Source organism: Microbacterium canaveralium, from assembly GCF_047238045.1.
Taxonomy (GTDB): domain Bacteria; phylum Actinomycetota; class Actinomycetes; order Actinomycetales; family Microbacteriaceae; genus Microbacterium.
In genome coordinates, this window is the sequence record NZ_JBDFMA010000003.1 from 1,134,499 (window position 1) to 1,190,093 (window position 55,595).

58 protein-coding genes (1 of these 58 running past the window's edge) are annotated in these 55,595 nt (G+C 70.3%); 39 read left to right on the top strand and 19 right to left on the bottom strand.

Features of this window, described 5'->3' with window-relative positions; genetic code table 11:
- The 3 genes from ABC271_RS06255 to ABC271_RS06265 form a co-directional block, all read right to left on the bottom strand.
- On the bottom strand, positions 1-846 hold the 5' portion of the coding sequence (locus ABC271_RS06255; protein WP_412924034.1) for a DMT family transporter. 72 nt of this gene lie to the left of the window's left edge; the window shows 846 of its 918 coding nt (coding positions 1-846); its start codon is at positions 844-846; its stop codon lies beyond the left edge, outside the window.
- A 77-nt stretch (positions 847-923) separates the two neighbouring features.
- Positions 924-2,225 (bottom strand): MFS transporter, encoded by a 1,302-nt coding sequence (locus tag ABC271_RS06260; RefSeq protein WP_412924035.1) that lies wholly within the window; start codon positions 2,223-2,225, stop codon positions 924-926.
- Positions 2,222-2,443 (bottom strand): DUF167 domain-containing protein, encoded by a 222-nt coding sequence (locus ABC271_RS06265; RefSeq protein WP_412924036.1) that lies wholly within the window; start codon positions 2,441-2,443, stop codon positions 2,222-2,224. Before ABC271_RS06265 ends, ABC271_RS06260 begins: the two co-directional genes overlap by 4 nt.
- Positions 2,444-2,608: 165 nt before the next feature.
- Between ABC271_RS06265 and rpsO the strand changes: the two genes are divergently transcribed.
- Complete coding sequence (rpsO, locus tag ABC271_RS06270) at positions 2,609-2,878, top strand: 30S ribosomal protein S15 (protein WP_412924037.1); 270 nt, start codon at positions 2,609-2,611, stop codon at positions 2,876-2,878.
- A gap of 236 nt (positions 2,879-3,114) precedes the next feature.
- On the opposite strand, the gene ABC271_RS06275 is transcribed toward rpsO, so the two are convergent.
- Positions 3,115-4,131, bottom strand: coding sequence for an isopenicillin N synthase family dioxygenase (locus ABC271_RS06275; protein ID WP_412924038.1), 1,017 nt, complete (start codon positions 4,129-4,131; stop codon positions 3,115-3,117).
- 219 nt (positions 4,132-4,350) lie between these two features.
- Between ABC271_RS06275 and efeU the strand changes: the two genes are divergently transcribed.
- The 6 genes from efeU to ABC271_RS06305 all read left to right on the top strand — a co-directional run bounded on the left by efeU (position 4,351) and on the right by ABC271_RS06305 (position 10,804).
- Positions 4,351-5,352 carry an iron uptake transporter permease EfeU gene (efeU, locus tag ABC271_RS06280; RefSeq protein ID WP_412924039.1) on the top strand — a complete coding sequence of 334 codons (1,002 nt, stop codon included), beginning with the start codon at positions 4,351-4,353 and terminating at the stop codon, positions 5,350-5,352.
- Positions 5,349-6,578: an iron uptake system protein EfeO gene (gene efeO, locus ABC271_RS06285; RefSeq protein ID WP_412924040.1), complete on the top strand. Its 1,230-nt coding sequence runs from the start codon at positions 5,349-5,351 to the stop codon at positions 6,576-6,578. The genes efeU and efeO overlap by 4 nt, the downstream gene beginning before the upstream one ends.
- 1 nt (position 6,579) lies before the next feature.
- Complete coding sequence (efeB, locus tag ABC271_RS06290; protein WP_412924041.1) at positions 6,580-7,860, top strand: iron uptake transporter deferrochelatase/peroxidase subunit; 1,281 nt, start codon at positions 6,580-6,582, stop codon at positions 7,858-7,860.
- Positions 7,861-8,112: 252 nt separating this feature from the next.
- Positions 8,113-9,318 (top strand): LLM class flavin-dependent oxidoreductase, encoded by a 1,206-nt coding sequence (locus tag ABC271_RS06295; RefSeq protein WP_412926112.1) that lies wholly within the window; start codon positions 8,113-8,115, stop codon positions 9,316-9,318.
- 1 nt (position 9,319) lies between these two features.
- The gene (locus ABC271_RS06300; protein ID WP_412924042.1) at positions 9,320-9,964 is read left to right on the top strand and encodes a CE1759 family FMN reductase; all 645 of its coding nucleotides are present in this window, start codon (positions 9,320-9,322) and stop codon (positions 9,962-9,964) included.
- A gap of 237 nt (positions 9,965-10,201) precedes the next feature.
- Positions 10,202-10,804, top strand: coding sequence for a class I SAM-dependent methyltransferase (locus ABC271_RS06305; RefSeq protein WP_412924043.1), 603 nt, complete (start codon positions 10,202-10,204; stop codon positions 10,802-10,804).
- Positions 10,805-10,828: 24 nt separating this feature from the next.
- Here the strand turns inward: ABC271_RS06305 and ABC271_RS06310 are convergent, their stop codons facing one another.
- Positions 10,829-11,611, bottom strand: a complete 783-nt coding sequence (locus ABC271_RS06310; RefSeq protein WP_412924044.1) for a DNA/RNA non-specific endonuclease — start codon at positions 11,609-11,611, stop codon at positions 10,829-10,831.
- A gap of 46 nt (positions 11,612-11,657) precedes the next feature.
- Between ABC271_RS06310 and ABC271_RS06315 the strand changes: the two genes are divergently transcribed.
- A complete protein-coding gene (locus tag ABC271_RS06315) occupies positions 11,658-12,419 on the top strand; it encodes a fructosamine kinase family protein (protein ID WP_412924045.1) in 762 nt (253 codons plus the stop codon).
- An 11-nt stretch (positions 12,420-12,430) separates the two neighbouring features.
- Here the strand turns inward: ABC271_RS06315 and ABC271_RS06320 are convergent, their stop codons facing one another.
- Positions 12,431-13,048, bottom strand: coding sequence for a DedA family protein (locus tag ABC271_RS06320; RefSeq protein WP_412924046.1), 618 nt, complete (start codon positions 13,046-13,048; stop codon positions 12,431-12,433).
- A 133-nt stretch (positions 13,049-13,181) separates the two neighbouring features.
- On the opposite strand from ABC271_RS06320, the gene ABC271_RS06325 reads away from it, so the two are divergent.
- Positions 13,182-15,146, top strand: a complete 1,965-nt coding sequence (locus ABC271_RS06325) for a glycosyltransferase (RefSeq protein ID WP_412924047.1) — start codon at positions 13,182-13,184, stop codon at positions 15,144-15,146.
- 121 nt (positions 15,147-15,267) lie between these two features.
- On the opposite strand, the gene ABC271_RS06330 is transcribed toward ABC271_RS06325, so the two are convergent.
- Complete coding sequence (locus ABC271_RS06330) at positions 15,268-16,605, bottom strand: aggregation-promoting factor C-terminal-like domain-containing protein (protein ID WP_412924048.1); 1,338 nt, start codon at positions 16,603-16,605, stop codon at positions 15,268-15,270.
- 302 nt (positions 16,606-16,907) lie between these two features.
- Between ABC271_RS06330 and ABC271_RS06335 the strand changes: the two genes are divergently transcribed.
- From ABC271_RS06335 to ABC271_RS06345, 3 genes are all read left to right on the top strand, one after another.
- Entirely contained in the window at positions 16,908-19,205 is a 2,298-nt protein-coding gene (locus ABC271_RS06335) for a polyribonucleotide nucleotidyltransferase (RefSeq protein ID WP_412924049.1), read from the top strand.
- Between the two features lie 225 nt (positions 19,206-19,430).
- Entirely contained in the window at positions 19,431-20,456 is a 1,026-nt protein-coding gene (locus ABC271_RS06340; protein WP_412924050.1) for an aldo/keto reductase, read from the top strand.
- A 79-nt stretch (positions 20,457-20,535) separates the two neighbouring features.
- Positions 20,536-21,138: a histidine phosphatase family protein gene (locus ABC271_RS06345; protein WP_412924051.1), complete on the top strand. Its 603-nt coding sequence runs from the start codon at positions 20,536-20,538 to the stop codon at positions 21,136-21,138.
- Between the two features lie 44 nt (positions 21,139-21,182).
- Here the strand turns inward: ABC271_RS06345 and ABC271_RS06350 are convergent, their stop codons facing one another.
- Complete coding sequence (locus ABC271_RS06350) at positions 21,183-21,653, bottom strand: GNAT family N-acetyltransferase (protein WP_412924052.1); 471 nt, start codon at positions 21,651-21,653, stop codon at positions 21,183-21,185.
- Positions 21,654-21,735: 82 nt separating this feature from the next.
- Between ABC271_RS06350 and dapB the strand changes: the two genes are divergently transcribed.
- Both dapB and ABC271_RS06360 read left to right on the top strand, forming a co-directional pair.
- Positions 21,736-22,548 carry a 4-hydroxy-tetrahydrodipicolinate reductase gene (gene dapB / locus ABC271_RS06355; RefSeq protein WP_412924053.1) on the top strand — a complete coding sequence of 271 codons (813 nt, stop codon included), beginning with the start codon at positions 21,736-21,738 and terminating at the stop codon, positions 22,546-22,548.
- Positions 22,545-22,997 carry a tetratricopeptide repeat protein gene (locus ABC271_RS06360; RefSeq protein ID WP_412924054.1) on the top strand — a complete coding sequence of 151 codons (453 nt, stop codon included), beginning with the start codon at positions 22,545-22,547 and terminating at the stop codon, positions 22,995-22,997. Before dapB ends, ABC271_RS06360 begins: the two co-directional genes overlap by 4 nt.
- Before the next feature lie 40 nt (positions 22,998-23,037).
- On the opposite strand, the gene ABC271_RS06365 is transcribed toward ABC271_RS06360, so the two are convergent.
- From ABC271_RS06365 to ABC271_RS06380, 4 genes are all read right to left on the bottom strand, one after another.
- Positions 23,038-23,952, bottom strand: a complete 915-nt coding sequence (locus ABC271_RS06365) for a TIGR01777 family oxidoreductase (RefSeq protein ID WP_412924055.1) — start codon at positions 23,950-23,952, stop codon at positions 23,038-23,040.
- Entirely contained in the window at positions 23,945-24,370 is a 426-nt protein-coding gene (locus ABC271_RS06370; RefSeq protein WP_412924056.1) for an OsmC family peroxiredoxin, read from the bottom strand. Before ABC271_RS06370 ends, ABC271_RS06365 begins: the two co-directional genes overlap by 8 nt.
- A 107-nt stretch (positions 24,371-24,477) precedes the next feature.
- Entirely contained in the window at positions 24,478-24,984 is a 507-nt protein-coding gene (locus ABC271_RS06375) for a DUF4395 domain-containing protein (RefSeq protein ID WP_412924057.1), read from the bottom strand.
- Positions 24,977-25,414: a TlpA family protein disulfide reductase gene (locus ABC271_RS06380; protein ID WP_412924058.1), complete on the bottom strand. Its 438-nt coding sequence runs from the start codon at positions 25,412-25,414 to the stop codon at positions 24,977-24,979. Before ABC271_RS06380 ends, ABC271_RS06375 begins: the two co-directional genes overlap by 8 nt.
- 177 nt (positions 25,415-25,591) lie before the next feature.
- Between ABC271_RS06380 and ABC271_RS06385 the strand changes: the two genes are divergently transcribed.
- Genes ABC271_RS06385 through ABC271_RS06395 form a run of 3 tightly spaced genes read left to right on the top strand, consistent with a single transcriptional unit; the run spans position 25,592 to position 27,653 of the window.
- Positions 25,592-26,401 (top strand): thymidylate synthase, encoded by an 810-nt coding sequence (locus ABC271_RS06385; RefSeq protein WP_412924059.1) that lies wholly within the window; start codon positions 25,592-25,594, stop codon positions 26,399-26,401.
- Positions 26,398-26,901 carry a dihydrofolate reductase gene (locus tag ABC271_RS06390; protein WP_412924060.1) on the top strand — a complete coding sequence of 168 codons (504 nt, stop codon included), beginning with the start codon at positions 26,398-26,400 and terminating at the stop codon, positions 26,899-26,901. Before ABC271_RS06385 ends, ABC271_RS06390 begins: the two co-directional genes overlap by 4 nt.
- Positions 26,898-27,653, top strand: a complete 756-nt coding sequence (locus tag ABC271_RS06395; RefSeq protein WP_412924061.1) for an SDR family NAD(P)-dependent oxidoreductase — start codon at positions 26,898-26,900, stop codon at positions 27,651-27,653. Before ABC271_RS06390 ends, ABC271_RS06395 begins: the two co-directional genes overlap by 4 nt.
- Before the next feature lie 2 nt (positions 27,654-27,655).
- On the opposite strand, the gene ABC271_RS06400 is transcribed toward ABC271_RS06395, so the two are convergent.
- Entirely contained in the window at positions 27,656-28,192 is a 537-nt protein-coding gene (locus ABC271_RS06400) for an NUDIX domain-containing protein (RefSeq protein ID WP_412924062.1), read from the bottom strand.
- A gap of 110 nt (positions 28,193-28,302) precedes the next feature.
- Between ABC271_RS06400 and dapA the strand changes: the two genes are divergently transcribed.
- From dapA to dapF, 14 genes are all read left to right on the top strand, one after another.
- The gene (dapA, locus tag ABC271_RS06405) at positions 28,303-29,280 is read left to right on the top strand and encodes a 4-hydroxy-tetrahydrodipicolinate synthase (protein WP_412924063.1); all 978 of its coding nucleotides are present in this window, start codon (positions 28,303-28,305) and stop codon (positions 29,278-29,280) included.
- A gap of 77 nt (positions 29,281-29,357) precedes the next feature.
- On the top strand, positions 29,358-31,034 hold the full coding sequence (locus ABC271_RS06410; RefSeq protein WP_412924064.1) for a ribonuclease J: 1,677 nt from the start codon (positions 29,358-29,360) through the stop codon (positions 31,032-31,034).
- Positions 31,035-31,111: 77 nt separating this feature from the next.
- Positions 31,112-31,603 (top strand): GNAT family N-acetyltransferase, encoded by a 492-nt coding sequence (locus ABC271_RS06415; RefSeq protein WP_412924065.1) that lies wholly within the window; start codon positions 31,112-31,114, stop codon positions 31,601-31,603.
- 78 nt (positions 31,604-31,681) lie between these two features.
- A complete protein-coding gene (locus tag ABC271_RS06420) occupies positions 31,682-34,366 on the top strand; it encodes an FtsK/SpoIIIE family DNA translocase (RefSeq protein WP_412924066.1) in 2,685 nt (894 codons plus the stop codon).
- Entirely contained in the window at positions 34,366-34,953 is a 588-nt protein-coding gene (gene pgsA / locus ABC271_RS06425; protein WP_412924068.1) for a CDP-diacylglycerol--glycerol-3-phosphate 3-phosphatidyltransferase, read from the top strand. The genes ABC271_RS06420 and pgsA overlap by 1 nt, the downstream gene beginning before the upstream one ends.
- Complete coding sequence (locus ABC271_RS06430) at positions 34,950-35,477, top strand: CinA family protein (protein WP_412924070.1); 528 nt, start codon at positions 34,950-34,952, stop codon at positions 35,475-35,477. The genes pgsA and ABC271_RS06430 overlap by 4 nt, the downstream gene beginning before the upstream one ends.
- A gap of 164 nt (positions 35,478-35,641) precedes the next feature.
- Positions 35,642-35,950, top strand: a complete 309-nt coding sequence (locus ABC271_RS06435; RefSeq protein WP_125132412.1) for a helix-turn-helix domain-containing protein — start codon at positions 35,642-35,644, stop codon at positions 35,948-35,950.
- 9 nt (positions 35,951-35,959) lie between these two features.
- Positions 35,960-36,184, top strand: a complete 225-nt coding sequence (locus ABC271_RS06440) for a DUF3046 domain-containing protein (protein ID WP_412924071.1) — start codon at positions 35,960-35,962, stop codon at positions 36,182-36,184.
- 283 nt (positions 36,185-36,467) lie between these two features.
- Positions 36,468-37,517 (top strand): recombinase RecA, encoded by a 1,050-nt coding sequence (gene recA, locus ABC271_RS06445; RefSeq protein WP_412924072.1) that lies wholly within the window; start codon positions 36,468-36,470, stop codon positions 37,515-37,517.
- Positions 37,517-38,299 carry a regulatory protein RecX gene (locus ABC271_RS06450; protein WP_412924073.1) on the top strand — a complete coding sequence of 261 codons (783 nt, stop codon included), beginning with the start codon at positions 37,517-37,519 and terminating at the stop codon, positions 38,297-38,299. The genes recA and ABC271_RS06450 overlap by 1 nt, the downstream gene beginning before the upstream one ends.
- 97 nt (positions 38,300-38,396) lie before the next feature.
- Positions 38,397-39,947, top strand: coding sequence for a tRNA (N6-isopentenyl adenosine(37)-C2)-methylthiotransferase MiaB (gene miaB / locus ABC271_RS06455; RefSeq protein ID WP_412924074.1), 1,551 nt, complete (start codon positions 38,397-38,399; stop codon positions 39,945-39,947).
- Positions 39,944-40,885, top strand: coding sequence for a tRNA (adenosine(37)-N6)-dimethylallyltransferase MiaA (gene miaA, locus ABC271_RS06460; RefSeq protein ID WP_412924075.1), 942 nt, complete (start codon positions 39,944-39,946; stop codon positions 40,883-40,885). Before miaB ends, miaA begins: the two co-directional genes overlap by 4 nt.
- Positions 40,882-41,322: a GNAT family acetyltransferase gene (locus ABC271_RS06465; protein WP_412924076.1), complete on the top strand. Its 441-nt coding sequence runs from the start codon at positions 40,882-40,884 to the stop codon at positions 41,320-41,322. Before miaA ends, ABC271_RS06465 begins: the two co-directional genes overlap by 4 nt.
- Before the next feature lie 109 nt (positions 41,323-41,431).
- A complete protein-coding gene (gene dapF / locus ABC271_RS06470; protein WP_412924077.1) occupies positions 41,432-42,286 on the top strand; it encodes a diaminopimelate epimerase in 855 nt (284 codons plus the stop codon).
- 27 nt (positions 42,287-42,313) lie between these two features.
- Here the strand turns inward: dapF and ABC271_RS06475 are convergent, their stop codons facing one another.
- Complete coding sequence (locus ABC271_RS06475) at positions 42,314-42,967, bottom strand: class I SAM-dependent methyltransferase (protein WP_412924078.1); 654 nt, start codon at positions 42,965-42,967, stop codon at positions 42,314-42,316.
- Between the two features lie 89 nt (positions 42,968-43,056).
- Here ABC271_RS06475 and hflX point away from each other — a divergent pair, with 89 nt between their 5' ends.
- A complete protein-coding gene (gene hflX / locus ABC271_RS06480) occupies positions 43,057-44,574 on the top strand; it encodes a GTPase HflX (RefSeq protein ID WP_412924079.1) in 1,518 nt (505 codons plus the stop codon).
- A 66-nt stretch (positions 44,575-44,640) separates the two neighbouring features.
- On the opposite strand, the gene ABC271_RS06485 is transcribed toward hflX, so the two are convergent.
- The 3 genes from ABC271_RS06485 to lexA all read right to left on the bottom strand — a co-directional run bounded on the left by ABC271_RS06485 (position 44,641) and on the right by lexA (position 48,465).
- Positions 44,641-46,527 (bottom strand): S9 family peptidase, encoded by a 1,887-nt coding sequence (locus ABC271_RS06485; RefSeq protein ID WP_412924080.1) that lies wholly within the window; start codon positions 46,525-46,527, stop codon positions 44,641-44,643.
- A 60-nt stretch (positions 46,528-46,587) separates the two neighbouring features.
- Positions 46,588-47,655, bottom strand: coding sequence for a hypothetical protein (locus tag ABC271_RS06490; RefSeq protein WP_412924081.1), 1,068 nt, complete (start codon positions 47,653-47,655; stop codon positions 46,588-46,590).
- A 120-nt stretch (positions 47,656-47,775) separates the two neighbouring features.
- Positions 47,776-48,465 (bottom strand): transcriptional repressor LexA, encoded by a 690-nt coding sequence (gene lexA / locus ABC271_RS06495; RefSeq protein ID WP_412924082.1) that lies wholly within the window; start codon positions 48,463-48,465, stop codon positions 47,776-47,778.
- Positions 48,466-48,725: 260 nt separating this feature from the next.
- Between lexA and ABC271_RS06500 the strand changes: the two genes are divergently transcribed.
- From ABC271_RS06500 to ABC271_RS06525, 6 genes are read left to right on the top strand one after another with little or no spacing between them, the layout of a single operon-like run.
- The gene (locus ABC271_RS06500) at positions 48,726-49,076 is read left to right on the top strand and encodes a LysM peptidoglycan-binding domain-containing protein (protein WP_412924083.1); all 351 of its coding nucleotides are present in this window, start codon (positions 48,726-48,728) and stop codon (positions 49,074-49,076) included.
- 24 nt (positions 49,077-49,100) lie between these two features.
- Positions 49,101-50,195 carry a histidinol-phosphate transaminase gene (locus ABC271_RS06505; protein WP_412924084.1) on the top strand — a complete coding sequence of 365 codons (1,095 nt, stop codon included), beginning with the start codon at positions 49,101-49,103 and terminating at the stop codon, positions 50,193-50,195.
- Positions 50,192-50,806 carry an imidazoleglycerol-phosphate dehydratase HisB gene (gene hisB / locus ABC271_RS06510; protein ID WP_412924085.1) on the top strand — a complete coding sequence of 205 codons (615 nt, stop codon included), beginning with the start codon at positions 50,192-50,194 and terminating at the stop codon, positions 50,804-50,806. Before ABC271_RS06505 ends, hisB begins: the two co-directional genes overlap by 4 nt.
- A complete protein-coding gene (gene hisH, locus ABC271_RS06515) occupies positions 50,803-51,450 on the top strand; it encodes an imidazole glycerol phosphate synthase subunit HisH (RefSeq protein WP_412924086.1) in 648 nt (215 codons plus the stop codon). Before hisB ends, hisH begins: the two co-directional genes overlap by 4 nt.
- Before the next feature lie 45 nt (positions 51,451-51,495).
- Positions 51,496-52,242, top strand: coding sequence for a bifunctional 1-(5-phosphoribosyl)-5-((5-phosphoribosylamino)methylideneamino)imidazole-4-carboxamide isomerase/phosphoribosylanthranilate isomerase PriA (gene priA / locus ABC271_RS06520; protein WP_138174392.1), 747 nt, complete (start codon positions 51,496-51,498; stop codon positions 52,240-52,242).
- Positions 52,226-53,005, top strand: a complete 780-nt coding sequence (locus ABC271_RS06525; RefSeq protein ID WP_412924087.1) for an SseB family protein — start codon at positions 52,226-52,228, stop codon at positions 53,003-53,005. Before priA ends, ABC271_RS06525 begins: the two co-directional genes overlap by 17 nt.
- Before the next feature lie 12 nt (positions 53,006-53,017).
- On the opposite strand, the gene ABC271_RS06530 is transcribed toward ABC271_RS06525, so the two are convergent.
- Positions 53,018-53,668: a TetR/AcrR family transcriptional regulator gene (locus ABC271_RS06530; protein WP_412924088.1), complete on the bottom strand. Its 651-nt coding sequence runs from the start codon at positions 53,666-53,668 to the stop codon at positions 53,018-53,020.
- Between the two features lie 51 nt (positions 53,669-53,719).
- Here ABC271_RS06530 and ABC271_RS06535 point away from each other — a divergent pair, with 51 nt between their 5' ends.
- Positions 53,720-54,994: a glycosyltransferase gene (locus ABC271_RS06535; RefSeq protein WP_412924089.1), complete on the top strand. Its 1,275-nt coding sequence runs from the start codon at positions 53,720-53,722 to the stop codon at positions 54,992-54,994.
- Positions 54,995-55,039: 45 nt separating this feature from the next.
- Here the strand turns inward: ABC271_RS06535 and ABC271_RS06540 are convergent, their stop codons facing one another.
- The gene (locus ABC271_RS06540) at positions 55,040-55,444 is read right to left on the bottom strand and encodes a DUF1844 domain-containing protein (protein WP_412924090.1); all 405 of its coding nucleotides are present in this window, start codon (positions 55,442-55,444) and stop codon (positions 55,040-55,042) included.
- Positions 55,445-55,595: the final 151 nt, after the last annotated feature.

Genomic DNA, 55,595 nt, shown 5'->3' on the forward strand with positions numbered 1-55,595 from the left:
GCCGGTCGGCTCGTTCCAGGTGAGTCGCTCGCCCAGGATCAGGATGCCGAGGGCGACCCCCACGACCGGGGTGATGTAGGTCACGGTCGAAGCGCGGGTGGGTCCCCACGCGCGCAGCGTGTTCTGATTCCACACGTACGCCAGGCCGGTCCCGAGAACGCCGAGCGCGACGATGCTGGCGACGACCTCGGGGGTCAGCCGCATCGGCTCGGCCAGGATCATCGGCGACAGGAGCACCATGAGTGCCGCCGCCGGGCCGATGTAGCCGAAGGCGAAGGCGATGCCGGACAGGCCCGCGTCGCCGAGGAATCGCCGCATGTACGCGAGGCTGAAGCCGTAGCACGCTGTCGCGCCGAGCAGCGCCACCTGCGCGACGGTGCTGCCGCCCACGTCGGTGAGCGCGCCGGGGGCGATGATGACGATGACGCCCAGGATGCCGAGCGCGATCCCGGCGAGCTGACCCGCGCGCAGCCGTTCGACGCGGAAGACCGCCCACGCCATGATCGCCGTCATGATCGGGGTGGTCGCGTTGAAGATGCTCGCCAGTCCCGACGACACGTGCTGCTCGGCCCACGCGAAGAGCAGGAACGGCACGACGCAGAACGACACGCTCAGGACGCACAGGTGCGCCCAGACGCGGAGCGTGCGCGGCAACGGTTCCCGGCGCAGGGCGACGACCGCGGCGAGCGCGAGCGCCCCGAACACCAGCCGTCCCCCGGCGACCTGCGCGGGCGTCAGGCCCGTCAGGGCGACCGCGATGAACAGGAAGCTCGAGCCCCACACGATGCCCGTCAGAACGAACTGCACCGTGATGGAGACCGGGGAGGGGGAGGGGGAGGATGCCACGTCCTGACCCTAGGCCCGGGGTCGGACACGCGTGCGGGCCGTGGGCTGAGACGTCCGGAATCCGCCGGTGGTTGGCGCTAGGGGACGGGGTTCAGCGCGTCGTACTCCCGGAACCGCGGAGACAACCGCACGAGCAGCCCGACGAGGGCGAGGATCAGGATGCCACCGAGCAGCGGCGGCACCCAGAGGGCCGTGAGCGTCGCGAGAGTACCCGCGTATAGCGCTCCGACGCGCGGGCCGCCGGCGACCACGACGATGAAGATGCCCTGGAGGCGTCCGCGCATGGCATCCGGGACCGCCGCCTGCATCATGGTCGAGCGGTAGATGGCGCTGACGTTGTCCGCGGCTCCCGACACCGCCAGCACGATCGCCGCGAGCACGATCAGCACGATCGCCCCGGAGTCCTCTCCCGTGTCCGGGGGGCGCGCCCAGCCGAATGTCGCCGCCAGCAGCACGAGGCCGAACGCGCCGATCGACAGGCCGTAGACCTGGATCGCGCGTTCGATCCCGAGGCCCTGGCGTCGCACGCGACCGACCGGTCCCGAGAAGAGGCTCGACAGGAACGCCCCGGCGGCGACGGCCGCGGTCAGGACGCCGGTCGTGATGGCTCCACCGCCCAGAAGCACCGCGCCGATCGCGGGGAACAGGGCGATGGGTTGGCCGAACGTCATCGCGGTGATGTCGAGCAGGTACTGCAGGCGGATGTTCGGTGCGCGGCGGAGGAATCGAGCGCCGTCGCGGAACGACTCCAGCCCGGGGCGGACGACCTCGCCCTCGGGCCGGAGCTTCGGCAGCGACCACAGGCCGAGGAACAGCGAGGTCATGAGGAGCACATCGAGCGAATACGTCCAGGCGTACCCGGCGACCGCGACGAGCACCCCCGCGAGGGCGGGACCGGCCATGACCATGATCCCGACGGTGACGCCCTGCAGCGCGGCCGCGGCCGGGAGGAGGTCACGGGGGAGGAGGCGCGGGGTGATCGCCGAGCGCGTGGCCATGACGATGGAGTTCGCCGCCGAGTTCACGACGCTGAGCACGAAGAGGGATGCCACATTCTCCAGGCCCGTCCATGCCAGGGCCGCGAGGAGAGCGGTCGACACGAACGTCACCGAGGCGGCCAGCAGTGCGACCGTCCGGCGGTCGAACGCGTCCGCGAGCATGCCGCCATACAGCCCGGCCAGCACCATCGGCACGAGCCCGGCGACCGCGATCATCGACACCGCGAACGTGCTCTGGGTCAGCTCGAACACGTGCAGCATCACCGCCACGACGGTGAGCTGGCCGCCCATGCCCGAGAGCGTCGACCCGATCCACAGGCGCGCGAATGCGGGGGAGGTGGTGAGCGGGCGCAGATCGATCAGCGCGCTGCCGCGACTCACTCCGCGACCTCGACGCGTTTGACCCGCGCGGTGTGGCCACGCACGATCTCGACGTCGCGCGGCGCGACGCCGAAGTGATCGGCCAGGGCGTGGACGACGCCGGCGTTCGCCGCGCCGTCGGCGGCGCGCTCGCGCACGTGGACGAGGAGGCCGTCCGGTCCGTTCTCCACGAGGGGGCCACGCCGGCTGCCCGGCTTGACGCGGACGGTGATCTGCACTCATCGAGGCTACGGCACCCCCGGGGAGGGCGGCCGTCGCGCGGGTGGGTGACGGCATCCGGATGCTGGTAGACTCATTCGGTTGCCGTTGGATCGGCCGCGGATAAAGAGAGCCCACGCATCAGGCGTCGGGCGCCGCGCAACTAGAGGAAGGGGATCCCATCTATGGCACTCGAAGCAGACGTCAAGAAGGCGATCATCGAAGAGTACGCGACGCACCCCGGTGACACCGGATCCCCCGAGGTGCAGGTCGCGATGATGACGCAGCGCATCAAGGACCTCACCGAGCACCTCAAGGTTCACAAGCACGACCACCACTCGCGCCGTGGCCTGTTCCTGCTCGTCGGTCAGCGCCGTCGCCTGCTGGGTTACCTGCAGGATGTCGACATCAACCGTTACCGCTCGCTCATCGAGCGTCTCGGTCTGCGTCGCTAATCGCACCAGCGTTCTATCGCGCAAAACATTCTTGGAAGGCCGCCCCACGGTGTGGGGCGGCCTTCGTCATTCCCGGAGGCCGGGCGGGGCGTGAGGCACCCGCGCGCGCCGAGGCGCCCGGGGCCTGGCATCCATCGATAAACGCTCCCTGCACTGAGACACGCTCTCGGCGAGCGTTTCCCGGTGCAGGGAGCGTTTATCGGGGAGGGCGGAGCGCGCGGACCCCGCCGGACCGATCAGGATGCCGCGCGCGCGGCGACCAGGTCGGGATGCCAGCGCTCGGCGACGTCGGGGTGCGCCCGCAGGCGTGATTTGAGGGCGTTCTCGCCGTAGGTGGCGTGGATCGGGTTCGTCGGGTCGTTCTCGACACCGTGGGCATCGGCGGCGAGCTCGGCGGGCAGGTCGATGATGGGGAGGACCGCGTCGAGGGCCGGGTTGAAGAAGAACGGCACCGAGATGCGCTCGTCGGGGAACCGCGGCGAGATGACCCGATGATTCGTCGCCGTGAGGTAGCCCTGCGTGGCGTACTCGAGCAGCTCCCCGATGTTGACGACGAAGGCGCCGGGCACCGGCGGGGCATCGACCCATTCGCCGTCGCGCAGCACCTGCAGGCCGCCCTTGCCCGGCTCCACCCACAGCAGCGTCAGGACGCCCGAGTCCTTGTGCGCGCCGACCCCCTGCTGGGGCGTGGGGTCGTCCTTGCCGGGGTACCGCACGATCTTTATGAGGGTCTGCGGGTCGCCGAAGTGACGGTCGAAGTAGTCTTCATCGGCGCCGAGTGAGAGGGCCCAGGCGCGCAGGAGCTTCCGCGCGATCCCCGTCAGGTGGTCGTGCCACTCCGACACGACATCGCGCAGCTCCGGCTGCGCGGCCGGCCAGAGGTTCGGGCCGACGAGTCGGTTGTAGCCGGGGCCGTCGGGGTCGGTTATCGCCTCGCGCTCCGGTCCGATGTCGATCTGCTCGCGCCAGTCGACGCGGCCCTGCGTGAGTTCGCCGCCGACGCGCGTGTATCCGCGGAAGTGCGGGCTCGTGACGTTCTCGATCGCGAGCTTCTCGGCCTCGGGGAGCGCGAAGAAGTCCTTCGCGGCGTGAAGGAGGCGCGCCTCGAGCTCGGGGCTCACGCCCGTTCCCGTCAGATAGAAGAACCCGACGTCGCGGGTCGCGGTCCGCAGATCGTCACGGAAGCGAGCGGCGGCCTCGGGCCCCTGGTCGAGGAGCGAGAGATCGAGGATCGGGAGGTTCAGCTCGGGCATACGTCGAGGCTAAGTCGGTCGGTGGCCGCGATGGTCGAATGTTGCCGAGGGTTACCGCCCGATGCGCGACCCCCGCCGGTTGGCGGGGGTCACCCGCCGATGGGTGGGGTGCGGGCGGAGGCCGACATTGCGTAAAGTTGCTGAGTCAGGTGAGGCTGTCCTTACCTACCCGCAGTGCCGCGGCATCCCTTCCGAAATCCCGAAAGTCGGTCTTCGCCCGTGCTCGCCTCCTTCTTCGCCCCGTTCGTCATCGGGTTGCGTGAGGGCCTGGAAGCCGCCCTCGTCGTGGGCATTCTGGTCGCCTATCTCACCAAGCTCGGGCGGCGTGACGCGCTGCCCCGCCTCTGGGTGGGCGTGGGGCTGGCGATCGCCCTCGCCGTGGTCATCGGTGCGATCTTCACCTTCGGTGCGTACGCCCTCACGTTCGAGGCGCAGGAGCTCATCGGCGGAGGGCTCTCCCTGCTCGCGGTCGCCATGGTGACCTGGATGATCTTCTGGATGCAGAAGGCCGGACGCACTCTCAAGGCGGGGCTCGAGGGCGGCATCGATCGCGCGCTGCAGGGCAGCGTGTGGGCGCTCGTCGCCGTCGGGTTCGTCTCGGTCGCGCGTGAGGGCGTCGAGACGACGCTGCTGCTGTGGTCGATGGTGCAGGGCTTCGGTGACAAGCCCGTGTCCCTGGTCGGCGCCCTCGTCGGCCTCGTCGTCGCGGCTCTGCTGGGCTGGCTCATCGCCCGCGGAATGCTGCGGCTGAACCTCGGCCGATTCTTCACCTGGACCGGCGCATTCCTCGTCATCGTCGCGGCGGGCGTCCTCGCGTACGCGGTCCACGACCTGCAAGAGGGCGGCGCGCTGCCGGGCCCGTTCGGTGCGTCGGCAACCATCGACCCCGCGACGGGCCTCGCTGCCGTCGGATGGGCGGGCTTCCCGTTCGGCTGGGCTTTCGACCTCTCCGGCGTCATCGCCCCGAGCGGTGGACTTGCCGCACTCCTCCAGGCGACGGTGGGTTTCATGCCTCAGATGACGTGGCTCCAGGTCATCGCGTGGGTCGCCTATGTCGCCGTCGTCGTCCCTCTCTTCGTCCGCGGCGTGCGGGCGAACCGTCGCCCGTCCGGTGCGTCGGCCCGTGCTTCGCGCACGGATGCCGAGCCCGCCGCCCCCACCCCGACTCCGGATGCCGCGCCCGCCGCGGCATCCGTCGCCCACCCGAACGGAGCATCATGAACCCGACTCGCCTCCTCGCGGCCACGGCCGCAGCCGGCGCGGCCGTCCTCGTCCTCTCGGGCTGCGTCGCCAAGACCGACGCGGCCGCCACCGGAGCCCTCACCGTCACCTCGACGGCCGACGGCTGCGACGTCTCGGCCGCGACGGCCCCCAGCGGGACGCTCGCTTTCGACGTGGCGAACAAGGGAGACCAGGTCACCGAGTTCTACCTGCTCGCCTCCGACGGCCTGCGCATCGTCGGTGAGGTGGAGAACGTCGCCCCGGGCGCCTCGCGCACGCTGACCGTGACGGCCCAGCCGGGTGACTACTTCACGCTCTGCAAGCCCGGAATGGTCGGCGACGGAGTCGGTCGCGCCGCGTTCTCGGTCACCGGTGAGGCCGTCGCGATCGACGGCGAGGATGCCGAGCAGAAGCAGCAGGCGATCGACCTGTACGCCGCGTTCGTGAAGGACCAGGTCGGACAGCTGCTTCCGGCCGTCCAGACGTTCGCGGGTGTCTACGAGTCCGGTGACGACGCGGCTGCGCGCGAGCAGTTCCCGCGCGTGCGCGCGTTCTACGAGCGCATCGAGCCGATCGCCGAGGCGCTCGGCGACCTCGACCCGCGGATCGACTACCGCGAGGTCGACGCCGTCGCCGAGGGGCTGTCGTGGACCGGGTTCCACCGGATCGAGAAGGATCTGTGGGTCCCCGCGCAGGACGCGCTCAACGCCGACGGCGAGACCCCGGCGTGGAAGGACTGGGCGCCGTCCACCCCCGCCGAGCGGGCGACGTACGGCGACACCCTCATCAAGGACACGCAGGAGCTGTACGACTACGTCCACTCCGACGCGTTCGAGCAGGCGCTCACAGATCAGGGCGTGGCGGGTATCTCCAATGGTGCCATCGCGCTTCTCGACGAGGTCGCCACCGGAAAGATCAGTGGCGAAGAGGACTGGTGGTCGGGTACCGACCTGTACGACTTCGCCGCGAACGTCGAGGGCTCCAAGATGGCGTTCTCGCTGGTGCGGGACTTCGCCGAGTCCAAGGGTGACAAGGGCGCGTCGCTCGTCACCCGTATCGACACCGGCTACGCCGACCTCGAGGCGGCCCTGGCCTCGCACGGCTCCGCCGATGCCGGCTTCGTGCCGTACTCGCAGCTGACCGAGGATGACAAGCGCCAGCTCACGGACCTCATCAACGCGCTCGCCGAGCCGCTGTCGCAGCTCACCGTCACCGTCCTCGAGTGACATGAGCGAGGTCGAGAACTCCCCGGATGCCACGGGCCTGTCGCGGCGCGGCCTGATCGGCCTCGCCGTCGGGGCCGGTGCGGCGGGCCTCGCGATCGGGGCCGGTGCGGGTGTCGCGGGCGGGGCTGCGCTGGGCCGTGCGCGCGAGCGGCAGGTTCAGGATGCCGTGGCGTCGGGGGATGGCATCCATCAGCCGGGGATCACCACGCCGGTGCAGGACCACCTTCACTTCGCGTCCTACGACATGATGGCGCGGACCACCCGGGACGACCTCTCGTCGCTGCTCGCGGACTGGACGTACGCCGCGACGCGGATGATGCAGGGCCTCGAGGTGAGCGCCACCGGCGCGGTCGGGGGATCACCCGAGGCTCCGCCGGACGACACGGGCGAGGCGCTGGGGCTGCCCGCCAGCAACCTCACGATCACGTTCGGGTTCGGACCGTCGCTGTTCGACGACCGTTTCGGCCTCGCGGACCAGCGTCCAGCCGGGCTCGAGCGCCTGCCCGCCTTCCTGGGCGATGACCTCGACCCCGAGCGCTCCGACGGCGATCTGTGCATCCAGGCGTGCGCGGACGACCCGCAGGTGGCCGTCCACGCGATCCGCAACCTCAGCCGCATCGCCTTCGGGCGCGCGAGTATCCGGTGGTCGCAGCTCGGATTCGGGCGCACGTCCAAGACGACCACCGATCAGGCGACCCCGCGGAACCTCTTCGGTTTCAAGGACGGCACGGCGAACATCCTGGCGAACGACGCCGAAGCGCTCGACGAGAACGTGTGGGTGTCGGCATCCGAGGGGCCGGCGTGGCTCGCGGGTGGGTCGTATCTCGTCGCGCGGCGCATCGCGATGCTCATCGAGACGTGGGACCGCACCCGCCTCGCCGAGCAGGACCGCGTGGTCGGGCGAGACAAGGCGCAGGGGGCTCCGCTCTCCGGCGGGGACGAGTTCACGGCACCGGACTTCGCCGCGACCGACGCGGCGGGCAAACCCCGCATCGACGAACGCAGTCACGTCCGTCTCGCGCATCCGGAGATGAACAACGGCATCCGGATCCTCCGCCGTGGCTACAACTTCGTCGACGGCACCACCGACCTCGGCCGGCTGAACGCCGGTCTGTTCTTCCTGTCGTTCCAGCGCAGCCCCGACCGGTTCGTCACGCTACAGAAGTCCCTGGCGAATGACGCCATGGGGGAGTACCTCAAGCACGTCGGTTCGGGCCTGTGGGCCGTGCCGCCCGCGCCGAAGGCCGGCGCGTCGATCGGCGCGGGGCTGCTCGGCGCCTGAGGCTGGGGCGTCGGCGGCGGGCGGCTGCTGGAGGCTGAGGCCGCGGCTCCCGCGGCTTCCCCGCGATGAACGGCATCCGCGCCAGGAAACGCGTTCTCGTCGCGTTTCCTGGCGCCGATGCCGTTTATCGGTGTCTGCGGATGGATGCCGGCGACCGCGGGAATAGATCTCGCGGTTCTGCGTTTCACGATGTATATTCAGGTGCATACAAAAAGGAAGGGCATCGTGAACGAGACGAACAACTGGCCCGGGATGCAGTTCGGTGTCATGACGGTGAGCGACATCACCCAGGACCCGACCACCGGCAAGACCCCGAGCGAGGCCCAGCGCATCAAGGACACGCTGACGATCGCGAAGCACACCGAAGAGGTGGGGCTCGACGTCTTCGCCCTCGGTGAGCACCACAACCCCCCGTTCTGGTCGTCGTCGCCGACCACGACCCTCGCGTACATCGCCGCCCAGACCGAGCGGCTCATCCTCACGACCTCCACGACCCTCATCACCACGAACGACCCGGTGAAGATCGCCGAGGACTTCGCGATGCTGCAGCACGTCTCTGGTGGTCGCGCCGACCTCATGCTCGGCCGCGGAAACACCGGCCCCGTCTACCCGTGGTTCGGCAAGGACATCCGTCAGGGCCTGCCGCTGACCATCGAGAACTACGACCTGCTCCACAAGCTGTGGCGCGAGGACGTCGTCGACTGGGAGGGCAAGTTCCGCACACCGCTGCAGGGCTTCACCTCGACCCCGCGTCCCCTCGACGGCGTTCCCCCGTTCGTCTGGCACGGTTCGATCCGCACGCCCGAGATCGCTGAGCAGGCCGCCTTCTACGGCAACGGCTTCTTCGCGAACAACATCTTCTGGCCCAAGGAGCACTACCAGCGCCTCATCATGCTCTACCGCGAGCGCTTCGCCCACTACGGCCACGGCACGCCCCAGCAGGCGATCGTCGGCCTCGGCGGCCAGGTGTTCATGCGGTCGAACTCGCAGGACGCGGTGCGGGAGTTCCGCCCGTACTTCGACAACGCGCCGGTCTACGGCCACGGCCCGAGCCTCGAGGACTTCAGCGAGATGACCCCGCTGACCGTCGGCTCGCCGCAGCAGATCATCGACCGGTACGCCGCGATGCGCGAGACCTTCGGCGACTACCAGCGTCAGCTGTTCCTCATCGACCACGCCGGACTCCCGACCGAGACGGTGCTCGAGCAGCTCGACATCCTCGGTGGCGAGGTCGTCCCCGTGCTCCGTAAGGAGCTGCAGAAGAACCGTCCGGCCGAGGTGCCCGACGCCCCGACGCACGCGAACCTGGTCGAGAAGACCTACGCGGGTGCCGCTCCGCGGCAGGCCGTTCCCGGCGCGAACCGCGGCGACAACCTGACCGCGGGCAGCCCGTACCAGGACGCCCCGGCCAAGGCCGGCAGCGCCTTCGGTGCCGCTGCGACGCGAGTGGGGGCCTGACATGACCGCCCGCCGTATCGCGGTCGTGACCGCGGGGCTGTCCACCCCGTCGTCGACGCGGATGCTCGGTGACCGACTCGCGCATGCGGCGCTCGCCGAGCTCCGCGAGCGTGGGATCGATGCCACGAGCGACGTGTTCGAACTGCGCGACTTCGCGCACGACCTGACCGACAACCTGCTGACCGGCTTCGCGCCGCCCGCGCTCGAGCAGATGATCAACTCCGTGGTCTCGGCCGACGGCCTCATCGTGGTGACGCCGATCTTCTCCACGAGCTACTCGGGTCTGTTCAAGTCGTTCATCGACGTGCTCGACCCGCAGGCTCTCAGCGGCACGCCGGTGCTCCTCGGCGCGAACGCGGGGACCGCTCGCCACTCGCTCGCGATCGATTACGCCATCCGCCCCCTGTTCACGTACCTGCATGCGAACCCGGTTCCGACCGGCGTGTTCGCGGCATCCAGTGACTGGGGTGCGAACGCGGACGAGGTCGCCCCGCTCGGTGCGCGTGTCGACCGCGCCGCGCGGGAGTTCGCCGACGCGATCGCCGCGCGCGAGCCGGTTCAGGACGCCGACCCGTACGACCCGGCCTCGTACCTGGGTGCGGGCAAGTCGTTCGGCCACCTGCTGGGCGGTCTCGCCGGCGAGTGACCCGTTCGAAGCCCCGCTCTCCTTCGGGAGGGCGGGGCTTCGTGCTGTGCGGCCGGCGTGCGTGGGCTCCGCGTGCTGCGCGGCGTGCGCGGGCGCGCTGGCTCAGTGATCCGCGCAACCTCAGTCCGGTCGCGGGGATTCGTGCTGAGGTCGTGCAGATCGCTGAAGGTTGTGCGGGCGCGCGGCGCCGACGTCGCGCGCATCACCGCGGTCCTGCGCCGGCCATAGGGTGAGGGCATGGATGCCGAGCAGTGGGACGCGCGCTATCGAGCCTCGGTCGGAGGGGTGTGGGCGAGCGAGCCGCCCGCCGTGGTCCGTGAGATCATCGAGCCGCTGGAGGCGGGATCTGCCGTCGACGTGGCCACCGGGGACGGGCGGACGGCCCTGTGGCTCGCGGCCCACGGCTGGGCGGTCACCGGTGTCGACTTCTCCGCCGAGGCGCTCGCCATCGCGGCGTCCCGGCCCGGCAGCGATGCGGTGTCGTGGGTCCAGGCCGATGTCCACGCGTGGGAGCCTGTGGCATCCGTCGATCTCGTGGTGTCGTGCTACCTGCACCTGAGCGACAACGCTTCCGCGATCGCGCGCATCGCCGAGTGGGTGGCGGTCGGCGGGACACTCGTGGTCGTCGGACACGACGTCGAGAACATCGCGGCCGGGGGACACGGACCGTCGGACCCCGCGATCCTCTACACGCCCGAGCTGCTGCGGGGTGCTCTCGACGACCGGTTCCGGATCGAGCGCTGTGAACGGATGATCCGAGGTACCGCGGACGCCGAACTCCGCGGCGGGCACACGCACGCCGCGGTCGATACGGTGCTGCACGCGGTGCGCGTGCGCTGAGCCCGCGCGGCGCGGAGCCGGCGATCAGAGCACGATGTCGTCCGGACCCCGCAGTTCGCGAGCACCCGCCGGTCGAACGCCGGGTCGCACGAGGACGTCTGCGCCCGCGAGCGGACCGACATCGACGCCCGCCTCGGCGGCGATGTCGGCGATCGGCACCTGGAACGTGCGGAACGCCCCCAGGGGAGGCACGCGCAGGCCCTGACGCGTATCGACGAGCGAGGTCTGGTCGAGCACGAAGCCGGCGGCGGCGAGTCCCGCGTCGGAGCGCCAGGCGGCGATCTTCCAGAACCGCAGAGGCACCCGGATGCCGCGGTAGGGAGGATCTGCCTCGTCGAGCACCGGCGCCGTGAAGACCACGATCCGCTGGTCGGTGGTCTCGGCGTAGGCGAGCACGTGGTCCTCGAGCCCCAGCCAGAGTTCCTTCGACTGGTTGAAGCCCGCGGCCTGTGGGGCGGCGTTCGTGTAGAAGAACGTGGCGGTGGTGGCATCCCGAGCCTCGGACACGCTGCCCCACCCGGGATCGCGGCGCCGAACGAGATGGCCGCGATCGAGGTCGTTGCGGCTGTAGATCTCGGGACCGGCCTGCGCGGTCTCGGGTGCGCGCGGGTCGAGCCGCCATTCGCCGGAGCGGGGCAGGTCGAGCAGCGTCGCTCCGTCGATGACGACGCCCGTGACGGCGGCGAACCGCCGCACGGGGTCGAGCAGCACGGAGAATCGCGGGTAATCCAGTCGGATCGTCTCGACGGCGGGGGAGGGGAGGGGCAGGGGGATGCCGAGGAAGTCGGGGTCGAAACCGTCGCTCATCGCCCCATCGTGCCCGCAGCCTCCGACATCGCGACAGACTGGGACGATGGAACGGCTGGTGAAGTCGCGGGACGACGCGCCCGCGGGGTTCTTCGCGGCGGAGGCCGCGGGTCTGCGGTGGCTCGCCGAAGCGGACGGCGCCCGAGTGGTCGAGGTGCTCGAGATCGCGCCGACGCGCATCGCGCTCGAACGCGTGGAGACCGTGCGCCCCACGCCGGAGGCCGCCGAGGAGTTCGGCGCGGCGCTCGCCGCCACCCACGACGCGGGAGCCGCGGCGTTCGGCGATCCGCCGCCGGGCTGGACGGGCGACATCTTCATCGGACGCCGGTTGCAGCCCGCGCGCCCCGAACCGCGATGGGGAGCGTTCTACGCCGTCCAGCGCGTCGAGCCGTTCCTCGACCCCGCCGTCGCGGCGGGGAACCTCACGGCATCCGGGGCCACGGTCGTCCGGCGGGCGTGCGCGCTCATCGCCGCCGGAGCCTTCGACGACGACGCGCCCCCGGCTCGCCTGCACGGTGATCTGTGGTCGGGCAACGTCCTGTGGTCACGCGAGGGCGTCGTGCTCATCGACCCCGCGGCGCACGGGGGTCACCGCGAGACCGACCTGGCGATGCTCGCCCTCTTCGGCTGCCCGTTCCTCGACCGCATCCTCGAGGCGTACGACCGGCGGCATCCGCTGCGTCACGGCTGGCGGGAGCGTGTGCCCCTGCACCAGTTGCACCCCCTCGCCGTGCACGCCGCCGGACACGGACCGGCGTACGGCGACGAACTCGTGGATGCCGCCGAGCGCACGCTCGCGCTCGCCTGAGCTCGAGCGGTTCAGGCCGACACGTCCCGGGCGGTGCGGCGGCGTGCGCGGCGTGCGAGCACCAGGTCGATGCCGACGCCGAGGCCCACGGCGACCACGATCGACACGATCACCGCGACCACCGGCCCACCCGGGACCAGCGCGGCGACGACCGCGCCGATGACCGCCTGGTACGCGGCCCACGCCATCGCCGCGACGGCCGCGACGCCCAGGTACCGCGCCGGGTTCACGCGCGCCGCCCCCGCCGCGAGGTTGACCGCGAGCCGGGCGAACGGCACGAACCGCGCCGTGAAAAGCACGACCGCCGCGTTTCGTTCGAGGCGCGCTCGCGCCCACTCGAGGGCCGCGCGCACCCGCGGCCCTCGCATCCACGCCCAACGCTCGACGCCGACGGCGCGCCCGACGAGGTAGCACGAGAGGTCGCCGCAGAACGCCGCGGCGCCCGCGACCGCGATCACCGCGACGAGCGGCGGGGTGCCGTGCGAGACGGCCAGCGCACCGAACGCGGTGACGGCCGCTTCGCCGGGGATGACGACGAGGAACGCATCGGCGAACACGAGCAGGGCCATCGCCGGAAGCGCCCACGGGCTCGCCGCGAGAGCCCCGAGCCAAGCGTCGATCCCATCCACCCGGTCACTCTCCGCCGCCGATCGAGACGCGCCGCCCACGCGGCGGTGACGCGGCGCGGAGCATCCGGTGAACATCGCGAACGTCGGGCCCTGATCGACGCCGCGGTGCGTCGGCGGGTCCCACCCTGGAGGCGTGAGAGTCGCGCTGCTTGCCGAGTCCTTCCTCCCGCACATGAACGGGGTCACCGGTTCCGTTCTGCACGTCCTCCGTCATCTGGCGGAGGCAGGTCACGAGACCCTCGTGATCGCCCCCAAGTCCGGAGACGTCACCGCCGACCTGCACGGCGCGCGCGCGGAGCTGCTCCGCTCGGTGCCGCTGCCGTCCTACCCCGAGGTCCGCGTGGTGTTCGCGCGCGCGGCACGCCTCGGTGCGCTGCTGCGGGAGTTCCGTCCCGACGTGGTGCACCTGGCATCCCCCTTCGTCCTCGGCTGGCAGGGACTCGCCGCCGCCGAGGCGCTGAAGATCCCCTCGGTCGCCGTCTATCAGACCGACGTCATCGCCTACGCGCAGAAATACGGCCTGCCGCAGGCCACCGCGCTCGTGGCGGGGCACGTCACGCGGCTGCACCGCCGCGCGACGCTCACCCTCGCGCCCTCCTCGGCGTCGTCGCGGCAGCTCGAGGGCCTCGGCGTCGACCGCATCCGCCGGTGGGGACGGGGAGTGGATGCCGTCCGCTTCGCGCCCGAGCACCGTGATGAGGCGTGGCGCGCCGCCGTCGCCCCGAACGGCGAGCGCATCGTCGGCTATGTCGGACGCCTCGCCCCCGAGAAGCAGGTCGACGACCTGCGCGCGCTCGCCGACGTGTCGGGGACGCGCCTGGTGATCGTGGGCGACGGGCCGTCGCGTCCGGCGCTGGAGAAGGCGATCCCGGATGCCGTTTTCACCGGCCACCTGTCGGGTCACGACCTCGCACGCGTGATGGCGGGATTCGACGTGTTCGTGCACCCCGGCGAGAGCGAGACCTTCGGGCAGACGATCCAAGAGGCCCTCGCGAGCGGTGTGCCGGTCGTCGCGACCGGCGTCGGCGGACCCCTGGATCTCGTGCGTTCGAGCGTGGACGGCTGGCTCTACAAGCCGGGCGACCTCGACGACCTCCGGGCGCGGGTCGCCGACCTCGTCGGCGACGACTCCAAGCGGCAGGCCTTTGCGCGCGCGGCTCGGGAGGCCGTCGCGGGCCGCACGTGGGAGGCACGGACACAGGAACTGGTGGGGTACTACCGCGAAGCCGCGGCGCTGCGCTCGATGGACGAGGGAATGCTCGTGCGCGGCGGTGAGCGGCCGGAGGTTCCCGCGCAGCGCACCCGTGGCCGGTGGACCCGCTTCGTGGCGCTGGGTGATTCGCTGACGGAGGGTCTGTGCGATGCCTCCCGCATGCCGGAGGGCCAGTTCCGCGGCTGGGCGGACCGTCTCGCCGAGCTGCTGGCGCACACGAGCGACGAGGGTCCGTTCCGCTACGCGAACCTCGCGGTGCGCAGCCGCCGGGTGCGGCACCTCATCGACGAGCAGATCCCCGCGGCGCTGGAGATGCAGCCGGATCTGGTGTCGATCCTCATCGGCGCGAACGACCTGGTCGGGCCGGCGCCCGTGATCCCCGCGCTCGTCGCCGAGGTGGAGTCGGCCGTGCGTGCCGTGCGCCGCACCGGCGCCGATGTCCTGCTCGTGACGACGTTCCTGCCGCGGAGGGCGGCCGCCCGGATCTTCGCCCGCCGCTTCTCGGCGTACAACGTCGAGTTGCGGCGCATCGCTCGCGCGCACGGGGCGATCCTCCTCGATCTCGAGGCCGTCGCGGAGATCGGCGACCTTCCGCTGTGGGCCGATGACCTCGTGCACCTCCGGTCGCGGGGTCACCGGCTCGTGGCCTACCGCGCGGCCGAGGCACTGGGCGTTCCCGACGCCGATGCGTTGCTCGGCCTCGACGAAGCACTGCACGCCGACGACGACATCCCGCAGGGTGGGTGGCTCGTGCGCGACGCGTTGCCGTGGGTGTGGCGGCGCCTCCACGGTCGCACCGCCGGCGACGGCATCCTGCCCAAACACGACGGCTACGTCGAACTCCCCACGCGCGGCGATCGCCAGCGCCAGCCCGCGTCGTCCTGACCGCGGCGGATCGACCGGCCTCGAGAACACACGATCCGGTCCACCGCATACGTCGCGAGCGTCTCGAACGTGCGTGCTCGGGCGGATCGTGTGCTTTCGGCGCGAGGCACCGGGCGCCGGATCAGTACCAGCCGGTCGACTCGGAGTGGGCCCACGCGCCACAGGGGGAGCCGTAGCGGGACTTGATGTACGACAGACCCCACGCGATCTGTGTCGCGGCGTTCGTGCGCCAATCCGGACCGGCCGCGGCCATCTTGTCTCCCGGAAGGGCCTGAGGGATGCCATAGGCACCGCTCCACGGGTTGTAGGCGTCCGCGCGCCAACCGGACTCGCGATTCCACAGGGAGACGAGGCAGGAGAACTGATCGTCGCCCCAGCCGTAGCCGCCGAGTGCGCCGCGGGCGTAGTCCCGAGCCTGGCTGGGACTCATCGTGGGGCCCGCGGGCGCCGTCGTGCCGCCCGACCCGGATCCGCCGCTGCCGCCCGGGGTCGAGCCGCCGCCGGATCCCGCCGATCCCGAGCCCGACCCGGATCCTCCGCCCGTGCCGCCCGAGGAGGATCCGCCCGAGCCGGAACCGCCGGATCCCGATGCTCCGCCCGAACTCGAACCGCTGCCCGATCCGGTGCCGGATCCGCCCGACCCCGACGCGGGGCCCGAACTCTCTCCGCCGCTTCCGGATGCCGGCCCGCCGCCCGACGACCCGCCGCCGGTGGCACCGCCCGGTTCGGCCGCCTGTGCCGCCGTCTGCTGCGCCAGGTGCGCCGCTCGCTCCTGCGCCGCAGTCGTCTCGCGCAGCGCGGCGAGGCGTGCGAACAGCTCGTCGAGGCGGGTCTGCGTGGCGGCGACAGTGGCTGCCTCGGCATCCGCCCGCGTGGTGGCCTCCGCGGCGGTGGTCTCGGCTTCACTCGCCCGGCGCGCCGCTTCCGTGCGCGCCTGGTCCGCCTGTGTGCGCAGCGACTCGGCGACGTCCGCCGCGCTCTGGGCCTCGCCGACGGTGCGCGCTGTCAGGGTCGTCACCCGATCCAGGATGCCGAGGCGGTCCAGCAGGGAGTCGGGGTCGGCCGACGTCAGCAGCTGAGCGACGAGGGGGCCGGTGGCCGTCGTTCGATACAGGCGGGATGCGCTCGCTCCGGCTCGCGCGCTCGCCGCGGCGAGGGTCGCATCGGCCGCGGTGCTCTGAGCGGTGAGCGCCTCGGCTCGCGCCGCGGTGCTCACCGCGAGCTGCCGCGCGCGCTCTGCCGCCGCGGACGCGTCGAGGGCGCCACGGGATGCGGCCGCCGCCGAGGCCTCGGCGGCATCCAGCTGCTGCTGGACTTCGCGCACCGCCGGATCGTCGTCGCCGACGGCGGCAGCGCGCGGGGGAGCGGCGATCGCGCCGCCGGCAGGTGCCGTCACGAGGGCCGCGCACACGAGGACACACGCGAGAACGGTGTGACGTGTGTGACGTCTGAGGCCCATGAGGCGAGGGTACGGCACGAGCCCGCGGCGAACCACCCGTGAAAGCCCGGCACTGATAGGCTCTCGGAGGGTGCCGCCATGGCATCCGCTCAATTACATATGAGCTCACGGAGCAGGCCGGCAGACGCTGGTCCCCTGTGGTGGACTCCCCGTCATGACGCCGGGTGGTCGTCTACTGGTGGCCAGTCGCCGGGATTCCGGGCCGACGAGTCGGCGCGCCCTTTCTGCCTGTTCCTGCTCCTTCGCATGTCCGCTCGTCGCCCACACGGGGCGGCGAGCTTAAACAAAGAAGGAGGGACCTCTTGGAAGGTCCAGAAATCACCGCCGCTGAAGCCGTTCTCGACAACGGCCGTTTCGGCACCCGTACCGTCCGCTTCGAAACCGGTCGTCTCGCGCAGCAGGCGCAGGGCGCCGTCGCCGCGTACCTCGACGAAGAGACCATGCTTCTCTCGGCCACCAGCGCCGGCAAGCACCCGCGTGAAGGCTTCGACTTCTTCCCGCTGACCGTCGACGTCGAAGAGCGTGCATACGCCGCGGGCAAGATCCCCGGCTCGTTCTTCCGTCGTGAGGGTCGCCCCTCCACCGAGGCCATCCTCGTGTGCCGTCTCATCGACCGCCCGCTGCGTCCGTCGTTCGTCGACGGTCTCCGCAACGAGGTGCAGATCGTCGTGACCGTGCTCTCGATCGCGCCGGGCGAGTTCTACGACGCTCTCGCCATCAACGCCGCGTCGCTGTCGACCCAGATCTCGGGTCTGCCGTTCTCGGGCCCGATTGCCGGTGTGCGCCTCGCGCTCATCCCCGGCCACGGCGAGCACGCCGACCAGTGGGTCGCGTTCCCGACCGTCACCCAGCTCGAGGACGCCGTCTTCGACCTGATCGTCGCGGGCCGCGTGCTCGACGACGGCGACGTCGCCATCATGATGGTGGAGGCCGAGGCGACCGAGGGCAGCTGGAACCTCATCAAGGGCGGCGCCACCAAGCCGAACGAGCAGGTCGTGGCCGAGGGCCTCGAGGCCTCGAAGCCCTTCATCCGCGAGCTCGTCGCCGCGCAGAACGTCGTGGCCAACACCGCGGCCAAGGAGATCCAGCCCTACCCGGTCTTCCCCGCCTACAGCTCCGAGGTCTACGACTTCGTCGCTGGTCGCGCGTACGACGACCTCGTGGGCGTCTACCAGATCGCCGACAAGCAGGACCGCCAGAACGCCGACGACGCCGTCAAGGATCGCGTCAAGGCCGAGCTCATCGCGGCCGTCGAAGCGGGCGAGCTTCCCGCCGGTGCGCCGCTGGAGTTCTCCGGCGCCTACAAGTCGGTGACCAAGAAGATCGTGCGCGGCCGCATCCTCACCGAGGGTGTGCGCATCGACGGCCGTGGCCTGGCCGACATCCGTCCGCTCGACGCCGAGGTGCAGGTCATCCCGCGCGTCCACGGTTCGGCGATCTTCCAGCGCGGCGAGACCCAGATCCTGGGTGTCACGACGCTGAACATGCTCAAGATGGAGCAGCAGATCGACTCGCTGTCGCCCGTGACGCACAAGCGTTACATGCACCACTACAACTTCCCGCCATACTCGACCGGTGAGACCGGCCGCGTGGGTTCGCCCAAGCGTCGCGAGATCGGGCACGGCTTCCTCGCCGAGCGCGCCCTCGTGCCGGTGCTGCCCAGCCGCGAGGAGTTCCCCTACGCCATCCGTCAGGTCTCCGAGGCGCTGGGCTCGAACGGCTCGACCTCGATGGGCTCGGTGTGCGCGTCGACCCTGTCGCTGCTGAACGCGGGTGTGCCGCTGCGCGCTCCCGTCGCCGGTATCGCGATGGGTCTGGTCTCGGACGAGGTCGACGGTCAGACGCGCTACGCCGCGCTGACCGACATCCTCGGCGCCGAGGACGCCCTGGGCGACATGGACTTCAAGGTCGCCGGTACGAGCGAGTTCGTCACCGCGATCCAGCTCGACACGAAGCTCGACGGCATCCCGTCGTCGGTGCTGACCGCCGCTCTGCAGCAGGCTCATGAGGCTCGTCTGACGATCCTCGGCGTGCTGAACGCCGCGATCGACGCTCCCGACGAGATGGCGCCCACCGCGCCGCGCGTCATCAGCGTGCAGATCCCGGTCGACAAGATCGGCGAGCTCATCGGCCCCAAGGGCAAGACGATCAACGCCATCCAGGACGAGACCGGCGCCGACATCTCCATCGAGGAGGACGGCACCGTCTACATCGGCGCGACCGACGGCCCCTCGGCCGAGGCCGCCCGCGCCCAGGTGAACGCGATCGCCAACCCCACCAACCCCGAGGTCGGCGAGCAGTTCCTGGGCACGGTCGTCAAGATCGCGACCTTCGGTGCGTTCATCTCGCTCCTTCCCGGCAAGGACGGCCTGCTGCACGTCAGCGAGGTCCGCAAGCTCGCCGGTGGCAAGCGCGTCGAGAACGTCGAGGACGTCCTGTCCGTCGGCCGCAAGATCCTGGTGCGCATCACCAAGATCGACGACCGCGGCAAGCTGTCGCTCGAGCCCGTGCTCGACGAGGCGGCCACGACGCCCGAGCCCGCGGACACGCAGAGCTCGGCCGCCGCGAGCGAGGGCCCGGAGGCTCCCGCCGAGGGCTGATCCCTCCTCACCGGATGCCCGTCCCGCGTTACGCGGGGCGGGCATCCGTGCATTCCGGTCACGCGGGTGCCCGTGACGCCGACGGCATCAAGCGTTATGCAATGTTTATCGCCGAGCCGGGCGAATCGGCGGTCGCTTTTCGCAGAGGCCCTACCCTCGAACTACGCGTCGGGGGCGAGGCGGGCGCAGCCGGCGTCCGAGATCCGACGCATCGAGGAGAGGCCCATGAGCGGCTCGGGCGTCGATGAGACGGCCCCGCCGCCCCTGCGTCGAAACCGCGCATCGCATCCGTCCGCCCCGATGACGCTGCAGGGCCCCGGCCTCGGATCGCACGTTCGTGTCCCGCTCGGCGAGACCGGGTTCGACGTGTTCCCGCTCTTCCTCGGGGGCGGCGAATTCGGCTGGAACGTCGACGCCCAGGCCAGCCACGAGATCCTCGACACGTACGTCGAGCTCGGCGGGAACGCGATCCACACGGCCGACAGCTACGCGGCCGGCCGCAGCGAGTACATCATCGGTTCCTGGATGCAGTCGCGCGGAATGCGCGACGAGATGGTTCTCACGGTGCGTATCGGTCGGCATCCGGACAATCCCGGTCTCGGCGCGGTGAACCTCGTCCGTGCGGTCGAGGCGTCGCTCAGTCGACTCGGTACCGACCGGATCGATGTGCTCTCTCTGGATGCCGCGCGCGGCGATACCGCGGTGTTGGAAGACACCCTCGCCACGTGCGAGTGGCTCGTCGAGAGCGGCAAAGTCCGCGCCATCGGCGCGCACGGGTATTCCGCCTCTCAGCTGGTGGAGGCGAGAATTCTCTCGTCGGCGGGTTACCCGAGGGTGACCGTGCTCGACGTGCCCTACAACGTGCTGCGTCGCGACGAGTTCGACGGCGACCTGCGGCTCATCGCGTCCGCGCAGGGGATCGCGGTGACGCCGTCGCATCCGCTCGCCCACGGGTTCCTCGCCGGCGAGACCCGGACGCGGGGCCAGCAGGCCAGCTCGGTGCGCGGGTCTCAGCTCGCCGTGCACTTGAACCGCCGTGGGTCCCGGGTGCTCCGCGCGCTCGACGCCATCGGGGATGAGCTCGGAATCCCGGATGCCGCTGTCGCGGTGGCGTGGCTTCTCGCGCAGAAGGTCGTGACGGCGCCGATCGTGAACGCCTTCGCCGCGCGTCACGTCGTGGAGTGCATGCGCGCCGTGGGCGTGCGACTGAGCCGAGCCCACCTGTCGGACATCGCCCGCGCCGCAGAGTGAACGGCCCCGTGTCGGGGGCGTGACGTAGGCTGGAAGTGTTCTGCGGGGGGCCCGCACACTGACGACGAGGTGAGCTGACGTGACGCATTACATCTACCTGGTGCGCCATGGTGAGCACCAGGATGCCGAGCACGGACTCACCGACGGACCCCTGTCGCCCCGCGGCCATCGTCAGGCTGCGCTCCTCGCCGATCGGCTGTCCGGACTCCCGCTGGACGCCGTATGGCACTCGCCTCTCGAGCGCGCGGCGCAGACCGCCCGCGCCGTGGCAGAGCGCTTGCCGTCGGTGTCGCCCGAGGCATCCGCCCTGCTGTTCGACTGCGTTCCGACGGGCATGACGCCCGAGACTCCCGCGGCTTACGAGCCGTTCTTCGGCTCGGTGACCGAGGCCGAGATCGAGGCGGGGCGGGCGCAGATGTCGGATGCCACGGCCGAGTTCCTGGCCCGCAAGACCGGCGAGGTGCACGAGCTGCTGATCACCCACAACTTCGTGATCGCTTGGTTCGTGCGCGAGGTTCTGCAGGCCCCGGACTGGCGATGGATGACGATCAACCAGGCCTTCTGCGGCCTGACCGTCATTGCGCAGAAGAAGGGTCGGCCCTGGACTCTCCTGTCGCACAACGACCTGTCGCATCTGCCGGTCGAGCTGCGCACGGGGCTCGTCGACCCGCTCCCGGTGTGAGGCGAGGGGTGACACCGACGGCGGCATGACTCCCGAGGACGGCGTCAGTCCAGCACCTTGCCGTACCACCTCGTCGCGTTGGCGTTGTCGTTGTAGGCCGGGATCGCCTCGAACCCCGACCGTGCGTAGAGCCCGCCCGCGGCGTCGAGCGTGTGATGGGTGTCGAGCACGAGTTCCGCGGCGCCGCGCTCACGCGCGCGGCGTTCGAGGTCGTCGAGGATCACACGGCCCCAGCCGCGGCCACGTCCGCTGTCGCGGACGAACAGGTGCTTCACCTCGTCGCGCGGTCCGTGGGGTCCCTCCTCGATCCGACGGATGCCGCCGCACCCGACGGGGTGACCCTCGTCGTCATCCAGGACGACGAAGACCCCGGCCGGCTCGACGAACGTCGCGGGGGAGGGGAACACCGTCCGGTATCCGCCGCCGGGGAAGATCGACGCACGCAGCGCGAAGTACTCCTCGAGCAGCGCATGGGCATCGGGGGCGTCGACGGGGGAGGTGCGGATCGAGACCATCTGTCGATGCTAAGCGAGGGGTGCCGCGGCGCGTCTGTGGACAGAGCGTTCCGACCCCCGCGTCGCCGCCTAGGCTGACACCATGACCACACGCGTAGCCATCGTGGGCGCATCCGGAAAGCTCGGCGGAGTCATCCGCGACGTCGTCGAGTCGGAAGAGGGGTACGAGGTCTCCGCCGTGCTCGGTTCGGGCTCCGACCTGGGCGAGCTCGACGGCGCCGATCTGGTGATCGACGCGTCCACCCCGGCGGTCTCGATCGACGTCGTCCGCGCGGCCATCGAGCGCGGCATCAACGTGCTCGTGGGCACGTCCGGCTGGTCGAGCGAACGGATCGCGCTGGTGCGCCCCCTGGTGGATGCCAGTGGCACTGGCGCCGTGTTCATCCCCAACTTCTCGCTCGGCTCCGTCATCGGCACCGCTCTGGCTGCGGCGGCGGCACCCTTCTTCCCCTCGATCGAGATCGTCGAGGCGCATCGCGAGACGAAGGTCGATTCGCCCAGCGGTACCGCGGTCCGAACCGCGGAGCTGATCGCGGCGGCGCGCGAGAAGGTCGGTCCGGTGCAGTCGCCGCACGTCGACCAACGCGCGCGCGGCCAGCAGGTCGCCTCGGTTCCCATCCACTCGCTCCGTCGCCCCGGTGTCATCGCCCGGCAGGAGACGGTTCTCTCGGGCGCGGGGGAGTCGCTCACGATCGTGCATGACACGATCGATCCGGCCACGGCCTATGCTCCCGGCATCCGAATCGCCTTGGCCGCCGCCCGCGAAGCGCGAGGCGTCATCGTCGGGCTCGACAGCTTCATCGACATCGGTGTGCGTACGCGCCCCGCCCGCGCCGAGGCGCCCATCGCCGACGACGACGTGTCGGGGCAGGTCGCCGGCGTCACCAGCGCATGAAGACGCGCGTCGCCGTCGCGGTCATGACGGTGCTGTTGCTGCTGTACATCGTGCTGGCCGGTCAGCGTGCCGTGGTGCTGCTGACCAGCGGTGACGGCGTCGGCGTGGCGATGGGGGTCGCCCTCATCGTGCTGCCGATCATCGCTCTCTGGGCCATCGGGCGCGAACTGTGGTTCGGTGTTCGCGCCCAGAGGCTCGGCGAGACGTTGGATGCCGAAGGCGGGCTGCCGCGTGAGGAGATCGAGGTGCGGCCGAGTGGCCGCGCGACCCGCGACGACGCCGATGCCCTGTTCCCGGCCTACCGCGCCGACGTCGAAGCTCGGCCTGGCGACTGGCGCGCGTGGTACCGCCTCGGACTCGCCTACGACGCGGCCGGCGATCGCCGTCGTGCCCGCGAGGCCGTCCGGAAGGCGATCTCCCTCGAGGCAGTCAACCGGCGAACCGCCTGAGACGCCTTCCGTGGGCGACGGCGCGCCCCCGCGGGCGCGCTCAGCGCCCGGCGGGAACGGCCGAGGCCACGGCATCCTCGACGGTGGCGTGCTGGAACGCGAAGCCGTCGTTCTCGAGGACGGCGGGGCGAACATCGGCATCCGAGGTGAGCAGCGCCTCCGTCGCGTCGCGCCCGAGTGCGAGCTTCATGCCCCACACCGGGGCCCGCAGGACGTAGGGCCGGTTCATGCGTCGCGCCAGGGCGAACCCGAGGTCGTTCGCGGTCGCCCGGCTGGGGCCGGTGAGGTTCACGGGGCCCTCGATACCGGAGTCGATGACGTGGCGGATGGCGCGCACCTCGTCCTCGAGCGTGATCCAGGGCCACACCTGCGTGCCGCGTCCGATGGGACCGGAGACGCCGAGCTTCGTCATCAGCAGGAGGGGCTTCAGCACCCCGCGCTCGTGCACGATCGGGGCCGTGCGCAGCAGGGCCACGCGGGCCCGCGAACCGGCTCCGCGTGCGGCGCTCTCCCACTCCTCGCAGATGTCCGCGAGGAAGCCCTCGCCGCGGCGGGACGACTCGGTGAGGACGGCGCCCGGTTGCGAGCCGTAGTACCCCGTCGCCGAGGCGTTCACGAGCGCGGGCGCGTCGTCGCCGAGTTCGCGGATCGCGGTGGCGAGCGTCCGTGTGGGGGTGATGCGCGACCACAGGAGCTGGCTCTTGTACGACGGCGTCCAGGGGAATCTACCGATCGAGGCGCCGTTGAGGCACACCACGGCGTCGGCACCGGCCAGGATGCCGGGATCGAGGGGGGTGGCATCCTGCAGCCACTGCACCTCGTGCGGGCCGGAAGCGGGGTGCCGCACGAGCGAGGTGACCTCGACACCGTCGCCGCGGAGCGACTCCGCGAGAGCGGAGCCGATGAGGCCCGACGCGCCGGCGAGAATGACGCGTCGGGCCGAGGACTCAGGCAAGCGTGGCCTCGAGCGTGATGTCGATGCCCGCGAGCGCCTGCGAAACGGGGCAGTTCGCCTTCGCGTCGTTCGCGATCTTCTCGAACGTCGCCGCGTCGAGGCCGGGGACCACGGCGTTGACGTTCAGGTGGCTGCCGGTGATGCCGGTGCCGGGCTTGAAGGTGACCGAGGCGGTCGCGTGGATCGACTCGGGAGGGGTGCCGTTTTCGGCGAGGGCGTTGGAAAGGGCCATGCTGAAGCACGACGAGTGCGCGCCGGCCAACAGCTCTTCGGGCGTGGTGACCGAGCTGGAGCCCTCGCTCCGCGCCTTCCAGTTCACGTCGAACGTGCCGATTCCGGACGAGGTGAAGGTGACTTCGCCCGATCCCTCGAACAGGCTGCCCTTCCAGGCGGTGGTGGCTTCGCTCGTGACGGCCATGGGAACCTCCGGCTTTCCGCGCAGCCCCGAATGGCTGCGGCGGAAGTCAGCCTAGCCACGGCCTCCGACCCGTCGGAGGTCTTGACAGCCGGTGCTTATGCGGAGGATCAGGCGGCCGACGGACGGCGACGTCCGATGAGCCCCGCTCGCTGCAGGAGCAGGTAGAGCTGGCATCCGAGGCACAGGCCGAAGGCCGCGTTCAGGAACGCCGCGAGGAACGCGGCGGCGGCGGCGATCGGCAGCGCCCACGGCACGCCCGCCAGGTGGAGGAGAAGTCCTCCCACCGTGACGAACAGGCCGACGCCCTGAGCGAAACGCGGCGGGCGAGGGTCCTCGAACTCGGTCGGCGGCGCGAGACGCGGCTGGACGACGCGGCGATAGAGAACGCCCCACGGCGCGGTGCGGGGCGAGGCGACGCTCCACAGGAAGAGTGCGGCGATCACGAGGACCAGAAGGAAGCCCGGATCCGCGACGCGCGCTCCGAAGGAAGCTGCCGCCAGGTCGCCGGTGGAGATGCCGACGAGCGACAGGAACGTCGCGATCAGCAGGAGAACGGCGGTGATGGATGCCGCGAACCGCGGCCCTCGGACATCGATGCGCTGGACCTCAGGCACGGGCGGACTCCTCTTGCAAACGGGTGAGTTCGAGTTCGACCACGGCGCGGCCAGGGGTGCCGCCGAAGCGCGTACGGATGACGCCGGTCCGATCGAGGACGAGGGTGGTGGGGGTCTGCAGCACGCGGAAGTGCTGGGCGATGTCGGGGCGGTGGGTGAGGTCGACGTCGAGGTGTCGCACACCCTCGCGAGCTTCGGCGATGTCGGAGAGCATGCGGTGCACGCCGGGGCAGCGCGCGCACATCTCGGTGCTGAACTGCAGCAGCGTGGCTTCTTCGCCGAGCCCGTCGGCGCCCAGGCGACGCGGGTCGACGATCTCGGCAGAGTCCACGGCGCGGGCGCGGCCCTGGGTGCGGCGGAAGACGACGCCGGCACCCACGGCCACCACGACGAGCGCGGCGGTCACGAGAAGAGCGATAGTCAGGTCCACGACCGACAACGCTAACGCGCACGCGGGGGAGGAGGGTCGATGAGTCGCCGAATGACGAGCTCGTCCGGTGTTTCCTCAGCGTGCACCCAGGACGGCCCCTCCTCCCCGCCCGCAGGATCGGCGACATCGTCCCCGCGCACCGCCCGCGTGCCGGAGTCCCCGGGTATCGTGAGGGCCGTGACCGCCGACATCCCCACGCCGTACGAAGATCTTCTCCGCGACGTCCTCGAAGCGGGAGTGCACAAGTCCGATCGCACCGGCACGGGCACCACCAGCGTGTTCGGTCGGCAGATCCGGTTCGATCTGGCCCAGGGCTTCCCGCTCGTGACGACCAAGCGGGTGCACATGAAATCGATCGTGTACGAGCTCCTCTGGTTCCTGCGTGGCGAATCCAACGTCGGCTGGCTGCAGCAGAACGGCGTGACCATCTGGGACGAATGGGCGGATGCCGACGGCGAGCTCGGGCCCGTCTACGGCGTCCAGTGGCGTTCGTGGCCGACCGCAGACGGGGGAGAGATCGACCAGATCTCGCAGGTGATCGAGCAGATCCGCCGCGATCCCGACTCGCGTCGCCTCATCGTGTCGGCGTGGAACCCCGCCGACATCCCCGACATGGCGCTCGCTCCGTGCCACGCGCTGTTCCAGTTCTACGTCGCCGACGGCAAGCTCTCGTGCCAGCTGTACCAGCGCAGTGCCGACATGTTCCTCGGCGTGCCGTTCAACATCGCGTCCTACGCACTGCTCACGCTCATGATCGCGCAGCAGACCGGACTCGAGCCGGGCGAGTTCGTGTGGACCGGCGGTGACTGCCACGTCTACGACAACCACCGCGAGCAGGTGCAGGAGCAGCTCTCTCGCGATCCGTACCCGTACCCGACGCTGCGGTTCGCGCGAAAGCCCGCGTCGATCTTCGACTACGCGTACGACGACATCGTCGTCGAGGACTACCAGCACCACCCGGCGATCCGGGCGGCCGTCGCCGTATGACCCGCGTCGGGCTCGTCTGGGCGCAGGCGCGCGGCGGCGTCATCGGCGCCGGCGGGGAGATGCCCTGGCACGTGCCCGAAGACCTCGCGCATTTCCGTACCGTGACGGGTGAATCCGACGTCATCATGGGCCGGCGGACGTGGGAGTCGCTGCCGCCGCGCTTCCGGCCGCTGCCGGGGCGCCGCAACATCGTGGTGTCGCGGTCCGACGAGTGGGTCGGCGAGGGGGCGGAGAGAGCCGCGTCTCTGGACGCGGCTCTGACGCTGTCCACGACGGCGGAGGTCTGGGTGATCGGTGGCGGCCAGCTCTACGCCGAGGCCATCGCGGATGCCGACCTGCTCGAGGTCACGCAGCTCGATCTCGACGTGGACGGGGACACCGTGGCCCCCCGGCTCGAGGGCTGGACCCGCACGGCCGCCGACCCCGAGGACGGCTGGCACGTCTCGCGGACCGGCATCCGGTACCGCTTCGAGACCTACGAACCCGGGGAGCGATCGTGACGCGGACCGCGCTCATCACGGGGGCGAGCTCGGGTCTGGGCGCCGAGTTCGCCCGTCAGCTCGCCGCGCGCGGTGCCGACGTTATCCTCGTCGCGCGTGACGAGCACGCGCTCGCCACGGTCGCCGACGGCATCCGCGGGGCCTCCGGGGTGAGCGTCGAGGTGTTGCCCGCCGACCTCCTCGACGACGACGATCGGGCCGCGGTCGAAGCACGTCTCGCCGGGGGCGTCGACGTCCTGGTCAACAACGCCGGGTTCGGACTCGACCTCGCGTTCGAGAAGAACGATGTGGCCGACGAGGTGCGGCACCTGCGTCTCCACGTCGAGGTCGCCCTGCGCCTCACCCACGCGGCTCTCCCGGCGATGCTCCGCCGCGGTGGTGGACGCATCATCAACGTCGCCTCGGTCGCCGGATTCGTTCCGCGGGGCACCTACGGCGCCGTGAAGGGCTGGCTCATCTCGTTCAGTCGGTGGGCCACGGTCGCGTACGCACCGCGCGGGGTGACCGTGACCGCGGTGTGCCCGGGCTTCGTCCACACGAACTTCCACGAGCGCCTCGGCCTGCCACCGGGGCAGGAGGGGGTCCCGCCGGGGATGTGGCTGGATGCCGAGACGGTGGTCCGCGAAGGTTTGCGTGACGCCGCCCGCGGGCGCGCGGTGTCCATTCCCTCGCTGCGCTACAAGCTGCTCGTCGCCGTCTCCCGGCTCCTGCCCGACCGTGTGGTCGTGCGCGCCGCTTCCCGCGGACGCTGACGTCAGCGGAACCGGCCGGCGCGGATGCCGGCGAAGGCCAGAGCCGCGATCGTCTCGCCGTCGGTGATCTCTCCGTCGGCGATGAGATCGAGAACGTCCGCGAACGCCACCCAGCGCACGGCTTCGATGCCCTCCTCCCGCTGGGAGGACCCGGCATCCTCGATTCGGAGATCGCGGGCGAGGAAGACGTGCTCCGGCGCGTCGGCGATGCCGTTCAGGGCGTTCATCCGGCCGAGATACTCCCACCGCGCGGCCGTCACGCCGCTCTCCTCGCGCAGTTCGCGTTGCGCGGCGACGAGCGGGTCCTCGCCGTCGCTTCCCCCGGCGGGTACCTCGAGGGAGCGTCCGGTCGTATACCGCTCCAGCTCGACGAGGCAGACGCGGTCGTCCTCGTCCATCGCGACGACGAACACCGCAGGCTGCTGCATCTGCACGACGCCGTAGATGCCGTCTCCGTCGGGACCGGTGACTTCGTCTTCGCGCACCCGGATCCAGCGGTTCTCGTACACGGTGCGGGAGGAACGGGTCGACCAGGCCATGCCGTCAGCCTAGAGCGGCTCCGGGTCGCGCCCGGTCGACCGCCGGGTGATGTTCGCCTTCGAGCGGATGCGGCCCCGGTGACCGACGTCCGAACCGATAACCTGAGAGCATGACGCACTCCGGCAACCCCTTCGGTCAGGTGCTCGTCGCGCTCGTCACCCCCATGACGGCCGACGGCGAGGTCGATTGGCCCGCCGTCGAGAAGCACATCGACGACGTCGTCAGCGCGGGTGCCGACGGTGTCGTCGTCACCGGCACGACGGGTGAGACCTCCACGCTCACCGACCCCGAGAAGCTCCGCCTCGTCGAGGTCGGCAAAGACGTGGCCGCGGGACGCGCGAAGATCATCACCGGCGGTGGCTCCAACGAGACCGCGCACGCGATCGAGCTGTACAAGGCCAGCGAGAAGGCCGGCGCGGACGGCATCATGATCGTCACGCCGTACTACAACAAGCCCACCCAGGCCGGCATCCTGACCCACTTCCGACTCGTGGCCGACGCGACCGACCTGCCCGTGATCCTCTACGACATCCCCGGACGCACCGGCGTCGAGATCAAGTACGAGACGATCCTGCGCCTGGCGAAGCACCCCAACATCCTCGCCGTCAAGGATGCCAAGGGTGATTTCAGCGAGGTCAGCCGTGTGCTGAACCAGACCGACCTCATGTACTTCTCGGGCGACGACGCGAACGTGCTGCCGCATCTCTCGATCGGCGCAGCCGGGCTCATCGGTGTCACGGCGAACATCGCCGCCGCGCCGTACCGGACGATCGTGGATGCCGTGAACCGCGGTGACCTCGCTACCGCCACCGCCGCGCACAAGCGGCTGGAGCCCCTGGTCCGCGCCGTCATGACGCACGTGCCCGGCACGGTCGCCGCGAAGTACATCCTGCACGGGCTGGGCCGCATCGGCAGCCCGCGCGTGCGCCTGCCCCTGGTCGGTCCGGAGGAGTGGGAGGCCGCCGCGATCGAGGACGAACTGGCGCTGGTCCGCGAGGTCCAGGGCGCGGACTTCTCCAACTTCCGCCCCGACCGCAATGCGGCCGCCGGTGGCGCTCTGCCCAAGGTGCACGGCACCACGAGATAAGCATCGGCGTCCGCCGAACCGCGGCCAGGGACGCCACACGAAGGGATGCCGCAGGGCGGCATCCGAGGAGGCACCATATGCCCACGACCGTTTACGATCCCCCCGCTCTCGCTCAGGGAACCCTGCGCGTCATCCCGCTCGGCGGCCTCGGCGAGGTCGGCCGCAACATGACCGTCTTCGAGTACGAGGGAAAGCTCCTCATCGTCGACTGCGGAGTGCTGTTCCCGGAAGAGCACCAGCCCGGTGTCGACCTGATCCTGCCCGACTTCGAGCCCATCCGGCACCGCCTCGACGACATCGTCGGCGTCGTTCTCACGCACGGGCACGAAGACCACATCGGGGCCGTGCCCTACCTGCTCAAGCTCAAGGCCGACATCCCCCTCATCGGGTCGGGTCTTACGCTCGCGCTCATCGAGGCGAAGCTCAAGGAGCACCGCATCCGGCCGTACACCCTCACGGTGAAAGCGGGTCAGCGCGAGCAGGTCGGCCCGTTCGACCTCGAGTTCGTCGCCGTCAACCACTCGATCCCGGATGCCTTGGCCGTGGCGATCCGCACCCCTGCCGGACTCGTCCTGGCCACCGGTGATTTCAAGATGGACCAGCTGCCGCTGGACGGACGGATCACCGACCTCCGCGCGTTCGCGCGTCTCGGTGAGGAGGGCGTCGACCTGTTCCTCGTCGACTCCACCAACGCCGACGTCCCCGGGTTCACGCCGACCGAGCGTGCGATCGGCCCCGTTCTCGACCAGGTCATCGCCAAGGCTCCCCGACGCGTGGTCGTCGCGAGCTTCTCGAGCCACGTGCACCGCGTGCAGCAGGTGCTCGACGCGGCGCACGCGAACGGTCGCCGCGTCGCCCTGCTCGGTCGCAGCATGGTGCGCAACATGGGGATCGCCGCCGACCTGGGCTACCTGAACGTGCCCGACGGCGTCCTCATCGACTACAAGAAGGCTCGCGATTTGCCCGACGACAAGATCGTCTACATGTCGACCGGTTCGCAGGGCGAGCCGATGGCGGTGCTCAGCCGCATGGCGAACCTCGACCACGCGATCGAGCCCGGCGAGGGCGACACCGTGATCCTGGCATCCAGCCTCATCCCCGGAAACGAGAACGCGGTGTATCGCGTGATCGACGGCCTCACCAAGCTCGGCGCCACCGTCGTGCACAAGGGCAACGCCAAGGTGCACGTGTCCGGTCACGCGGCGGCGGGGGAGTTGCTGTACTGCTACAACATCCTCAAGCCGAAGAACGTCCTGCCCGTGCACGGGGAGTACCGCCACCTGATGGCCAACGCGAAGCTGGCGCAGGAGACGGGGATCCCCGCCGAGAAGACGATCCTCGGTGAGAACGGCACGGTCGTCGACCTCCGTGACGGGCGCGCCGAGGTCGTCGGCCAGCTCGATATCGGATTCGTCTACGTCGACGGGTCCTCCGTGGGTGAGATCACGGATGCCGACCTCAAGGACCGTCGGATCCTGGGCGAGGAGGGCTTCATCTCGGTGATCGTCGTCGTCGACCGCCAGACCGGGAAGATCATCTCCGGCCCTGAAGTGCACGCGCGCGGGTTCGCCGAAGACGCTGCGGTGTTCGAGAGCGTCAAGCCGAAGATCGCCGCGGCGCTCGCCGAGGCGGCGCAGTCGGGTGTGCGCGACACGCACGCCCTGTCGCAGGTCGTCCGCCGGACAATCGGCCGCTGGGTCAACCAGTCGCTGCGTCGGCGCCCGATGATCGTGCCGCTCGTCATCGAAGCGTGAGGTCGTTCCCCGCTCTCCCCGCCCTAAGAGAGCGGGGACCGTAGGGCGAGCGGGCCGGTCATCGGTATCATGCGGGCATGCCCGCCATCCCGATCCGCGCGGCACTCCCGTCCGACGGTGCCTTTCTCGCCGACATGACGGTCGAGGCCGCCAACTGGCGCGCCGGCAGCGCCCGGCCGCGGCACGAGGTGCTCAGCAGCCCCGACCATCAGCGCTACGTCGCCGGCTGGCAGCGCCCGGGGGACGCCGGTTTCGTGGCGGAGTCGCCCGCCGGCGAGGCGATCGGCGCGGCCTGGTATCGCATGCTGCCGCGCAGCGAGCCCGGTTTCGGATGGGTGGGGACGGGCGTCCCCGAGCTGATCATCGGCGTGCGTCCGGTGTGGCGCGCACACGGGGTGGGGCGGGCGCTGCTCCAGCGCCTCGTGGCCCACGCCCGTGATCAGGGCTATTCGCGCATCAGTCTGAGCGTCGAGCGCGACAATTTCGCCCGCACGTTCTATCGCACCGAGGGCTTCGCGGTCACCCGGGCGGGTCAAGGGCGCGATGTGATGGTCAAGACGTTGCGCTGACGCGTCCCGGGTATCGGTCCTGCGTCGAATACCGCGTCGGTCCGCGCGAATGTCGGACACCCCGCCTACCGTGGAGGAATGCCCCGCAGTACGTCCACGTCCGGCGGTCGCGCTCCCGCGAAGGGACAGGCGCGATCCAAAGCGTCCGCGCCCGCGCCCAAGCGGTACGTCGACGAGCCCGAGAAGCCTCCGGTCGCCGTCCGTGCCTGGACGGCCCTCGCCCACGGGGTCGGGGGGATGTTCCGCGTCTTCGGTCCCGAGACGCTCGAGCGCGACCAGCGTCGCGACGGTTTCCCCTTCCTGCTCGTGATCCTCGCGGTGCTCGGAGCGGTCGTCGAGTGGTTCTTCATCGGCAACGACGTCGCCGCGACGATCAGTGCCTACAGCTTCGGCGGAGTGATCGGCCGGGTGGCGTTCGTCTTCCCGGTGCTGTTGCTTCTGCTCGCCGGATGGCTGTTCCGGCATCCGTCGTCCGTTCACGACAACGGCCGCATCGGCATCGGCTTCGCGCTGTTCGTCATCTCCATGGCCGGGTTCTGCCATGTCGCCGGAGGGGGGCCGGCGCCGAGCGAGGGGCTGCCGCGGCTGAGTCTCGCCGGCGGACTCGCCGGATGGCTGATCGGCGAACCTCTGTCGCTCCTCACCGATGTCGGGGCGTACATCGCGCTCTCGCTCCTCACGGTCCTCAGCATCCTGATCCTCACCAAGACCCCGCCGAACCGGATCGGTCACCGCCTCGGCGACCTCTACGCCTGGATGTTCGGCGCGGAACGCGTCGAGAAAGAGGCGCCCACCGCCGTCCTTCCCGTGGATGCCGACGACGAGGCGCCCGCTGAAAAGTCGCTGCCGTGGTGGCGTCGGAACAAGTCCGGCCGCGAGGAGGACGTCGACGGCGACCTCGGCTCCGACGACCTCACGACGCTGTTGACGCCCGGGGCGCCCCAGGGCGGCTTCGAATCCGCCGTGGTGACGCCGTCGGCTCCCGCCGCTCCGCCGGCACGGCCGCCGCTTCCCCCCGCGCCCGACGCTCTGACCGAGATCATCGACCCGGCCGCGCTCGCGAGCGTGGGCGCTGGGCGCGGGCTTCAGGACGACTCGCCGACGCTCGACGATGCCGACGATGATCTGCCGGGCATCTCCGGTCTCGGCGGAGACAACGCCGGCCTGCCCCCGTCGGCGAACTACCGTCTGCCGTCGGTGACCGCTCTGGCCGCCGGGACGCCGCCGAAGGAACGCTCCGCCGCGAACGACGCCGTCGTCCGCGCCATCGAGAGCGTCATGGAACAGTTCAAGGTGGATGCGCGCGTCACCGGTTTCTCGCGCGGTCCAACGGTCACCCAGTACGAGATCGAGGTCGGCCACGGTGTGAAGGTCGAGCGCATCACCGCGCTCACGAACAACATCGCTTACGCCGTCGCCTCCAACGAGGTGCGCATCCTCGCGCCCATCCCCGGCAAGAGCGCGATCGGCGTCGAGATCCCCAACGCCGACCGCGAGATCGTGACCCTCGGTGACATCCTGCGCTCCGACGCCGCGGCCGCGTCCACGCATCCGATGACGATCGGTGTCGGGAAAGACGTCGGTGGCGGATTCGTCGTCGCCAACCTCGCGAAGATGCCCCACTTGCTCGTGGCCGGTTCCACCGGATCGGGAAAGTCGAGCTTCGTCAACTCGATGATCACGAGCCTGTTGATGCGGGCCAAGCCGTCCGAGGTCCGGATGGTGCTCATCGACCCGAAGCGCGTCGAACTCACGTCCTACGCGGGCGTTCCGCACCTGATCACACCCATCATCACGAACCCCAAGAAGGCGGCCGAAGCGCTGCAGTGGGTCGTGAAAGAGATGGACATGCGGTACGACGACCTCGCGTCGTTCGGGTTCCGTCACATCGACGACTTCAACAAGGCCGTTGTCGCGGGTGAGATCCAGCTGCCGGCCGGCAGCGAGCGCGTCCTCAAGCCGTATCCGTACCTCCTCGTGGTGGTCGACGAGCTCGCCGACCTCATGATGGTGGCGCCGCGCGACGTCGAAGACTCGATCGTTCGCATCACCCAGCTCGCCCGCGCCAGTGGCATCCACCTCGTGCTGGCGACCCAGCGCCCATCGGTCGACGTGGTGACGGGTCTCATCAAGGCGAACGTGCCGTCGCGACTGGCCTTCGCGGTCACGAGCGTCACGGATTCGCGCGTCATCCTGGATCAGCCCGGTGCCGACCGCCTGATCGGTCAGGGCGACGGTCTTTTCTTGCCGATGGGGGCCTCGAAGGCCGTGCGCGTGCAGGGCGCGTGGGTGAGCGAGCAGGAGATCGAGCGCGTCGTCGCTCACGTCACCCAGCAGGCGCGCCCGGAGTACCGAGCCGACGTGCAGGCCGCGGCCGAGAAGAAAGAGATCGACGCCGATATCGGTGACGACCTCGAGCTGCTTCTCGCCGCCGCCGAACTGGTGGTCTCGACGCAGTTCGGCTCGACGTCGATGCTCCAGCGCAAGCTTCGCGTCGGTTTCGCCAAGGCCGGGCGCCTGATGGACCTCCTCGAATCGCGCGAGATCGTGGGGCCGTCCGAAGGGTCGAAGGCGCGCGACGTCCTCGTCACGAACGAACAGTTGCCGTCCGTCCTCGCCCGGCTCCGCGGCGAGGAGCCGCCAGCGGGCTCCGACGACGACCGATACGGCCCGGACGCCGTAGAGGCGCAATACGACGGTCTGCCCGTCGTCGGGGATGACGAGGACTCGGAAGACGCCTGGCAGCTGACGGGACGCGAGTGATGGCTGTCCACCCGCAGCTTCCCAACGCGATCACGATCGCGCGGATCCTCTGCGCGCCGGTGTTCCTCTGGCTGCTGCTCGCGGATGCGGGTGCCGGGGGAGGACTGCGCTGGGCCGCCGGGATCCTGTTCATCGTGGCCATCGCCACGGACGGGGTGGACGGTTACATCGCTCGTCGTTACGAGATCGTCAGCGACCTCGGCAAGCTGCTGGATCCGATCGCGGATAAGGCGTTGACCGGCGTCGCCTTCGTCGGCCTGTCGATCCTGGGCGAGTTGCCCTGGTGGGTCACGATCATCGTGCTCGTCCGTGAGATCGGCATCACGATCTACCGGTTCATCGTCGTCAGCGACCACGTGCTGGCCGCCGCCTGGATGGGCAAGCTCAAGACCGTCGCCCAGGCCGTCGCGCTCTCCATCGCGCTCCTGCCGTTGGCCTCCCTCGCGGATTCCGCGGTGTGGCAGTCCGTGGTCTGGTGGGCCGGCACGGTGACGATGACGATCGCCGTGATCCTCACGATCGCGTCGGGGATCGATTACGTCGTCTCCGAGGTGCGTGGAGCGCGTGCGAAGCGGAGCGGCCGGTGATCGACGGCGTCCCTGACGACCTCGACGAGACGCTGGTGCGTGACCCGCGCGAGAGTGCGGCGGTGCTGCTCGACCGCCTCGTCGAGCTCGGCTGGACCGTCGCTGTTGCCGAATCGCTCACCGGGGGAATGGTCGTTTCCTCGCTCGTCGATATCCCCGGTGCCTCCCGCGCCGTGCGCGGCGGTGTCGTGGCATATGCGACCGATGTGAAGCGGAGTGTCCTCGGAGTCGATCCGGCGTTGCTGGAAGCGCACGGAGCTGTCCACCCCCGCGTCGCTCGCCAAATGGCACGCGGAGTGCGCGACGTTCTCGGACGCGACGGAACTCCGGCCGATGTCGGGATCGCCACCACCGGCGTGGCCGGCCCCGAGCCCCAGGACGGGCAGCCGGTGGGGACCGTGCACATCGCGGTCTCCACCCCGCTCGGCACGCGCGTTGATTCGCTCGTCATCTCCGGCGACCGGGATCGCATTCGCCGGGAAGCCACGCACATCGCCGTCCGTCGTGCCCTCGCGGCTCTGTGACTCGGGCTGTCGTTCCCGCGGCGGGGGAACAAATGGTGACACACCCGGGTTGTTGTCATCGATTCCCATCCAGTGCCCAGCGCGCGGCATTAGGGTGACCTGAAATGGTGTTGTACCGTTGTCCACCCGGGCAGCGGAGGAATCGGTAGTGAGGAGGGGTTCACATGATCCTGGTCCGTCAAGAGATCGGCGAGGTCCTGCGTGAGCTCCGCCAGCAGAAGGGTCGTACCCTTCGCCAGGTCGCCAGCCGCGCCAGCGTCGCCCTCGGGTACTTGAGTGAAGTAGAGCGCGGTCAGAAGGAAGCGTCGAGCGAGATCCTCGCGTCGGTTGCCGAGGCCCTCGACGTCCCCATCTCGACGATCATGCGTGAGGTCGGCGATCGTCTGTCGGTTCTCGAAGGACTCCAGACCTTCCCCGATGTGGTCCCCGACGACCTCGTCGCATCCGTCGAGCCCGAACTGTCGCTGCGCTGACGTCTCCGGATGCGCCGTAGCGAATTCGATCGCGCCGTCGCCGACGAGTTCGGTCCGCGCGGTAGTTCGCTGATGACCGACCTTGTCCTGTCCGCCGTCGGTGGCCGGACGAGCGCGGATGCCCTCGCCGCGGGCGTCGACCCGCGTGAAGTCTGGCTCGCGCTGTGCGAGGAGACGGACGTTCCGATGGAGCGACGTTACGGGGTCGGGCGACTGGATCCGCGCCGGCGCTGATCGCGGTGCGTGACGACCGTCCGCCGGGGCCGTGCGTTCGGGTCTGACCACATTCTTCACGGCGTGTCATCGAATCTTCGTTCGATCTCGGCGTAGGCTCCTGCACATCGGAGTTTCGGACGTCTTCGTCCACAGAAGACGGGGTTCCCTCCACCGATGTCGGAGGCCCTCCCTACCGTGGGTGAAGTCGAACGACACTCTGAACGCCTTGTCGGGCATCTCCACCGTCGGTGGGGAGCGCGACAGCCTATAGGCGACGGAACGCGAGCAGAAAGAAGACGTCATGCCCTCACCCGCAGAGCGCGAAAAAGCCCTCGAGTCGGCCCTGGCTCAGATCGACCGTCAGTTCGGAAAGGGCTCGGTCATGCGCCTGGGCAGTGACGAGCGCGCACCGATCGAGACCATTCCGACCGGATCCATCGCCCTCGACGCCGCGCTGGGGATCGGCGGGCTTCCGCGCGGTCGCATCATCGAGATCTACGGCCCGGAGTCCTCGGGTAAGACCACGCTGACCCTGCACGCGATCGCCAACGCGCAGCGCGCCGGCGGTATCGCGGCGTTCATCGACGCCGAGCACGCGCTCGACCCCGAGTACGCCAAGAAGCTCGGCGTCGACATCGACGCGCTGCTCGTCTCGCAGCCCGACACCGGTGAGCAGGCGCTCGAGATCGCCGACATGCTGATCCGTTCCGGCGCCATCGACCTCGTCGTCATCGACTCGGTCGCCGCGCTCGTCCCCGAGGCCGAGATCAAGGGCGAGATGGGTGACTCCCACGTGGGTCTGCAGGCGCGCCTCATGTCGCAGGCTCTTCGCAAGCTCACGGGTGGACTGAACACCACCAAGACCACGGCGATCTTCATCAACCAGCTGCGCGAGAAGATCGGGGTGTTCTTCGGTTCTCCCGAGACCACCGCCGGTGGAAAGGCGCTGAAGTTCTACGCCTCGGTCCGTCTCGACATCCGTCGCATCGAGACCCTGAAGGACGGCGCCGAGGCGGTCGGAAACCGTACACGGGTCAAGGTCGTCAAGAACAAGATGGCACCGCCTTTCAAGCAGGCGGAGTTCGACATCATCTACGGCGTCGGCATCTCTCGCGAAGGCAGCCTCATCGACTTCGGCGTCGAGCACGGCATCGTGAAGAAGTCGGGTGCCTGGTACACGTACGACGGTGAGCAGCTCGGGCAGGGTAAAGAGAACGCCCGGAGCTTCCTCATCAAGAACCCCGATGTCGCCGCCGAGATCGAGTCGAAGATCAAGACCAAGCTCGGGATCGGTGTCGCCCCAGCGGCGGCACCGACGACCGACGAGCTCGCGGCCCGCCGCCCGGCCTGATGAGCGATGACGCAGGCCGCCCGGGTCGCGACCCCGAAGTATCGTCGGGGAGCGGCGCGGGCGGCGCGGGCGAAGACGCGCTCGCCCCGGTGATTCCGCTCTTCGGCAGCGGCGGGCGTGCGCGCCATGACCGAGGCGCGGTGTCGCGGCATCCCTCGATGCGATCCGTCGCCGACGACAGCTCGGTGCGGTGGGCTCTGCCCGGTGCCGCAGCCGGAGGGACCGCTGACGACGCTGCCGGTGACGATTCGCCGGAGGAGATCCGCGACCGCGCTGAGGCACTCCTCCTCCGTCGCCTGCGCGGACGCTCGCTCTCGCTGGTCGAGGCGGGTGCCGTCGTCCGCGAGGTCGAGGGCGCCGACGAGACCGTCGTCGATGAGGTCGTGGCGAAATTCGTCGACCTCGGCTATCTCGATGACGAGGCCTTCGCCGAACAGCTCGCGATGAGCGCGATCGAGCGGCGCGGTCAGGGGCGCCGGGCTGTCGTCCAGACGCTCCGCAAACGCGGCATCCCGCGCGAGGTGGCCGATGCCACGGTCGCCGAGCTGCCGGACGACGACGCCGAACGCGCGCTGGAGTTCGCCCGGTCGAAGATCCGCGGGGTGAGCGGGAAGGATTACGACGCGAGTCTCCGACGCCTGGCGGGCCAGCTGGCCCGTCGCGGGTACGCGTCGTCGGTGTCGCTCGACGCGGCGCGTCAGGCTCTCGCCGAGGCGGGTGTGCGTCGCGCGCCCTTCACACGCCCCGCGGCCTCGGGCGTGCAGTTCACTCCCGACGACTGAGTCGGTGCCGAGCGTCGGTTCCGGTTCGTCCGGCCGTGGCGGGACTCGATGAACGACCCCGGCGACGCGGCGCACGGCGCTTAGAATGGCACGCATCATGACGACCCCTGTATCCACGCCGACGCTGATCGCGCCGTCCGACGCCGCCACCTCGGCCGACGGACGCGCCCGCACCTACGAGGTGCGTACGTTCGGCTGCCAGATGAACGTCCACGACTCCGAACGGCTCTCGGGGTCTCTCGAGAGTGCCGGCTACGTCCGCGCCGAAGCCGGCACCGACGCCGACGTCGTCGTGATCAACACGTGTGCCGTCCGCGACAACGCGGCAGGCAAGCTCTATGGCACGCTCGGGCACCTCAAGTCCCGCAAGGACGCCCACGGCGGCATGCAGATCGCCGTCGGCGGGTGCCTCGCCCAGATGGACAAAGAGGCCGTCCAGCAGAAGGCGCCGTGGGTCGATGTCGTCTTCGGCACGCACAACATGGGATCGCTGCCCGGGATGCTGGAGCGAGCTCGCCACAACGGCGAGGCCGAGCTCGAGATCCTGGAGTCGCTCGAGGTCTTCCCGTCGACGCTTCCGACCAAGCGCGATTCCGTCCACAGCGGGTGGGTATCGATCTCGGTCGGCTGCAACAACACCTGCACGTTCTGCATCGTCCCGAGCCTGCGCGGAAAAGAGAAAGACCGTCGTCCCGGCGACATCCTGAACGAGATCCGCCTCCTCGTGGATGACGGCGCGATCGAGGTCACGCTGCTCGGGCAGAACGTGAACTCCTACGGAGTCGAGTTCGGAGACCGCCTGGCGTTCGGCAAGCTGCTCCGCGCGGCCGGAGAGATCGAGGGCCTCGAGCGCATCCGCTTCACGAGCCCGCACCCCGCGGCCTTCACCGACGACGTCATCGCGGCCATGGCCGAGACGCCGTCCGTGATGCCTCAGCTGCACATGCCGCTGCAGTCGGGGTCCGACCGCGTCCTCAAGGCCATGCGTCGCTCGTACCGCAGCGAGCGGTTCCTCGGCATCCTCGACCGCGTCCGCGAGCGCATCCCGTACGCGGCGATCACGACCGACATCATCGTCGGTTTCCCCGGCGAGACGGATGAGGACTTCGAGGAGACGATGCGCGTCGTCGAGGCATCCCGCTTCGCCAGCGCTTTCACCTTCCAGTACTCGATCCGCCAGGGCACTCCCGCAGCCACGATGGAGGGTCAGGTGCCCAAAGCTGTCGTGCAGGAGCGCTACGAGCGGCTCACCGCGCTGCAGGAACGGATCTCGCTCGAAGAGAACCAGAAGCAGCTCGGGCGCACCCTCGACGTGCTCGTCTCGACCGGCGAAGGCAAGAAGGATGCCGAGACGCGCCGCCTCACCGGCCGCGCCGAGGACAACCGTCTCGTTCACTTCGAGGTGCCCGACACGTCGGTCCTGCCGCGCCCGGGCGATGTCGTCTCGGTCCAGGTCACGCATGCCGCGCCGTTCTACTTGCTCGCCGACGCTCCCGCGGGGCAGCCGCTCCGCATTCGCCGGACACGCGCGGGCGACGCGTGGGACCGTACCCAGGCGGAGTCGTGCGGCGTGCCCGCGCCGGCCGGCGAAGCGGGTGCGCCCCGCGCCGTGTCGCTCGGCCTGCCCACGCTCCGCATCGGCGGGTGACGACGGACGAGGTCGCCGCACCGCGGCTCTGGGCGATCGTCGGGGCGACGGGGACCGGGAAGACGAGTCTCTCCCTCGATCTCGCGGAAGCGCTGAAGCGACGTGGCCGCGCCGCCGAGATCATCAACGCGGATGCCATGCAGCTGTACCGCGGGATGGACATCGGCACCGCCAAACTCCCCGTCGCCGAAAGGCGCGGCATCCCGCACCACCTGTTCGACGTCCTCGCGGTGACGGAGGAGGCGGCCGTCGCCTGGTACCAGGGCGTCGCGCGCGAGACCATCGATCGGCTGCATGCCCGCGGGACGGACGCCATCCTCGTCGGTGGTTCGGGGCTCTACGTCTCGAGCGTGCTCTGGGACTTCCGGTTCCCGCCTCGCGATCCCGCGGTGCGGGCCGGTCTGGAGAAGGAGCTCGAGAGGCTCGGCCCTGGCGCGCTCTACGAGCGTCTCCGCGCAGCCGACCCCATTGCGGCTCAGCGCATCGACCCGCGCAACGGCCGCCGGGTGGTGCGTGCCCTGGAGGTGCTCGCTCAGGGCGCGGACACGCACGGGGGCGCCCTCCCCGCGGCACCCGAGCTCTGGCATCCGCGCACCTCGATCGTCGGCACGTCCATCGAACGCGACATCCTGGTCGGATTGCTGGACGAGCGCGTCCTGCGGATGTGGGAGCTCGGCCTGACCGACGAGGTCGCCGGGCTTCGCGCTGACGGCCTCGAGCGGGGAGCGACGGCGGCACGTGCGATCGGGTACGCGCAGGCGCTGGCGGAGCTCCGCGGCGAGATGACGCGCGCGGAGGCGATCGCGGAGACCCAGGCGCTCACGCGGCGCTACGCGCGCCGCCAGGTGTCGTGGTTCCGCAGGTACGAGGACGTCCGGTGGGTCGACGCGCGCTCCCTCCGGGCCGAAGAACTCATCATCGAGGAGACCGGGAGATGACCGTGGAGATTCGAGCGTTCGACATCGCGGACGAAGACGCCGTCGTCGACCTGTGGGACACGGCCGGACTCACACGTCCCTGGAACGATCCGCGCGCCGATATCCGCCGCAAACTCACGGTGCAGCCCGAACTGTTCCTCGTCGCGGTCGACGGGGGAGAGCTCGTCGGCAGCGTCATGGCCGGATACGACGGTCATCGCGGTTGGCTCTACTACCTGGCCGCGGCCGAATCCCACCGCGGGCGAGGAGTCGGCCGTGCGCTCGTCGCCGAGGCCGAGCGGCTGCTCGAGGCGCTCGGTTGCCCCAAAGTCCAGCTGATGGTTCGACCCGACAACGTCGGCGTTCGCGGGTTCTACGACGCCCTCGGCTACGAGCCCTTCGAGACGTGGGCAACGGGCCGCCGGCTCATCGTCGACGGTCCCGGCGGCCCGGCCTGAGCCCTGTCCACACGGGCACGGGGGTCCGCCAACGGCGCGGGCGAGCGCCGGGCGCTCACCCGCATCGCCAGAGGACGAGCCTGCGATTCCGATCCCTAGACTGGATGCCATGGCGACTCTCGCGTTCACCAAAGGCCACGGAACCGGCAACGACTTCGTGGTCGTGTCCGATCCCGACGGTGAACTCGACCTTTCGGACGAACAGGTCGCGATCCTCTGCGACCGCCACTTCGGTATCGGTGCCGATGGACTCCTCCGTGTCGTGCGCTCGGCCGCCATCGAAGAGGGATCGGATGCCGCGGCCTCGGGTGCCGAGTGGTTCATGGACTACCGCAACGCCGACGGCTCGAAAGCCGAGATGTGCGGCAACGGCACACGGGTCTTCGCCCGCTACCTCACCGACACGGGACTCGCGGACATCGCCGACGGCCTGCGGATAGGAACGCGCGCCGGGATGAAGACCCTGACGCGCAGCGACCGCGGGTTCGAGGTCGATCTGGGTGAGTTCCGCATCGAGTCCGGTGAGGTGCTGGTGCGCGCCAAGGGGTTGCCGGTTGCCCGCCCCGGCGTGGGAATCGATGTCGGCAATCCGCACGTGGTCGTGGCGCTGTCGTCGGACGCCGAGCTCGAGGGTCTGGAACTCGCGTACCAACCGCTTCTGGATCCGACGCCCGAGCGTGGCGCGAACGTCGAGTTCGTGGTCCCCTCCGACCCTCTCGTGCACGAGGGTGTGGGGTCCATCAGCATGCGCGTCTTCGAGCGTGGTGTCGGTGAGACGCTCAGCTGCGGTACCGGGGTGGCCGCGGCTGCTCTCGCCGTCCGGCACTGGGCCGGCGCGGCGGCGCCCGATCTCTGGACCGTCGAGACGCGCGGGGGAACCCTGGGCGTGCGTGTCGCTGCGGGCCGGGTGTTCCTGTCCGGCCCGGCGTCGCTGGTGTTTACCGGCGAGGTCGCGCTCGCCTGAACCCGGCGGGCGCTGCCGTCGGCCGCGTCAGATCTCGTCGCGGATGACGTCGATGGGCTCGCTCGGCGGCGAGCCGTGGCGACGCACGCGCAGCACACGGTAGCCGCGGCCCGTCGCGGCGCGGTGCACGGAGAACCCCGTCGTGAAGGTGGCGGCCAGCCAGCGCTGCAGCGAGTCCGAGCCGAGGTTGCGCTGCACGACGAACCACCCGTCCGACCGCTCGGCGAGGCGCGGGATCCAGTGCTCGAGCATGCCGTGCAACTCGTTCTTGCCGACCCGGATCGGGGGATTCGAGCGGATCGTGCGGAAGGAGATCCCCTCGGGAACATCCTCGGGGCGCACGGCGTTGACATTGTCGAGGCCGAGGCGCTGCGCGTTCTGTCTCACGAGGTCGAGAGCGCGTTCGTTGACGTCGACCGCCCAGATCGTCGCGTGCGGCGCGTCCAAGGCGAGGCTCAGCGTGATCGGGCCCCAGCCGCTTCCCAGGTCGAGGAAGTTCCCACCGGCGGGCGGGGCAGGCGTGTTCGCCAACAGAACCGAGGTCCCGGCATCCAGGCGATCGGGACTGAACACTCCGCCAGCGGTCACGACTTCGAGTTCACGCCCGGCGAGCGTGACGCGAAGCCGGCGGAACTGTTCGGGACTCGACGGCGACGCGCTGAAATAGTGGTCGCTGCCCATCCCGGAAGCGTAGCGGACCGAAGCCCCCGGAGGTGGGGGCGACTAAAGTGCGAGCATGCCGTGGCATCGCCCGCGGACGAAAGGAACACATGACCGAACAGACCACACCCCCGAGCACCGATGCGTCGCCGGCCGACCCGGTCGACCGCGTGCTCTCGCGCGCCGAAGCGCACCGAGGGGTCCGGGTCTTCGGAGCGGCGCAAGCCCTTCAAGATGCCTCGACGGCGTACGGCGGATCGAGCGACGGCGACCAGTGGGATCGCGAGGAGCGCGCCGCGCTGCGCCGCGTGCCCGGCCTGTCGACCGAGCTCGAGGACGTCACGGAGGTCGAATACCGACAGTTGCGCCTCGAGAACGTCGTCCTCGTCGGCGTCCACCCTCAGGGTGAGCAGACGGATGCCGAGAATTCGCTCCGCGAGCTGTCCGCTTTGGCCGAGACCGCGGGTGCGGTCGTGCTCGACGGCGTCTTGCAGCGCCGCCCGCACCCCGACCCCGCCACGTACGTCGGCCGCGGCAAGGCGGAGGAGCTCCGCGACATCGTCGCCGCGGTCGGCGCCGATACCGTCATCGCCGACACCGAGCTCGCACCGAGCCAGCGACGTGCCCTGGAGGATGTCGTGAAGGTGAAGGTCATCGACCGCACCACCGTGATCCTCGACATCTTCAGCCAGCACGCCAAGAGCCGCGAGGGCAAGGCCCAGGTGGAGCTTGCTCAGCTCGAGTACCTGCTCCCGCGCCTGCGCGGATGGGGTGACTCGATGTCCCGACAGGCCGGTGGCCAGGTGGGCGCGGGCGGCGCGGGAATGGGATCCCGCGGTCCGGGCGAGACGAAGATCGAACTCGACCGCCGTCGCATCCGCACCCGCATGGCGCAGCTGCGCAAGCAGCTCCGCGACTTCGCCCCGGCCCGTGAGGCGAAGCGCGCCGAGCGGAAGCGGCACACGATCCCCTCGGTCGCCATCGCCGGGTACACCAACGCCGGCAAGTCGAGTCTGCTGAACCGGCTCACGAGCGCCGGAGTCCTTGTCGAGAACGCCCTGTTCGCGACGCTGGATGCCACGGTCCGGCGTTCCGAGACGACCGACGGGCGCGTCTACACGCTCACCGACACCGTGGGGTTCGTGCGTAACCTCCCGCACCAGCTGGTCGAGGCGTTCCGGTCGACGCTCGAGGAGGTCGGCGGCGCCGACGTCATCCTGCACGTCGTCGACGCTTCGCACCCCGATCCGGCGGCGCAGCTGTCCACGGTGCGCGACGTCATGGGCGATGTGAACGCTGATTTCGGTCACGAGATCGTGGTGTTCAACAAGGCCGACCTGCTGAGCCCCGACGACCGGTTGGTGTTGCGCGGCCTCGCTCCCGCGGCCCTGTTCGTGTCGTCGCGCACCGGCGAGGGCATCGACGAGTTGCGTGCCACGATCGAAGACGCGCTTCCGCTCCCCGCGGTCGAGGTGCACGCGGTCGTGCCGTACGACCGCGGCGACCTCGTGTCCGCCGTTCACGAGAGCGGCCTCATCGTCGCCCAGGAGCACCGCGAGCAGGGAACGTTCCTCCACGCCCACGTCGGCGCGCGTCTCGCGGCCGAACTCGCACCGTTCGCCTCCTGACCGGTCCGCACACCGACGACGCCCCGCCTTGAGGCGGGGCGTCGTTGCGCGTGCCCCCGTCGGGGCTCAGTCGAGCGTGAGCAGCGGGATGCCGGGGCTCTCGAACCCGAACACGGCGCCGAGGAACCCTAGTTCGCGCTCCAGCGAGTCGACGACCGTCTCCGCCCGGCGGAACCCGTGGCCCTCGCCGTCGTAGAGCACGTAGGCGTGGGCGACCCCGTGCGCGGCCAGCGCGTCGCGGATGGCTTCGGCCTGCGAGGGCGGGACGACGCGGTCTTCGCTGCCCTGCAGGATGAGCAGGGGTACCCGGAAGCGCTCGGGATGCGATAGCGGTGACCGTTCGACGTAAACGGCTTCGGCATCCGGGAGCGGTCCGATGAGCCCGTCGAGATAACGGGCCTCGAAATCGTGGGTGTCCTCGGCGAGGGCCCGCGCGTCTCCGACGCCGTAGCGGGAGATGCCGGCGGAGAAGACGTCGGTGTTGGTCACCGCCGCGAGAACGGTCCACCCACCCGCGGATCCGCCCGCGATCGCAAGACGTTCGGCGTCAGCGAGACCGGCGGTCGCGAGCGCGGATGCCGCCGCGGCGACGTCGTCGACGTCGACGACGCCCCATTGGCCCAGGAGCCGCTCACGATAGGTGCGGCCATACCCCGTCGAACCGCCGTAGTTGACGTCGAGGACGCCGATACCGCGACTGGTGAAGAACGCCGTCTTCGCCGACGGCGCCGGACCGACGTGCGAGGTCGGCCCGCCATGCACGAGCACGACGTATGGCGGCCGCTCACCCTCGGGCGCGACGGCATCCGGATTCGTCGGCGGGTACGCGAAGGCGTGGACCGGGCCGTGCGGACCCTCCGTGCGGAGGGCGCGGGCCGTCGGCATCCATTCGGTCCCGGGGTGCTCGCCGGCGGTGACGACCTGTGCTTCTCCGGTGTCGAGGTCGACCGACCAGAGGGCCGAGAGGCCCGATGCGTCAGTGCCGGAGATCAGGGCTCGCGAGCCCCGCACGTCGTCGATCGAGGCGCCCGCCACGATCGGGACGCCGAGGGGACGGATGCCGCTCGGTGCGATCTCGACGATCTCGTCGCCACCGTTCGTGCGTACCGCGATGATGCGGCCATCCGACGTGGCGCCGAACCACCGGGTCCCGAGAACCCACACCGGCCCGCCGGTGTCGGCGTCGGCCGGTGCGACCGGCTGAGGATCGCCCCCGAGAACGCGGCGGAACAGGTTCCAGCGCCCGTCCGGATCGTCGGCGTAGAGCAGCTCGTCATTGCCGATCCACACCGGCTGCAACGGCGCGCGCCGATCGCCCGAGGCGAGGTCGCGCACCTCACCGGTGACGAGGTCTGCGACGCGGAGGATGGTGGCATCCCAGGGCATGTCGGGATGATTCCACGCGATCCAGGCCAGGCGCTGGCCGTTGGGGGAGAGCGCCGGGTGGGCGAGGAAGTCGCTGCCATCGGCCAGCACCTCGGAGTCGGAATCGTCGAGGGGGATCCGCACGATGGCGCGATCCGGCACGCGTCCGCCGCCGTGGATCTCGCGGACCGCCAGCAGAGTGCCGTGTTGCCACGAAAGTCCGCCGTGGCGCACGTCGCCGTCGGCGCGGGTCAGTGCCCGCGGTGCGCCGCCCGGTGTGAGGGCGTAGACGCGCTGGTCGGACTTCTCGACGTAGTACAGCTCGCCGTCGTCGGAGGCCGTCCAGGCACCGCCGCCGTACTCGTGCACGGACGAACGTGCGTTCGCGGGGGCCGGCAGGACCGTCTCGATCGACCCGCCACCGCGGCGCCGATGCACCGCGACCCGGCCGCCCTCGCTCGGCACGGACTCTCCCCACCAGACGTCGTCGCCCACGAAGCGCGCGCCGTCCAACCGGGGCTGCGCCTGCGCCACCGCCTCGGGCGTCAGGGGAGAGGGCCAGGATCCGTAGGGAAGCGTCTGGGGCATGGCATCCACCCTATGTACCGCCTCGGACACGACGTCCGTCGCCGCCCGCGCGCGGGCCGGTCAGCCTCCGACGGGTTGGCGTTCGATCCCCAACCCCGCCACCCAGTCGCGGATGACCTGGCGCTCGTTCGCGTTGCAGGTGTACCCGTACCCGACGCTGACCTCGTAGTACGAGGAGTCGTCGATCGTGACCTCGTGGTCCAGCGACCAGCCATCCAGGAACGTCAGCGCGAAGCAGTCCGCCATCGTCTCGGCGTCGCCGTCGAAGGTGGCGAGCGCCGCATCGGTGTCTTGGGGGTTCGTGAACTGCAGCACGTGGGCGTACTCGTGGTAGGCGGCACCGGTGCGGATCCACTCCGTCATCGTCGGGTCCGTCTGAGTGCTCGCCCGCACATGAACGGTGAACGGATCCTCGCCGGAGACGCAGGCCAGAGCCGTCGATCCGCACGGCGTCCCGCCGTCGTCGAAAACCGTGCGGACCCAGCCGCGTCCGAGCGTGTCGAGCGCGGCCTCCCACGCTGTGCCGGAGGCGTTGGATCCGGCCTGGTCGCCGACCCCCGCTGTGCGCGCCGAGATCTGCGAGGTCAAGGCCCGGAGATCCCTGATGTCCCCGTCGAGGGAATCGGGATTCCGGCGATGGATCCATGCGCGGTCAGCGAGATCCTCGGCGCGGTACCACGGGACGAGGGTCGCGAAAGGAAGACCGACGAGGGGCTCGACGGTCGCGTACAGGTCGTCCATCGCGGCGCCGAACTGCTCCTTCCGCTCGATCATCTCGTCCTGCTCGTCGATTTGTCTCTGCTGGTCGGTGATCTGGCGCTGCTGATCGCCGATCTGCGTGCGCGCCTCTTGCAGCTGGGTGGACAGCCAAAAGAAGCCGAGTCCGCCCGCGGCTACGACCAGCGACAGGAGGACGCTGAGGACGACGGTGCTTGTTCGCGGTCGGCGCGGAGTCTCCCTGACCGGGGTCGATCGGGCCTGTTCCGCCGGGGCTGTCCCTCCCACCGGGCCCGCCTCTTCCGCCGGGCCTGCCTCGGGGGCAGGCGCGCCGTCGGGCTCGAGGGATGCCGGTTGTCCGGTGGGGATGTTCGACGACACGGGGCCCGCTCTCTCGAGGTGTCCTGTCATGGTAGGGGTGTCGGCCACGCCGCTGCGGCAGCCTGGGGAGAGGACGTCGCGCCCGCCGACGGCGAAGGCCGGACGCCGCGACGAGCGGAGCATCCGGCCTTCCCAGACCTTGAGGTGGGGTCAGACCGTGCGCAGCACCGCCACGATCCGGCCGAGCACGACGGCCTCATCGCCCAGGATCGGCTCGAACGCGGAGTTGCGAGGGAGAAGCCACGTGTGACCGTCGCGGCGGCGGAACGTCTTGACGGTCGCCTCGCCGTCGAGCATCGCGGCGACGATCTCACCGTTCTCGGCGGTCGACTGTGCACGCACGACGACCCAGTCTCCGTCGCAGATCGCGGCGTCGATCATCGAGTCGCCGGACACCTTGAGCATGAACAGCTCGCCCTTGCCCACCAGCTGACGGGGGAGGGGGAAGATCTCCTCCACCTGCTGGTCGGCGGTGATGGGAACGCCCGCGGCGATGCGACCGACGAGGGGGACGAGGGCGGCGTCGCCCACGGCGGGCGCGGTGTCGGCGGGGTTCTCGGCGGCGGTGCCGGGCAGGTCGATCAGCACCTCCATCGCGCGCGTCTTCCCGGGGTCGCGGCGAAGGTATCCGCTGAGCTCGAGCTGATTGAGCTGGTGGGTGACGCTCGAGAGCGACTTCAGCCCCACGGCGTCGCCGATCTCGCGCATGCTCGGCGGATAGCCGTGCCGGGCGATCGAGCGCTGGATGACCTCGAGGATGGCGAGCTGCTTGTCGCTGAGGCTCTTCCGGCGCCGGGTCTGCGGCCGTTCTCGGCCGGCCGCGGTCGTCGCGTCGGTCATGTGTGCTCCCCTCGCGCCGCCCTGTCGATGCGGCGGAAATTCGAATGTCGGAGGTCCGTGGTGAGGTCTCCTCGTCGAAACCGTATCCGGTAGATCCCTCGATCACCGCGGAGCGCTCCGCGTGTCGCGTTCGATCGGTCTCCGAGAACCACGGTGTTGACACCCCCACAGTATCGAAGATAGATTCGGAATACAGATTCGCACCACCGCCCTCCCGGCCGAGGGCGGGGTGCGAATCTCTCCCCACCGAGGAGCACATCATGAGCAGCATCGCCGTCACCACCCCCACCACCCGTCTGCGTCTGACCGCACGCGGGCGTCGCGTGTTCGCCTTCCTGGCCGCGCTTCCCGTGATCGTCGCGCTGGCCATCGCCGTCGTCGGAGGCGGTGCGGCCCTGGCCTCGAACGAGACCGGTGCTGCCGCCGGTGCCTTCACCGAGATCACCGTCATGAGCGGCGAGACCCTGTGGTCCATCGCCGAAGACGTCGCCCCGGGTTCCGACCCCCGCGACGTGGTTGCCGAGATCACTCGACTGAACGCCCTCGAGAACGGGTCCGTGGCCGCCGGTCAGCGCATCGCGATCCCCACCGCGTACGCGTCTGGACGGTGATCGTCGGGCGCGGACCCGCCTACGATGGGTGAGGTGACCGTTCGCCTCGACGACCTCCCTCTTCGTGACGACCTGCGGGGTCTGACTCCCTATGGAGCACCACAGGCTGCGCTCCCCGTCGCCCTCAACGTCAACGAGAACACGCATCCGGTGCCGTCCGAGGTGGCGGATGACATCCTGGATGCCATCGCCCGTGCGTTGCGCGACGTGAACCGCTACCCCGATCGTGAGTTCACCGCCCTCCGTGAGGCTTTCGCCGACTACCTCGGGCACGGGCTGACACGCGAGCAGATCTGGGCTGCCAACGGCTCGAACGAAGTGCTTCAGCACGTCCTGCAGGCGTTCGGCGGCCCGGGTCGCCGAGCGATGGGCTTCGCGCCGACGTACTCGATGTACCCGATCCTCACCCGCGCCACCGGTGCGGAATGGGTCGCGGGGGAACGTGAGCACGACTTCACGTTGAGCCCGGCGTTCGCCGCTGAGCAGGTGGTCCGCGAGAACCCCGACATCGTGTTCCTCTGCGCGCCCAACAACCCCACCGGTACGCCGCTGGGTCTCGACGTCATCGAGGCCGTCTACGCGGTGACCGACGGGATCGTCATCGTCGACGAGGCCTATCAGGAGTTCGCGCCGCACGACGAGCCGTCGGCCGTGACGCTTCTGCCCGGCCGTCCGCGACTCGTGGTCTCGCGGACCATGAGCAAGGCGTTCGCGTTCGCGGGCGCTCGCGTGGGGTATCTGGCCGCCGATCCTGCCCTGATCGACGCCCTCCGCCTCGTGCGTCTGCCGTACCACTTGAGCGCTCTCACGCAGGCCGCCGCGACGGCGGCCCTGGCCCACGCCGACACGATGCTGTCGATGGTCGACGAGATCGTTGCACAGCGCGACCGCATCTCGGCGACCGTCGCGGCCCTGGGCTACGTCGCGCACGAGTCCTGGACCAACTTCGTGCTCTTCGGAGGAGTCGACGACCCCGCCGCGATGTGGAAGGCGCTGTACGACCGCGGCGTCCTCATCCGCGACGTGGGGATCGCCCACCACCTCCGCGTGACCGCCGGGACGGCCGACGAGACCACCGCGTTCCTCGACGCCCTCGCCTCGGTAGGATCGCGAGCATGACCGGCCCCGCCTCGCCCCGCACCGCCACGATCGTCCGCGAGACGAGCGAGTCGCGGGTCGAGCTCTCTCTCGACCTCGACGGAACCGGCTCGAGCCAGATCTCCACGAGTGTGCCGTTCTTCGATCACATGCTCACCGCTTTCGCGAAGCACTCGCTCACCGATCTGCGTGTGACGGCGACGGGCGACACCCACATCGACGCGCACCACACGGTCGAGGACACCTCGATCGTGCTCGGTCAGGCCATCCGGCAGGCGCTGGGCGACAAGTCCGGTATCGCCCGGTACGGCGACGCACTGGTCCCGCTCGACGAGGCACTCGCGCAGGCGGTGGTCGACATCAGCGGCCGTCCGTATCTGGTGCACACGGGCGAGCCCGCGGGGTTCGAGCACCACCTCATCGGCGGCCACTTCACCGGGTCGCTCGTGCGCCACTCGTTCGAAGCGATTTCGATCCACGCGGCGCTCACCGTGCACGTGCGCGTCCTGGGCGGGCGCGACCCGCACCACATCGCCGAGGCGGAGTACAAGGCCCTCGCCCGCGCGTTCCGCCAGGCGAAGACACTCGACCCGCTCGTCGACGGCATCCCGAGTACGAAGGGCGCCCTGTGAGCAAGCCTGTCGTCGCCGTCCTCGACTACGGCTCGGGCAACGTCCACTCCGCCGTCAAGGCACTCATCGAGGCGGGTGCGGACGCGCGGCTGACCTCGGATCGCGCGCTGCTGCTCGACGCGGACGGCCTGCTCGTTCCGGGCGTGGGTGCCTTCAGCGCCGTCATGGGGGCGCTCAACGCCAGCCGGGGTGGAGAGATCATCGATCGCCGCCTCGCCGGAGGGCGCCCCGTGCTCGGTATCTGCGTGGGCATGCAGGTCATGTTCGGCCGCGGCATCGAGCGGGGCACCGACACGGAGGGTCTGGGGGAGTGGCCCGGAACCGTCTCCGAGCTCGCGGCGCCGGTCCTTCCGCACATGGGCTGGAACACGATCTCTGCAGGCGAGGGCTCGCGCCTGTTCGACGGCCTCGCCGACGAGCGGTTCTACTTCGTGCACTCCTACGCCGCGCAGGAATGGTCGCTCGAGGTGACCCCGCCGTTCCCCGAACCGGTGCTCACGTGGTGCACGTATGGCGCTCCCTTCCTCGCGGCGGTCGAGAACGGCCCGCTCGCCGCGACGCAGTTCCACCCCGAGAAGTCGGGGGAGGCCGGCATCCGGCTCCTCGCGAATTGGATCGACGGGCTGCGCGCGACTACTGTGTGACCTCGTGCCCGGGCTGGCGAGAGGCGCCTGCCGGCACGAGGAGCCATGAACGATTTCGCGTCCACGCCCGAGCTTGTCCTGCTGCCCGCGGTCGATGTCGCCGACGGTAAGGCCGTCCGACTGACCCAGGGAGAGGCCGGCACCGAGACCAGCTACGGCGACCCCGTGGATGCCGCGCTGGACTTCGCGCGACAGGGGGCGGCGTGGATCCATCTCGTCGACCTCGACGCTGCCTTCGGCCGTGGCAACAACACCGCGGTGATGCGCAAGGTCATCAAGCAGGTCAAGGGCGTGCAGGTCGAGCTGTCCGGCGGCATCCGTGACGATCGCTCGCTCGAGGCCGCTCTGGAGAGCGGCGCGAGCCGCATCAACCTCGGCACCGCGGCGCTCGAGAACCCCGAGTGGGCCGCCGACGTCATCAACCGCTACGGCGAAGCGATCGCCGTCGGGCTGGACGTGCGCGGCACGACCCTCGCCGCCCGCGGGTGGACCCGCGACGGCGGCGACCTGTGGACCGTGTTGGAGCGTCTGGAAGACGCCGGCTGCAGCCGCTACGTGGTCACCGACGTGACGAAGGACGGCACGCTTCGCGGTCCGAACCTCGAACTGCTGCGCGAACTGACCCAGCGCACGCCCAAGCCGATCGTCGCGTCCGGCGGCGTGTCGAGCCTGGATGACATCGTCGCGCTGCGCGAGCTGGTGCCGCTGGGCGTGGAAGGGGCGATCGTGGGCAAGGCCCTCTACGCGGGCCAGTTCACCCTCGCCGAGGCGCTGGATGTCGCCGGGCACTGACGATCATCGCGCCGATTCGGCGGGCGTCCCCTGGGAGGGGCGTCGGTTCGAGTCGAACCCGCACTCCGGCGACGACGGGTCCGCGGATCCCGCACTCCTCGTCGCGCTGCAGGCGTTCGCGGCGGGGGAGGGCGATGCCGGTGCCGTCGTCGAGGCGTACCGCAGCGCGCGCCTGCTGATCCCGCTCGTGGCCGAGAAGGGCGACCACGGTGTCGGTCCGCACGGCCTCGAGGTCGACAAGACGCAGGAACTGTCGATCGTGACGGTGGCCGCGCCCGACGGTCGCAAGGTGTTGCCCGTGTTCAGTTCCGTCGATGCGATGCAGCGGTGGGATGCCAAAGCGCGCCCGGTCCCCGCGGACGGTCGGCGCACCGCCCTCGCGGCGGCGTCGGAGGACACCGAACTCATCGTGATCGACCCGGCGTCCGAGACCGAATTCGTGCTGCGACGCCCGGCCGTGTGGGCGATCGCCCAGGGGGAGCCGTGGGAGCCCGCGCACGTGTCCCCGGCCGTCTTCACGGGTCTGCAGGAGAGCATCGCCGGCGAGCTGGCAGTCCTGGATCTCGCGGTAGAGCCCGGGGATCCGACGGGCCGTCTGCGCGGTGCCGAACTCGTCGTCCATCTACGCCTCATGGCTGGCCTTGCCCAGGACGAATTGGATGCCGTCCTCGCCCGGCTGGCGCGACGCTGGGCAGCCGACGACCGGATAGCGGTCCTGGTCGATTCCCTGACGGTGAAGCTCCACCGTCCCACCGACATCTGACCCGCGCGGGTCTCACGCCTTCGCGGCGTTCCGAGGGTCGCGCGCCAAAACCCGCTGTAGCGCCGTGTCGAGCCAGCGACGGTAGCGAGCGTCCGTCCACCCGGACTTCGTCACGAAGAACGCATAGGTCTCGGGGCCCACGAGATGGTTCAGTTCATCCGTGGCCTGCTCCCGTTCCTCGGGCTCGAGCATCCCGCGTTCACTCAACCACCGGGCGGCCAAGCCGAGGTCCGCGCGCCGACGCGCGTCGAGGTCGGCGATGGATGCCGCGGCGAGTTCGTCCGTCTCCGCGGCCACGGCCATCGCCCGGACGAGGCCGGCGGTGGCCCGGTTGGCATGTGCGACGTAGTCGAGCCATCCGCGCATGGCGTCCCGGGCGTCCGGCCGCGACATGATCTCGGCCATCGCGGGACGTTCCGACAGGCTGTGCGGACCCTCGTCGCCCGCGAAGGTCCGCTCGAAGGCGGCGACCAGCAGCGTCGCCTTGGAACCGGCGAGGTGGACCGACTGGACCGAGACCCCCGCCTCCGCCGCGATGTCCTTCATCGTGGTCCTCGTGTAGCCGCGCCGGGAGAACAGGTCAGCGGCGGCGTCGAGTATGGCCGTTCGTGTGCGCTGGGCGTCCGCCTGCCGGGCTGGCGACGAATAGGGTCGCGGGGACATGGCATCCTCCCACTATCGTTAGAGTCTCAATCTAACGAAATGGAGCCGCCCATGGTGACCGTTCTCCTGGCGTCCAACCCCATTCACGGGCACGTGGGCCCGATGCTGCAGGTTGCGGGGCACCTGGTGCGCCACGGGCACGCGGTGACGATGCTCACCGGCACCCGTTTCCGCGATCGAGTCGAGAGCGCCGGCGCCGACTTCCGTCCGCTCGGCGGAGCGGCCGACTACGACGACCGCCGCCCCGACCTCTACCTTCCCGATCGAGCGAAGTACTCCGGGGTGCGACAGGCGCAATACGACATCCGCACGATCTTCGTCGACACCATCCCGGACCAGTACGCGGCCGTGGATGCCGCGATCGACGCGATCCAGCCGGACGCGGTCCTGGTGGACGGGGCCTTCGGGGGTATCTTGCCGGTCTTGGACCGCGCCGGCATCCGTCCTCCGGTGCTCGCCCTCGGTGTCACCCCCCTCTCGCAGTCGTCGCGCGCGCTGGGTCCTTACGGCATGGCACTCCCCCCGGCGCGCGGAGCGGGCGACCGCGCCCGGTACGCAGCGCTCGGTCTCGTCGCGCGCCGCGTCGTCTTCCGCGCGACCCAGCGTGCCGCAGAGCGCGCGCTCGCCGCCTGCGGCACGCGTCCGCACGGATTCGTCATGGACCTGTCGCGGCGCTTCGATCGGTTCCTCCAGACGGGGCCCGCCAGCCTGGACTACCCGCGCCCCGACCTCGACGCGAACACGCACTTCGTCGGCGTGCTGCCGCAGGCGAGTTCCGGCGCGCCCTTGCCGACGTGGTGGGGAGACCTCGATGGGGCGACGCCGATCATCCATGTCACCCAGGGCACGATCGACAACCACGACTTCGGGCGCCTCGTCCGGCCGACGCTGGCCGGGCTGGCAGACCGCCCCGTCACCGTCGTCGTCAGCGCGGGTGGGCGCGCCGTCGAAGATCTCGGCCCGCTTCCGCCCAATGCCCGAGCGGCGAGCTATCTCCCTTACGACGCTCTGCTCCCGCGGACGGACGTCTTCGTCACCAACGGCGGGTTCGGGGGAGTGCAGGCGGCTGTCGCGGCCGGGGTTCCGGTGGTCGTGGCGGGCGACACCGAGGATAAGCCCGAGGTTGCTGCGCGCATCGCGTGGACCGGCGCCGGCGTCGATCTGCGGACCGGCAGCCCGAGGTCGGAGGTCGTCGCCCACGCCGTGGACACCGTTCTCGCCGACCGGTCATACCGTTCGGCGGCCGGAAGGATCGCCTCGGATGCCGCGCGCCACGACGCGCTGGCGGAGATCACCCGCCACCTCCTCGACGCCCGCGTACCCTGACGTCTCGCCTCGCGGCCGGACCCCGTTGCGTCGGGACCGATCGATCTAGTTGACGGGACCCGTCCACTTCTCGCCCGGTCCCTTGCCGATCGGATCGGGGATCAGGGATGCCTCGCGGAAGGCGAGCTGCAGGGAGCGGAGGCCGTCGCGCAGCGAGCGCGCGTGCATGTCGCTGATCTCGGGCGCCCCCGCGGTGATGAGTCCGGCGAGGGCGTTGATGAGCTTGCGGGCCTCGTCGAGGTCGAGCTGCTGCTGCGGGTCGTCGGCGAGGCCGACCTTCACCGCGGCAGCACTCATGAGGTGCACGGCGGTCGTGGTGATGACCTCGACGGCGGGCACGTCGGCGATGTCGCGGGAGGCGGAGGCGGAGACGCGCTCCTGCTCCTCCCACCGTGCGAGACGCTCGGCATCCGAGGCGGCGCGGCTGTCGTCGGGGGGAATCGTGTCCACGTGGTTCTCTCTGCTAGACTGTGGCGGGCTTCGGAGCGTTCTGCTCCGTACGAAAGAGGATCACATCCCACCCGCGCTTGCCGCTCCAGGCTACCGGGTTCCCGCACTCCGCTCCGTCCCGCACGGGGTCGCTCGGGTGCAGAAGCCGGTG

Bases quoted from the DNA above. Each gene is read 5' to 3' on its own strand.
- ABC271_RS06315 (WP_412924045.1), top strand. From the start codon at position 11,658: ATGGAACGGCTGGTGAAGTCGCGGGACGACGCGCCCGCGGGGTTCTTC.
- efeO (WP_412924040.1), top strand. From the start codon at position 5,349: ATGAACCCGACTCGCCTCCTCGCGGCCACGGCCGCAGCCGGCGCGGCC.
- ABC271_RS06420 (WP_412924066.1), top strand. From the start codon at position 31,682: ATGCCCCGCAGTACGTCCACGTCCGGCGGTCGCGCTCCCGCGAAGGGA.
- ABC271_RS06490 (WP_412924081.1), bottom strand. From the start codon at position 47,655: ATGACAGGACACCTCGAGAGAGCGGGCCCCGTGTCGTCGAACATCCCC.
- ABC271_RS06360 (WP_412924054.1), top strand. From the start codon at position 22,545: ATGAAGACGCGCGTCGCCGTCGCGGTCATGACGGTGCTGTTGCTGCTG.
- ABC271_RS06305 (WP_412924043.1), top strand. From the start codon at position 10,202: ATGGATGCCGAGCAGTGGGACGCGCGCTATCGAGCCTCGGTCGGAGGG.
- ABC271_RS06475 (WP_412924078.1), bottom strand. From the start codon at position 42,967: ATGGGCAGCGACCACTATTTCAGCGCGTCGCCGTCGAGTCCCGAACAG.
- hisB (WP_412924085.1), top strand. From the start codon at position 50,192: ATGACCGGCCCCGCCTCGCCCCGCACCGCCACGATCGTCCGCGAGACG.
- ABC271_RS06485 (WP_412924080.1), bottom strand. From the start codon at position 46,527: ATGCCCCAGACGCTTCCCTACGGATCCTGGCCCTCTCCCCTGACGCCC.
- miaB (WP_412924074.1), top strand. From the start codon at position 38,397: ATGACGACCCCTGTATCCACGCCGACGCTGATCGCGCCGTCCGACGCC.
- ABC271_RS06310 (WP_412924044.1), bottom strand. From the start codon at position 11,611: ATGAGCGACGGTTTCGACCCCGACTTCCTCGGCATCCCCCTGCCCCTC.
- hflX (WP_412924079.1), top strand. From the start codon at position 43,057: ATGACCGAACAGACCACACCCCCGAGCACCGATGCGTCGCCGGCCGAC.
- pgsA (WP_412924068.1), top strand. From the start codon at position 34,366: ATGGCTGTCCACCCGCAGCTTCCCAACGCGATCACGATCGCGCGGATC.
- priA (WP_138174392.1), top strand. From the start codon at position 51,496: ATGAACGATTTCGCGTCCACGCCCGAGCTTGTCCTGCTGCCCGCGGTC.
- lexA (WP_412924082.1), bottom strand. From the start codon at position 48,465: ATGACCGACGCGACGACCGCGGCCGGCCGAGAACGGCCGCAGACCCGG.
- ABC271_RS06275 (WP_412924038.1), bottom strand. From the start codon at position 4,131: ATGCCCGAGCTGAACCTCCCGATCCTCGATCTCTCGCTCCTCGACCAG.
- ABC271_RS06295 (WP_412926112.1), top strand. From the start codon at position 8,113: ATGCAGTTCGGTGTCATGACGGTGAGCGACATCACCCAGGACCCGACC.
- ABC271_RS06370 (WP_412924056.1), bottom strand. From the start codon at position 24,370: ATGGCCGTCACGAGCGAAGCCACCACCGCCTGGAAGGGCAGCCTGTTC.
- ABC271_RS06500 (WP_412924083.1), top strand. From the start codon at position 48,726: ATGAGCAGCATCGCCGTCACCACCCCCACCACCCGTCTGCGTCTGACC.
- ABC271_RS06450 (WP_412924073.1), top strand. From the start codon at position 37,517: ATGAGCGATGACGCAGGCCGCCCGGGTCGCGACCCCGAAGTATCGTCG.
- ABC271_RS06410 (WP_412924064.1), top strand. From the start codon at position 29,358: ATGCCCACGACCGTTTACGATCCCCCCGCTCTCGCTCAGGGAACCCTG.
- ABC271_RS06525 (WP_412924087.1), top strand. From the start codon at position 52,226: ATGTCGCCGGGCACTGACGATCATCGCGCCGATTCGGCGGGCGTCCCC.
- ABC271_RS06465 (WP_412924076.1), top strand. From the start codon at position 40,882: ATGACCGTGGAGATTCGAGCGTTCGACATCGCGGACGAAGACGCCGTC.
- ABC271_RS06340 (WP_412924050.1), top strand. From the start codon at position 19,431: ATGAGCGGCTCGGGCGTCGATGAGACGGCCCCGCCGCCCCTGCGTCGA.
- dapF (WP_412924077.1), top strand. From the start codon at position 41,432: ATGGCGACTCTCGCGTTCACCAAAGGCCACGGAACCGGCAACGACTTC.
- efeB (WP_412924041.1), top strand. From the start codon at position 6,580: ATGAGCGAGGTCGAGAACTCCCCGGATGCCACGGGCCTGTCGCGGCGC.
- ABC271_RS06535 (WP_412924089.1), top strand. From the start codon at position 53,720: ATGGTGACCGTTCTCCTGGCGTCCAACCCCATTCACGGGCACGTGGGC.
- ABC271_RS06435 (WP_125132412.1), top strand. From the start codon at position 35,642: ATGATCCTGGTCCGTCAAGAGATCGGCGAGGTCCTGCGTGAGCTCCGC.
- rpsO (WP_412924037.1), top strand. From the start codon at position 2,609: ATGGCACTCGAAGCAGACGTCAAGAAGGCGATCATCGAAGAGTACGCG.
- ABC271_RS06505 (WP_412924084.1), top strand. From the start codon at position 49,101: ATGGGTGAGGTGACCGTTCGCCTCGACGACCTCCCTCTTCGTGACGAC.
- ABC271_RS06530 (WP_412924088.1), bottom strand. From the start codon at position 53,668: ATGTCCCCGCGACCCTATTCGTCGCCAGCCCGGCAGGCGGACGCCCAG.
- ABC271_RS06300 (WP_412924042.1), top strand. From the start codon at position 9,320: ATGACCGCCCGCCGTATCGCGGTCGTGACCGCGGGGCTGTCCACCCCG.
- ABC271_RS06440 (WP_412924071.1), top strand. From the start codon at position 35,960: ATGCGCCGTAGCGAATTCGATCGCGCCGTCGCCGACGAGTTCGGTCCG.
- dapB (WP_412924053.1), top strand. From the start codon at position 21,736: ATGACCACACGCGTAGCCATCGTGGGCGCATCCGGAAAGCTCGGCGGA.
- ABC271_RS06390 (WP_412924060.1), top strand. From the start codon at position 26,398: ATGACCCGCGTCGGGCTCGTCTGGGCGCAGGCGCGCGGCGGCGTCATC.
- recA (WP_412924072.1), top strand. From the start codon at position 36,468: ATGCCCTCACCCGCAGAGCGCGAAAAAGCCCTCGAGTCGGCCCTGGCT.
- ABC271_RS06415 (WP_412924065.1), top strand. From the start codon at position 31,112: ATGCCCGCCATCCCGATCCGCGCGGCACTCCCGTCCGACGGTGCCTTT.
- ABC271_RS06350 (WP_412924052.1), bottom strand. From the start codon at position 21,653: ATGGTCTCGATCCGCACCTCCCCCGTCGACGCCCCCGATGCCCATGCG.
- ABC271_RS06400 (WP_412924062.1), bottom strand. From the start codon at position 28,192: ATGGCCTGGTCGACCCGTTCCTCCCGCACCGTGTACGAGAACCGCTGG.
- ABC271_RS06330 (WP_412924048.1), bottom strand. From the start codon at position 16,605: ATGGGCCTCAGACGTCACACACGTCACACCGTTCTCGCGTGTGTCCTC.
- dapA (WP_412924063.1), top strand. From the start codon at position 28,303: ATGACGCACTCCGGCAACCCCTTCGGTCAGGTGCTCGTCGCGCTCGTC.